This is a genomic window from Borborobacter arsenicus (assembly GCF_003934165.1).
Classification (GTDB): Bacteria; Pseudomonadota; Alphaproteobacteria; order Rhizobiales; family Rhizobiaceae; genus Pseudaminobacter; species Pseudaminobacter arsenicus.
On the sequence record NZ_RKST01000016.1, the window covers coordinates 1 to 56,119 of the forward strand.

57 protein-coding genes and 3 pseudogenes (1 of these 60 cut by a window edge) are annotated in these 56,119 nt (G+C 62.6%); 34 read left to right on the top strand and 26 right to left on the bottom strand.

Annotation, left to right across the window (positions count from 1 at the left end; translation table 11 throughout):
• Positions 1–122: 122 nt before the first annotated feature.
• From EET67_RS17565 to EET67_RS17620, 12 genes and pseudogenes are all read left to right on the top strand, one after another.
• Positions 123–917 (top strand): annotated as a pseudogene (locus EET67_RS17565) (DUF932 domain-containing protein); the annotation flags it as partial.
• 144 nt (positions 918–1,061) lie between these two features.
• Entirely contained in the window at positions 1,062–3,218 is a 2,157-nt protein-coding gene (locus tag EET67_RS17570) for a ParB/RepB/Spo0J family partition protein (RefSeq protein ID WP_128627512.1), read from the top strand.
• A gap of 74 nt (positions 3,219–3,292) precedes the next feature.
• The gene (locus EET67_RS17575) at positions 3,293–3,769 is read left to right on the top strand and encodes a hypothetical protein (protein ID WP_128627513.1); all 477 of its coding nucleotides are present in this window, start codon (positions 3,293–3,295) and stop codon (positions 3,767–3,769) included.
• A 24-nt stretch (positions 3,770–3,793) separates the two neighbouring features.
• The gene (locus tag EET67_RS17580; RefSeq protein WP_245451000.1) at positions 3,794–4,246 is read left to right on the top strand and encodes a hypothetical protein; all 453 of its coding nucleotides are present in this window, start codon (positions 3,794–3,796) and stop codon (positions 4,244–4,246) included.
• A gap of 163 nt (positions 4,247–4,409) precedes the next feature.
• Positions 4,410–5,039, top strand: coding sequence for a DUF1419 domain-containing protein (locus EET67_RS17585; RefSeq protein ID WP_128627630.1), 630 nt, complete (start codon positions 4,410–4,412; stop codon positions 5,037–5,039).
• Positions 5,023–5,415, top strand: a complete 393-nt coding sequence (locus tag EET67_RS17590; RefSeq protein WP_128627514.1) for a hypothetical protein — start codon at positions 5,023–5,025, stop codon at positions 5,413–5,415. The genes EET67_RS17585 and EET67_RS17590 overlap by 17 nt, the downstream gene beginning before the upstream one ends.
• A 124-nt stretch (positions 5,416–5,539) precedes the next feature.
• Complete coding sequence (locus tag EET67_RS17595) at positions 5,540–10,078, top strand: strawberry notch family protein (protein ID WP_128627515.1); 4,539 nt, start codon at positions 5,540–5,542, stop codon at positions 10,076–10,078.
• A 15-nt stretch (positions 10,079–10,093) separates the two neighbouring features.
• On the top strand, positions 10,094–11,131 hold the full coding sequence (locus tag EET67_RS17600) for a DUF7146 domain-containing protein (RefSeq protein ID WP_128627516.1): 1,038 nt from the start codon (positions 10,094–10,096) through the stop codon (positions 11,129–11,131).
• Between the two features lie 258 nt (positions 11,132–11,389).
• A complete protein-coding gene (locus tag EET67_RS17605; protein WP_128627517.1) occupies positions 11,390–12,331 on the top strand; it encodes a DUF2493 domain-containing protein in 942 nt (313 codons plus the stop codon).
• A gap of 306 nt (positions 12,332–12,637) precedes the next feature.
• Positions 12,638–13,171: a hypothetical protein gene (locus tag EET67_RS17610; protein ID WP_128627518.1), complete on the top strand. Its 534-nt coding sequence runs from the start codon at positions 12,638–12,640 to the stop codon at positions 13,169–13,171.
• A gap of 697 nt (positions 13,172–13,868) precedes the next feature.
• Positions 13,869–14,192 carry a DUF736 domain-containing protein gene (locus tag EET67_RS17615; protein ID WP_128627519.1) on the top strand — a complete coding sequence of 108 codons (324 nt, stop codon included), beginning with the start codon at positions 13,869–13,871 and terminating at the stop codon, positions 14,190–14,192.
• Between the two features lie 67 nt (positions 14,193–14,259).
• Entirely contained in the window at positions 14,260–14,586 is a 327-nt protein-coding gene (locus EET67_RS17620) for a hypothetical protein (protein ID WP_128627520.1), read from the top strand.
• Between the two features lie 83 nt (positions 14,587–14,669).
• Here EET67_RS17620 and EET67_RS17625 read toward each other — a convergent pair whose 3' ends face one another.
• On the bottom strand, positions 14,670–14,921 hold the full coding sequence (locus tag EET67_RS17625) for a WGR domain-containing protein (protein ID WP_128627521.1): 252 nt from the start codon (positions 14,919–14,921) through the stop codon (positions 14,670–14,672).
• A 581-nt stretch (positions 14,922–15,502) separates the two neighbouring features.
• Between EET67_RS17625 and EET67_RS17630 the strand changes: the two genes are divergently transcribed.
• The gene (locus EET67_RS17630; RefSeq protein WP_128627522.1) at positions 15,503–16,063 is read left to right on the top strand and encodes a hypothetical protein; all 561 of its coding nucleotides are present in this window, start codon (positions 15,503–15,505) and stop codon (positions 16,061–16,063) included.
• 174 nt (positions 16,064–16,237) lie between these two features.
• On the opposite strand, the gene EET67_RS17635 is transcribed toward EET67_RS17630, so the two are convergent.
• From EET67_RS17635 to EET67_RS17645, 3 genes are all read right to left on the bottom strand, one after another.
• Positions 16,238–16,729: a helix-turn-helix domain-containing protein gene (locus EET67_RS17635; protein WP_128627523.1), complete on the bottom strand. Its 492-nt coding sequence runs from the start codon at positions 16,727–16,729 to the stop codon at positions 16,238–16,240.
• 163 nt (positions 16,730–16,892) lie between these two features.
• Positions 16,893–17,249, bottom strand: a complete 357-nt coding sequence (locus tag EET67_RS17640; RefSeq protein WP_128627524.1) for a hypothetical protein — start codon at positions 17,247–17,249, stop codon at positions 16,893–16,895.
• The gene (locus EET67_RS17645) at positions 17,246–17,947 is read right to left on the bottom strand and encodes a ParA family protein (protein ID WP_128627525.1); all 702 of its coding nucleotides are present in this window, start codon (positions 17,945–17,947) and stop codon (positions 17,246–17,248) included. Before EET67_RS17645 ends, EET67_RS17640 begins: the two co-directional genes overlap by 4 nt.
• A gap of 315 nt (positions 17,948–18,262) precedes the next feature.
• On the opposite strand from EET67_RS17645, the gene EET67_RS17650 reads away from it, so the two are divergent.
• From EET67_RS17650 to EET67_RS17665, 4 genes are all read left to right on the top strand, one after another.
• On the top strand, positions 18,263–18,616 hold the full coding sequence (locus tag EET67_RS17650) for a plasmid mobilization protein (protein ID WP_245451002.1): 354 nt from the start codon (positions 18,263–18,265) through the stop codon (positions 18,614–18,616).
• Between the two features lie 275 nt (positions 18,617–18,891).
• Positions 18,892–21,102 (top strand): relaxase/mobilization nuclease domain-containing protein, encoded by a 2,211-nt coding sequence (locus EET67_RS17655; protein WP_245451004.1) that lies wholly within the window; start codon positions 18,892–18,894, stop codon positions 21,100–21,102.
• Positions 21,103–21,110: 8 nt separating this feature from the next.
• Positions 21,111–21,332 carry a hypothetical protein gene (locus EET67_RS17660; protein ID WP_128627528.1) on the top strand — a complete coding sequence of 74 codons (222 nt, stop codon included), beginning with the start codon at positions 21,111–21,113 and terminating at the stop codon, positions 21,330–21,332.
• A gap of 17 nt (positions 21,333–21,349) precedes the next feature.
• Positions 21,350–21,601 carry a hypothetical protein gene (locus EET67_RS17665; RefSeq protein ID WP_128627529.1) on the top strand — a complete coding sequence of 84 codons (252 nt, stop codon included), beginning with the start codon at positions 21,350–21,352 and terminating at the stop codon, positions 21,599–21,601.
• A gap of 42 nt (positions 21,602–21,643) precedes the next feature.
• Here EET67_RS17665 and EET67_RS17670 read toward each other — a convergent pair whose 3' ends face one another.
• Both EET67_RS17670 and EET67_RS17675 read right to left on the bottom strand, forming a co-directional pair.
• Positions 21,644–21,982 carry a helix-turn-helix domain-containing protein gene (locus EET67_RS17670; protein ID WP_165899944.1) on the bottom strand — a complete coding sequence of 113 codons (339 nt, stop codon included), beginning with the start codon at positions 21,980–21,982 and terminating at the stop codon, positions 21,644–21,646.
• Positions 21,983–21,986: 4 nt separating this feature from the next.
• The gene (locus tag EET67_RS17675) at positions 21,987–22,241 is read right to left on the bottom strand and encodes a helix-turn-helix domain-containing protein (protein WP_128627531.1); all 255 of its coding nucleotides are present in this window, start codon (positions 22,239–22,241) and stop codon (positions 21,987–21,989) included.
• Between the two features lie 162 nt (positions 22,242–22,403).
• On the opposite strand from EET67_RS17675, the gene EET67_RS17680 reads away from it, so the two are divergent.
• Positions 22,404–23,657, top strand: coding sequence for an ATP-binding protein (locus EET67_RS17680; protein WP_128627532.1), 1,254 nt, complete (start codon positions 22,404–22,406; stop codon positions 23,655–23,657).
• Positions 23,658–23,718: 61 nt separating this feature from the next.
• On the opposite strand, the gene EET67_RS17685 is transcribed toward EET67_RS17680, so the two are convergent.
• The 15 genes from EET67_RS17685 to EET67_RS17755 form a co-directional block, all read right to left on the bottom strand.
• Complete coding sequence (locus EET67_RS17685) at positions 23,719–23,931, bottom strand: hypothetical protein (protein ID WP_128627533.1); 213 nt, start codon at positions 23,929–23,931, stop codon at positions 23,719–23,721.
• Between the two features lie 168 nt (positions 23,932–24,099).
• A complete protein-coding gene (locus EET67_RS17690; RefSeq protein WP_128627534.1) occupies positions 24,100–26,133 on the bottom strand; it encodes a type IV secretory system conjugative DNA transfer family protein in 2,034 nt (677 codons plus the stop codon).
• Positions 26,130–27,161 carry a P-type DNA transfer ATPase VirB11 gene (gene virB11 / locus EET67_RS17695; protein ID WP_128627535.1) on the bottom strand — a complete coding sequence of 344 codons (1,032 nt, stop codon included), beginning with the start codon at positions 27,159–27,161 and terminating at the stop codon, positions 26,130–26,132. The genes EET67_RS17690 and virB11 overlap by 4 nt, the downstream gene beginning before the upstream one ends.
• Positions 27,142–28,359 carry a type IV secretion system protein VirB10 gene (gene virB10 / locus EET67_RS17700; protein WP_128627536.1) on the bottom strand — a complete coding sequence of 406 codons (1,218 nt, stop codon included), beginning with the start codon at positions 28,357–28,359 and terminating at the stop codon, positions 27,142–27,144. The genes virB11 and virB10 overlap by 20 nt, the downstream gene beginning before the upstream one ends.
• Positions 28,359–29,168, bottom strand: a complete 810-nt coding sequence (locus EET67_RS17705; RefSeq protein ID WP_128627537.1) for a TrbG/VirB9 family P-type conjugative transfer protein — start codon at positions 29,166–29,168, stop codon at positions 28,359–28,361. Before EET67_RS17705 ends, virB10 begins: the two co-directional genes overlap by 1 nt.
• A complete protein-coding gene (locus EET67_RS17710) occupies positions 29,165–29,860 on the bottom strand; it encodes a VirB8 family type IV secretion system protein (protein ID WP_128627538.1) in 696 nt (231 codons plus the stop codon). The genes EET67_RS17705 and EET67_RS17710 overlap by 4 nt, the downstream gene beginning before the upstream one ends.
• 44 nt (positions 29,861–29,904) lie before the next feature.
• Complete coding sequence (locus EET67_RS17715) at positions 29,905–30,915, bottom strand: TrbL/VirB6 family protein (RefSeq protein WP_128627539.1); 1,011 nt, start codon at positions 30,913–30,915, stop codon at positions 29,905–29,907.
• A gap of 9 nt (positions 30,916–30,924) precedes the next feature.
• Entirely contained in the window at positions 30,925–31,149 is a 225-nt protein-coding gene (locus EET67_RS26645) for a hypothetical protein (protein ID WP_128627540.1), read from the bottom strand.
• Complete coding sequence (locus tag EET67_RS17725; RefSeq protein ID WP_128627631.1) at positions 31,146–31,844, bottom strand: type IV secretion system protein; 699 nt, start codon at positions 31,842–31,844, stop codon at positions 31,146–31,148. The genes EET67_RS26645 and EET67_RS17725 overlap by 4 nt, the downstream gene beginning before the upstream one ends.
• An 11-nt stretch (positions 31,845–31,855) precedes the next feature.
• Positions 31,856–32,920 carry a lytic transglycosylase domain-containing protein gene (locus EET67_RS17730; RefSeq protein ID WP_128627541.1) on the bottom strand — a complete coding sequence of 355 codons (1,065 nt, stop codon included), beginning with the start codon at positions 32,918–32,920 and terminating at the stop codon, positions 31,856–31,858.
• Positions 32,917–35,331, bottom strand: a complete 2,415-nt coding sequence (locus tag EET67_RS17735; RefSeq protein WP_128627542.1) for a VirB4 family type IV secretion/conjugal transfer ATPase — start codon at positions 35,329–35,331, stop codon at positions 32,917–32,919. Before EET67_RS17735 ends, EET67_RS17730 begins: the two co-directional genes overlap by 4 nt.
• Before the next feature lie 2 nt (positions 35,332–35,333).
• Complete coding sequence (locus EET67_RS17740; protein WP_128627543.1) at positions 35,334–35,633, bottom strand: VirB3 family type IV secretion system protein; 300 nt, start codon at positions 35,631–35,633, stop codon at positions 35,334–35,336.
• A 3-nt stretch (positions 35,634–35,636) separates the two neighbouring features.
• On the bottom strand, positions 35,637–35,930 hold the full coding sequence (locus tag EET67_RS17745) for a TrbC/VirB2 family type IV secretion system protein (RefSeq protein WP_128627632.1): 294 nt from the start codon (positions 35,928–35,930) through the stop codon (positions 35,637–35,639).
• 54 nt (positions 35,931–35,984) lie between these two features.
• Complete coding sequence (locus EET67_RS17750; protein ID WP_245451008.1) at positions 35,985–36,773, bottom strand: lytic transglycosylase domain-containing protein; 789 nt, start codon at positions 36,771–36,773, stop codon at positions 35,985–35,987.
• Entirely contained in the window at positions 36,763–36,984 is a 222-nt protein-coding gene (locus EET67_RS17755) for a hypothetical protein (RefSeq protein ID WP_128627544.1), read from the bottom strand. The genes EET67_RS17750 and EET67_RS17755 overlap by 11 nt, the downstream gene beginning before the upstream one ends.
• Before the next feature lie 25 nt (positions 36,985–37,009).
• Between EET67_RS17755 and EET67_RS17760 the strand changes: the two genes are divergently transcribed.
• From EET67_RS17760 to EET67_RS17770, 3 genes are read left to right on the top strand one after another with little or no spacing between them, the layout of a single operon-like run.
• Entirely contained in the window at positions 37,010–37,612 is a 603-nt protein-coding gene (locus tag EET67_RS17760) for a hypothetical protein (RefSeq protein WP_165899945.1), read from the top strand.
• On the top strand, positions 37,609–38,145 hold the full coding sequence (locus tag EET67_RS17765) for a thermonuclease family protein (RefSeq protein WP_128627546.1): 537 nt from the start codon (positions 37,609–37,611) through the stop codon (positions 38,143–38,145). Before EET67_RS17760 ends, EET67_RS17765 begins: the two co-directional genes overlap by 4 nt.
• Positions 38,142–38,837, top strand: a complete 696-nt coding sequence (locus EET67_RS17770; RefSeq protein ID WP_128627547.1) for a thermonuclease family protein — start codon at positions 38,142–38,144, stop codon at positions 38,835–38,837. The genes EET67_RS17765 and EET67_RS17770 overlap by 4 nt, the downstream gene beginning before the upstream one ends.
• 609 nt (positions 38,838–39,446) lie before the next feature.
• Here the strand turns inward: EET67_RS17770 and EET67_RS17780 are convergent.
• The gene (locus EET67_RS17780) at positions 39,447–39,788 is read right to left on the bottom strand and encodes a hypothetical protein (RefSeq protein ID WP_128627548.1); all 342 of its coding nucleotides are present in this window, start codon (positions 39,786–39,788) and stop codon (positions 39,447–39,449) included.
• A gap of 160 nt (positions 39,789–39,948) precedes the next feature.
• On the opposite strand from EET67_RS17780, the gene EET67_RS17785 reads away from it, so the two are divergent.
• Both EET67_RS17785 and EET67_RS17790 read left to right on the top strand, forming a co-directional pair.
• Positions 39,949–41,562 carry an RcgA family putative transporter gene (locus tag EET67_RS17785; RefSeq protein ID WP_128627549.1) on the top strand — a complete coding sequence of 538 codons (1,614 nt, stop codon included), beginning with the start codon at positions 39,949–39,951 and terminating at the stop codon, positions 41,560–41,562.
• Complete coding sequence (locus tag EET67_RS17790; protein ID WP_128627550.1) at positions 41,552–42,577, top strand: RcgR family putative quorum lactone hydrolase; 1,026 nt, start codon at positions 41,552–41,554, stop codon at positions 42,575–42,577. Before EET67_RS17785 ends, EET67_RS17790 begins: the two co-directional genes overlap by 11 nt.
• Positions 42,578–42,647: 70 nt before the next feature.
• On the opposite strand, the pseudogene EET67_RS17795 reads toward EET67_RS17790, so the two are convergent.
• Positions 42,648–42,911, bottom strand: a pseudogene (locus EET67_RS17795) (P-type conjugative transfer ATPase TrbB); the annotation flags it as partial.
• Between the two features lie 399 nt (positions 42,912–43,310).
• Between EET67_RS17795 and repA the strand changes: the two are divergent.
• The 3 genes from repA (at position 43,311) to repC (ending at position 47,082) form a co-directional block, all read left to right on the top strand.
• A complete protein-coding gene (gene repA / locus EET67_RS17800) occupies positions 43,311–44,528 on the top strand; it encodes a plasmid partitioning protein RepA (RefSeq protein WP_128627551.1) in 1,218 nt (405 codons plus the stop codon).
• Positions 44,525–45,538 (top strand): plasmid partitioning protein RepB, encoded by a 1,014-nt coding sequence (gene repB, locus EET67_RS17805; protein WP_165899946.1) that lies wholly within the window; start codon positions 44,525–44,527, stop codon positions 45,536–45,538. The genes repA and repB overlap by 4 nt, the downstream gene beginning before the upstream one ends.
• Before the next feature lie 224 nt (positions 45,539–45,762).
• Positions 45,763–47,082 carry a plasmid replication protein RepC gene (repC, locus tag EET67_RS17810; RefSeq protein ID WP_128627553.1) on the top strand — a complete coding sequence of 440 codons (1,320 nt, stop codon included), beginning with the start codon at positions 45,763–45,765 and terminating at the stop codon, positions 47,080–47,082.
• 8 nt (positions 47,083–47,090) lie between these two features.
• Here repC and EET67_RS17815 read toward each other — a convergent pair whose 3' ends face one another.
• Positions 47,091–48,032: a recombinase family protein gene (locus tag EET67_RS17815; RefSeq protein WP_128627554.1), complete on the bottom strand. Its 942-nt coding sequence runs from the start codon at positions 48,030–48,032 to the stop codon at positions 47,091–47,093.
• A 149-nt stretch (positions 48,033–48,181) separates the two neighbouring features.
• Here EET67_RS17815 and EET67_RS17820 point away from each other — a divergent pair, with 149 nt between their 5' ends.
• Positions 48,182–48,520: a type II toxin-antitoxin system RelE/ParE family toxin gene (locus EET67_RS17820; protein WP_128627555.1), complete on the top strand. Its 339-nt coding sequence runs from the start codon at positions 48,182–48,184 to the stop codon at positions 48,518–48,520.
• Positions 48,517–48,855, top strand: a complete 339-nt coding sequence (locus EET67_RS17825) for a helix-turn-helix domain-containing protein (RefSeq protein ID WP_128627556.1) — start codon at positions 48,517–48,519, stop codon at positions 48,853–48,855. Before EET67_RS17820 ends, EET67_RS17825 begins: the two co-directional genes overlap by 4 nt.
• Positions 48,856–48,872: 17 nt before the next feature.
• Here EET67_RS17825 and EET67_RS17830 read toward each other — a convergent pair whose 3' ends face one another.
• Positions 48,873–50,066: a tyrosine-type recombinase/integrase gene (locus EET67_RS17830; protein ID WP_128627557.1), complete on the bottom strand. Its 1,194-nt coding sequence runs from the start codon at positions 50,064–50,066 to the stop codon at positions 48,873–48,875.
• 127 nt (positions 50,067–50,193) lie between these two features.
• Here EET67_RS17830 and EET67_RS17835 point away from each other — a divergent pair, with 127 nt between their 5' ends.
• The 6 genes and pseudogenes from EET67_RS17835 to EET67_RS17860 all read left to right on the top strand — a co-directional run bounded on the left by EET67_RS17835 (position 50,194) and on the right by EET67_RS17860 (position 55,758).
• A complete protein-coding gene (locus EET67_RS17835; protein ID WP_128627558.1) occupies positions 50,194–51,150 on the top strand; it encodes a DUF1403 family protein in 957 nt (318 codons plus the stop codon).
• A gap of 2 nt (positions 51,151–51,152) precedes the next feature.
• On the top strand, positions 51,153–51,854 hold the full coding sequence (scpB, locus tag EET67_RS17840; protein WP_128627559.1) for an SMC-Scp complex subunit ScpB: 702 nt from the start codon (positions 51,153–51,155) through the stop codon (positions 51,852–51,854).
• A 174-nt stretch (positions 51,855–52,028) separates the two neighbouring features.
• Positions 52,029–52,937: a tyrosine-type recombinase/integrase gene (locus EET67_RS17845; RefSeq protein WP_128627560.1), complete on the top strand. Its 909-nt coding sequence runs from the start codon at positions 52,029–52,031 to the stop codon at positions 52,935–52,937.
• A 3-nt stretch (positions 52,938–52,940) separates the two neighbouring features.
• Positions 52,941–54,134, top strand: a pseudogene (locus EET67_RS17850) (IS91 family transposase).
• A gap of 612 nt (positions 54,135–54,746) precedes the next feature.
• Complete coding sequence (locus EET67_RS17855) at positions 54,747–55,193, top strand: DNA-binding protein (RefSeq protein WP_128627561.1); 447 nt, start codon at positions 54,747–54,749, stop codon at positions 55,191–55,193.
• A complete protein-coding gene (locus EET67_RS17860; RefSeq protein WP_245451010.1) occupies positions 55,132–55,758 on the top strand; it encodes a PIN domain-containing protein in 627 nt (208 codons plus the stop codon). Before EET67_RS17855 ends, EET67_RS17860 begins: the two co-directional genes overlap by 62 nt.
• 186 nt (positions 55,759–55,944) lie before the next feature.
• On the opposite strand, the gene EET67_RS17865 is transcribed toward EET67_RS17860, so the two are convergent.
• A protein-coding gene (locus EET67_RS17865) for a SulP family inorganic anion transporter (protein ID WP_128627562.1) crosses the window boundary here: on the bottom strand, positions 55,945–56,119 show its 3' portion. The gene runs 1,544 nt beyond the window's last position; only the last 175 of its 1,719 coding nucleotides appear in the window; the start codon falls outside the window, past its right edge; its stop codon occupies positions 55,945–55,947.

Here is a 56,119-nt window from a genome sequence, read left to right on the forward strand (position 1 = left end):
GAAGAGCAGCCCTCCAGATACTCCCGAGTGTCTCACCCGTTCTAAAACCGCGCAACGCCGCCAGATCGGCTGGTTTCGGCTGATGAAAGTCCGCTGAGACAGCTTGACTGTTCAGATAAGTCGCCGAACAAGTCAAGACGCTGGAGATCGAAAACGGCCGCGTAGAGTTGCGCGCGGTGACAGGCCCCGATTATGGGCGGATTTTCGACCACGAACTGGTGGAGGCCGTTCAGAAGATCGCAGGCAACGGCACCGGCGACACGCGTTGGAAAGTTCCCGGAGTGCTCGACTGGTCCACGGGCGTCTACAATCCCAATGTCGCTGTCTCGCAGGATACGACGACGCTCTATGCGTCCGATCGCGACGTTTTCATCTTCCTTGTCGACGATCTGAATCCGATCGAAGCAGGCCGACTACCCAATGGTGATCCTGATCTCTTCTTCAGGGGATTTTACTGCTGGAACTCCGAAGTCGGGGCACGAACTCTCGGAATCGCAAGCTTCTACCTGCGCGCAGTGTGCCAGAATCGCAATTTGTGGGGCGTCGAGGATTTTGAGGAAATCACCATCCGGCATTCCAAGTACGCTGCGTCGCGGTTCGCTCTCGAGGCCGAACCGGCACTGATCCGGTTCGCTGAATCCTCGCCCATGCCATTCATCAACGGGATCAAGTCGGCGCGGGAACGTCTTGTCGCGCGCGATGATGATGACCGGACCACCTTTCTGCGCAAACGGGGCTTCTCGAAGGCCGAGACCACGAAGATCATCGACGCTGTGCTCGCCGAAGAGGGCCGCCCCCCTGCTTCGATCTTCGATTTTGTGCAGGGCATCACCCGGGTGGCGCGCGACAAACACCACCAGGATGTGCGGCTTGATATGGAGCAAAAGGCCAAGAAGCTTCTCGACCTCGCCCATTGATCTGCCAAGAGCCTTGCGCCTCGCCGGCTCCCAGACCGGCGAGGTCCATGCCAGGCCGGGAGGCAGAGGGGGGAGGGGAGGGTTTCCGATGGGTTTGGAGGTTCGGGGAGAGGCTCCGGGCCGCCCGTCATGGAGACCCTGACCATGGCAAAGAGCGCCATTCAGAAGATCGCAATGAACCCCTCGGAGAATATTGCCTACGACAAGCTTGTGCTGTCGCAGGAGAATGTCCGCCGCGTAAAGGACGGCGTCACCGTCGAGCAGCTCGCCGAGGACATTGGGCGGCGTAAGCTCTTGCAGAGCCTGAACGTCCGTCCCGTGCTCGACGGAAACGGAGAGGAGACCGGCATCTTTGAGGTGCCCGCCGGCGGGCGCCGCTATCTCGCGCTCGGCATTCTCGTCAAGCAGAAACGCTTGGCGAAGAACGAGCCGATCCCCTGCATCGTCAATCGCAGCGGAACGACATCGGCCGAAGAGGACTCGCTTGCCGAGAACGTGCATCGCGAGAATCTTCATCCGCTCGACCAGTTCCGGGCGTTCAAGACACTGAAGGAGCAGGGCCTCGACGTCGAGGAGATCGCCGCGCGCTTCTTCGTGTCGGCCGCGACCGTCAAACAGCGGCTGAGGCTCGCCTCGGTTTCGCCAAAACTGCTCGAACGCTACGAGAAGGATGAAATCCGCCTTGAGCAAATCATGGCGTTCTCGATTTCCGACGACCATGCCCGGCAGGAGCAGGTCTGGGAGCGCATCTCCAACAACTCGAACATGCAGGAGCCCTACTACATCAGGCGCCTGCTGACGGAAACTACGGTGCGTGCCGACGATCGCCGAGCGATCTATGTCGGCGCCGAGCCCTACGAGGCCGCGAGCGGCGTCATCCTGCGCGACCTGTTCGAGCAGGATTCCGGTGGCTGGTTCCAGGATGCAGCTCTCCTCGAGAAACTGGTCTTCGAGAAGCTGAAAGTCGATGCCGAGACCGTTCGTAGCGACGGCTGGAAGTGGGTCGAGGCCGCGATCAGCTTTCCCTATGGCCACACCTCCGGCATGCGGCGTGTCTACGCCGAGCCGGCGGAGATGAGTACCGAGGAGATCGCCCGCTACGATGCGGTGAAGGCCGAGTATGATGCGCTCGACGCGAAGTATGCGGAGATGGAGGACGCCGACCAGGACATCGAGGACAAGCTCGATCAGCTCGGCGCCGAACTCGACGCATTTAGCGATCGCCCGCAAGACTATGACCCAGCGCAAAAGGGTCTCGCCGGCGCGTTTGTCACGCTCAGCGCCAACGGCCAGCTGCAGATCGAAGCCGGCTTTGTCCGCCCCGAGGACGAACCGCGGATCGAGACGGGTGATGACGATGGAGAGGGCGGGGGCGGGGATCGCGACCCGTCGCAGTCCGACGAGGACAGCGCCGATGGCGTCGTCGTCAACGGCCGGTCCACGAACGGTGGATCCGACACGGCCGAGGAGCCCGAGGATGAAGGCATCAAGCCTCTACCCGAACGGCTCGTCTTCGATCTCACAGCGCATAAGACGCTTGCGCTGCGCAACGCGCTCGCGAGTGACGTCGACATCGCCTTCGTCACGGTTCTCCATGCTCTCGTGCTGCAGGTGTTCTATCGGTTCGCCAAGGACAGCTGCCTCGAGATCAACATGGTGAGCAATAGCTTTGGCCAGGTCCAGGGTCTCGCCGAGACCCCTTGGGCGAAGGAAGTCGCCGAGCGTCACGAGGCCTGGGAACGGGATATGCCGGACAGCGACAAGCTGTGGGAATACCTGCTCGGTCTTGACGAAGCGAGCCGTAAGGCACTCTTCGCCCACTGCGCGTCACTCTCACTCAACGCCGTAGTCGAGCCCTGGAACAAGCGGCCCGGCGCGCTAGCCCATGCCGACGCACTCGCTGCCACGCTCAGCTTCGACATGGTCGAGGCTGGCTGGTCGCCAACGGTGGACAACTATCTCGGCCGCGTCACCAAGGCCCGGATCGTTCAGGCTGTGCGCGAAGCGCGCGGTGAGGATTCCGCGCAGCTGATCGACCACATGAAGAAAGACTTGATGGCACGTGAGGCCGCTCGTCTTCTCGAAGGGTCGAACTGGCTGCCGGAGCCGCTGCGCCTCTATGGCGACGACGCAGTTGGTGAAGTCACCGAAGCCGTTACCGACGATGTGACAAACGAGAGGGCTCTCGACGGCGATGCCGCCGAACTGCCGGCCTTCCTCGCCGACGATACCGGCACGTCCCCCGATGAACCGGTGACCGTCGCCGGTGAGGAACCCGATCATCTCCAGGCCGCCGAGTAATCGGCCTTCCGCTCACCATCCGGCCCGGCATCTCCGCCGGGCCTTTTTTCATTTTCCGACATGGAGACATACGCATGTCCGCACATACAATTTACGATTGCGCCTCTCTGGGGAGCGTCATCCGCTATACCGACGAGACACCGAAGCCGCCGGTCCGCTTCAGAAAGAAGCTTTCTGCCTGGGAAGGCCGCAACGGCACCGGGCGACTGGTCAAGAAAGAGCCGCCGCGGTCGCGGGCGACCTACAGCTCGCCGGCGTGTTTCACCCTGCATGAAGGCGATTTCGGTCAGGGCGGCATCATTGTCGTCGCGATCCGCCGCACCTGGTCCGTCGAAAGCGATCTGCGTTTCGAGATCGTCGAGCGGCCCGCGATCGGCATGATCCGCGTCCTGCAGGACATCGGCGACAGCCCGGAACTCCTGCATCTCGCCAGGGATCGCGAGGCTGCCGAAAGCTGGCTCGCCAGCAATCGTTACAGCCGGGCCTATCTCGAGGAGGTCTCCGCCGACGAGGTTGGCGCCGACGTCATTGAGGGCCGCGCGGCCGCCTGACTCCCTCACCGTATAGATCAACCGATGACAGGCCCGCGATCGCGCAAGCGCTCGCCGGGCCTGTTCCGTTTCATGGAGATCGACATGTTCGACTGGAACAGGAGCTGCTCCTACGACGAGCAGCAGAAGAGACGTTTTCACACCACAGCCCGTTCACGGCTGAAGAAACTTGCCGCCGAATTGGCGCTTCCGCCCGGCAGCTTCGAAATCCGCTCAAACAGGGCGGGCATCGCCGTCTCCGGCGAAATCACCCTGCACCATGACCGGGCGTACATTCAGGTCGGCCAGTTCGGGCTGTCCTCGGGCCATGGCATTCTGATCCGGACCTGCAAGGGCTTCAAGGACTATACCGGCGGGGCCAACCACTTCGTCGCTCTCGGCATGCTTGACGACATTCCGGCGCTCGCCGCGGCTGTCCGCGCCATCACCGGCGTGGGCCGAGACGATGCGCTTCCGGCCAGCCGGTACGCAGCCTGAATCTGACCGACGAGGACGACAGCCGGCGCTGTCAACGCCCACGGTCATCCGCGCCACCCGCATTGCGATCAACATCCCATTCACCCCGAGCCCGGCCATCGCGCCGGGCTCCTTCGGTCCAGGTCGCGCCGCGCGCCGTCGACCTGCGCTCAGGAGAACCGCCATGACCTCACCCCCACCTTTCCGGAAAGTGTTCGACGGCGTCGCAACACGCGAGCAGATGTTCCGGCTTTTCAACCGGCACGCAGACACGCCGGGTATCGATCCCATCTCCGGCACGCCCTATACGGGGGAATATTTCGAGATCGCCGCCGAGCAACACCACTTCATGCTTGCGCTGCTTCCGCCGCTGTTCCAGCGAACCGGCATGTTCGGCATGTCCGAATTCAAGGCTGGCAATGTCACCAGCGTGTTTTTCGTGATCAGGATCCGCGGCCGCGAACGGTGGTTCCACGGCTTCTGCGACCTCTCCGACAAACGCAGTCCGGACGCCATGCGCGCGGCCATTATCGCCCACGAGACGGGCGCCGTCGACAGCATGACGCGCGAGGAAAAGCTCGAGGCGATCTGGTCCGCCACCCATGCCGACTTCAAAGGCATCGCCGGCGAGGCAAACCCGGACGCCTGGCCCGTCGAACATCACGGCAAGCGGATCATCCTTGTTTACGCCGTCGGGCAGGGCACCACCCTCAAGCTCCTGGAGGACCTCTCCGACGAAGAGATCGACAACCGAATGCAGAACGTCCGCGCATGGTCGAGGAGAGGAGGGGCGAGCGATGCGGAGCCATCATAAACAGTCCCCGACGGCCAAACACACCTGGGAGGCGCACTCAACCTATACCGCCAGCCTTGGGGTTCCCGATCGCCGCCAATACCGGCGCACGCCGCCGGGCTCCCCGACCGTCGCCGACCTGGTCAAGCCCGGCGACACGGTTTCGACCTCCTACAGCACTGCCGGCCTCGTGATCGAGGTGAAGGAATACTTCTATGCCCCGCCGACTGGCCAGACATTGTCGCATTTCACCATCGTCTATGTCCCGCCCGATCGCGCTGCAAAATACCGCGATTGCGATCGTCACTTGATCAACGAGTGCGTCGCCTTCGGCGACCGTATCTTGAAGCTGTTCGAGGCCAATACGGACGAAGTCTTCGTCGTTGACCGAACCTGAATAGTCCTTCGAGACATCTCGCTCCACATCGCAAGAGCGAGAGCGGGGCCGGGAGGAGCGCGGCCCGGCCGGGGCACAGAGAGTGCCGGCGGGGCAGGTACTCTCTCCCGCGAAGGACATCTCCATGAACATCGTCACGACCACATCGACCGTCGCCCGGACTGTCGTTCCCCTTGCCGCGCCAGCATCCGCCGGCATTAACACCGCCCCGGCGATTCACCAGGCGGCAGCGTCGCTCCTGCCCTTTCTCGAACAGGGCAAGCCCATCAGCACCGCAGCACTACGCACGGCCATGACCGACAGCTTCGGCGGCACCGACGCACAAGGCTTCTGGGTCTGGAAGGACGCCTATGAAGCGCTCGAAGCCGCCTTGGTCCTGTTTCTGCGCCGCTTCGGGCCGGCGATCCTGTCCCGGTCGGCCTCGCCCGCGGCGACACTGGCGATGATGAGGCGCATCGCCGAACTTGTTCCCACTCACACGCGCCGCTCCGACGAGAGCCAGGCCATGCAGCAACTGTCGACGCCGCTGCCACTCGCTTTCCTCACCGCTCACGCAGCCGCGATTTGCTCTTCGGATCGTGTTCTCGAACCCTCGGCCGGCACCGGCCTTCTGGCCGTCCATGCCGAGATCGCCCGCGCCTCGCTCGTGCTCAATGAGCTCGCCGCTACGCGCGCCGATCTGATCGGCCTGCTGTTTCCGCGCGCCCCCGTCTCCCGGCACGACGCAGGTCATATCGATGATCACCTCGATCCCACCATCGCGCCTTCGGTCGTGCTGATGAACCCGCCCTTCAGCGTCGGCGCATATGTCGACGGCCATGTCGCCGACGCCGCATGGCGGCATCTGTCTTCTGCCTTTGCTCGTCTACACGCCGGCGGCCGCCTTGTTGCCATCACCGGCACCAGCCTTTCTCCTGAAAACCCCAAATGGCGGCCGGCATTCGAGCGGCTTCAGCAGCAGGGCAGGGTCGTCTTCACCGCCGCAATCGACGGCCGTGTCTATGCCCGCCATGGGACGACGGCCGAAACCCGTCTGACGATCATCGACAAGATCCCTGCGAGTGACCCGACCGGATTCGTTACGTCGCCGGGTAAGGCTTTGGACGTCGAGACGCTGCTCGCCTGGATCTCCGGCCTGCCGCCCCGGACACCGGGCGGCTTTCCAGATTCGATCGGTGCCCTGTCGAATGGCGTCCTGCGCAATGCCGCCAAGAAGATGGCGGCGCGATCAGCCGATCGCGCCGCACCCGCCGCACCTACGGCGTCCGTTGCTAAGATCGGCCGGTTGGCCCGTCCGGTTGCCCGGGCGAAGCCCACCCGTCCGGCCATGCCAGCCGACACGCCTGCCGTTCCCCTTGCCTATGAGCTGCGCGACTGGATGCCCGAGGAGGGCGGCCCGCTCACCGATACGATCTACGAGCCCTATGCGCTGCAATCGATCCACATGCCGCGCGCCAAGCCCCATCCGACGCCGCTGGTCCAGTCGGCCGCTATGGCTGCTGTCGCGCCGCCGAAGCCGTCCTACCGGCCACTTCTGCCTGACGCCATTGTCGATGAAGGCCTGCTATCAGACGCCCAGCTCGAAAGCGTTATCTATGCCGGCGAGGCACATTCCGGCCATCTCGCCGGGAACTGGACGGTCGACGAGACCTTCGACGTCGTTTCGGCTGCGCCAGAAGATGCTGAAAACGCCGTACGCTTCCGTCGTGGATGGTTCTTGGGCGACGGCACCGGGTGCGGCAAAGGACGCCAGGTCGCTGGCATCATCCTCGACAACTGGCTGCAGGGCCGCCGGCGCGCGATCTGGATCTCCAAGTCGGACAAGCTGCTCGAAGATGCACAACGCGACTGGGCAGCACTTGGCCAGGAGCGTCTCCTCGTCCAGCCGCTCTCGCGCTATCGGCAGGGCACACCGATCCGCCTTGCCGAAGGCATCCTGTTCACGACCTATGCGACGCTACGCTCGCAGGAACGCGACGGCAAGAAGTCCCGCATCGCCCAGATTATCGACTGGGTGAAACAAGAGGCGGGAAGGACCGCAAGTCCGACAGGGATTGAAGAAAACCAGACGGGCAGAGCGGAGGGCTCGCCGGGGACAAAAAAGTCATTTGATGGCGTCATCGTCTTCGATGAGGCCCATGCCATGGCCAACGCAGCCGGCGGCAAAGGCGAGCGCGGCGACGTAACGCCCTCGCAACAGGGCAAGGCCGGACTGCGGCTGCAGCATGCGCTTCCCGACGCCCGTATCGTCTATGTTTCTGCGACCGGCGCGACCGCGGTGGAGAATCTGGCATATGCCCAGCGCCTCGGCATCTGGGGAAGCGAGGATTTTCCATTCGCCAACCGCGCCGAGTTCGTCGCGGCGATCGAGGATGGCGGCGTCGCCGCGATGGAAGTGCTCGCCCGCGACCTCAAGTCGCTCGGGCTCTACACCTCGCGCTCGCTCTCCTATGACGGTGTCGAGTACGATCTGCTCGAGCACGAGCTGACCGAGGAGCAGATCCGCATCTACAATTCTTATGCGGACGCCTTCCAGGTCATCCACAACAATTTGACCGCCGCGCTCGAGGCGACCAACATCACCAGCGAAACCGGCACGCTGAACCGCAATGCCAAATCGGCTGCGCGCTCGGCCTTCGAGAGCACCAAGCAGCGCTTTTTCTCGCATCTGATCACCTCGATGATGACGCCGACGCTGATCGGCGCGATCGAGCGGGACGGTGCCGACGGTCATTCGGCGGTGGTGCAGATCGTCTCCACCGGCGAGGCGCTGATGGAGCGGAGGCTGGCCGAGATTCCGACCGAGGAATGGTCCGACCTGCATGTCGACGTCACGCCGCGCGAGTATGTCGGCGGGTATCTGATGCATTCCTTCCCGACCCAGCTCTTCGAGGAATATTCGGACGCGGAAGGGAACGTCTATTCGCGGCCCGTCCACGACGTTGACGGCAATCCCGTCCAATGCCGTGAAGCGGTGCGCCGGCGCGACGAATTGATCGAGAAGCTCGGCTCCCTGCCGCCGGTCGGCAGCGCGCTCGACCAGATCATCCACCACTTCGGCACGGATGTCGTCGCCGAGGTAACGGGCCGCTCCCGGCGCATCGTAAGAAAAACCGGCCGCGACGGCATCGACCGGCTTGCAGTCGAAAACCGACCTGGCTCAGCCAATCTCGCCGAAACCCAGGCCTTCATGGGTGACGACAAGAATATCCTAGTCTTCAGCGACGCCGGTGGGACCGGCCGCTCCTACCACGCTGATCTCGGAGCAAGGAATCAGCGGCTGCGGAAGCACTATCTGCTGGAGGCTGGATGGCGTGCCGACAACGCCATCCAGGGGCTCGGACGAACCCACCGCACCAATCAGGCGCAGCCACCGCTGTTCCGGCCGATGGCCGCGAACGTCAAGGCGGGAAAGCGCTTTCTTTCGACGATCGCGCGCCGGCTCGACACGCTGGGCGCGATCACACGCGGCCAGCGCCAGACTGGCGGGGCTGGGCTGTTCCGGTCCGAGGACAATCTGGAAAGCCCCTATGCTCGTGCGGCGCTCCGCCAATTCTACTGGCTGCTGCATCAGGGCAAGATCGAGGGCTGCTCGCTTGCGACGTTCGAGGCTGTAACCGGCCTGTCGCTGACCACCGACGAGGGCGGTCTTCGCGACGAGTTGCCGCCGATCACGACCTGGCTGAACCGGCTGCTGGCGCTACGCATTGAAACCCAGAACCTTTTGTTCGAGGTGTTCGAGCAACTGATGACGGCGAAGATCGACGGCGCCATCGCTGCCGGCAACTACGACAAGGGCCTTGAGACGATCACTGCGGAGAGCATCGTCGTCACCGATCGGCGCACCGTCTACACCCATCCAGTCTCCGCCGCGCAGTCGCATGTGCTGACCGTCGCGCGAAAGGACCGCATCCGGCCTCTTGGCCTGGTCGACGCGCTGGCCATCGCCCGCGCCGAGCCGCAATCGGCACTGTTGGTCAACACGCGTTCGAACCGTGCGGCGGTCCAGCTGCCGACCGCGAGCCTGATGCTTGACGACGGCGCGATAGAGCATCGCGTGCGTCTGTTGCGGCCGACCGACGAACTGCGTTTCGGTCTCGATGCCCTCGCCGAGACCCATTGGGAGCCGGCCGACCGGAAGCTGTTCTGCGAGCTCTGGCAAGCGGAGGTGGCCGCGGTTCCGGAGTTCAGCACCAGCAGCTTCCACATCGTCACCGGATTGCTTCTGCCGATCTGGCGGCGCCTGCCAGATCATGACTGCCAAGTCTACCGCATCCAGACCGACGCAGGCGAACGCATCATCGGCCGCCACATCGCGCCGACGCTGGTTGCGACCATGTTGCGTAACCTCGGGATCGACAATGTGCCGACGCTCGCAGCGGACGAGGCATGGACCGGGCTGCTCGAAGGACGGATCGGCTTGCAGCTTGCCGACGGCCTGGTCCTGCGTCGCAGCCGGGTCATGAACGACTATCGCGTCGAGCTGATCGGCTTCACCGATGCGATGGTGCCGCGGCTGAAGGCGCTGGGTCTGATTTCGGAAATCATCTCCTGGAAGCTGCGCCTGTTCATCCCGACCGGCGCCGGCGGCTCCGCCATGCTCGCCTCGCTCCTCGACCGCCATACGCTGGTCGGGGTCACCGACCGGTCGTCAGCGGCCTGAGCAGGGGAGGCGACCATGTCCGGCTCGGCCTCCGAGCTGGCGCGCCGCTTGGGCGAACATGCCGAGACGGTGTGCCGCGAATATCTCTCCAACGGCTATCGCTCCGGCAACCACTGGATCGTTGGCGACGTCCGCAACACGCGCGGCCGTTCCATGCATGTGCGGCTGAGGGCCAATGCCAAGGGTCCTGCGGGGAAGTGGGTCGATGAGCAAAGCGGGGAACATGGCGATCTGCTCGATGTCATCGAAGCGAGCTGCGGCCTCACCGAGTTCCGCGATGTCGCGGACGAGGCACGTCGCTTTCTTGCCCTGCCGCGACCCGAAACCGTACGCACAGAGCGCGAGGCCGCCGCGACACGCGGCTCGCCCGACGCCGCCCGTCGCCTCTTCGCCATGTCGCAGCCAATCGCCGGCACCCTTGCCGATCGCTATCTTGCCGGCCGCGGCATCCTGCTTGGCCCGCAGGAGCGATGCCTGCGCTTCCATCCCGGCTGCTACTATCGGGATCTCCTGACGGGCGAGACGCTCGCGCTTCCCGCCCTGATCGCCGCAGTCACCGGCCTCGACGGGCAGATCACCGGCCTGCAGCGCACCTGGCTTGATCCTTCGGGCACGGGCAAGGCGCCGCTCGCCGATCCGCGCCGCTCGCTCGGTCACCTGCTTGGCAACGGCATCTGGCTCGGACTTGATCCCAGCGCCCCGGTCCCCGTCATGGCCGCGGGCGAGGGTTTCGAGACAATGGCGTCGCTCCGCACGGTCATGCCGGCGCTGCCGGTCGCCGCCGCCACCTCGGCCAACCACCTCGCCGGCCTGTCCTTCCCGCCTGGCTGCCGTCGCCTCTACATCGCGGCCGATGCCGACGCTGCCGGCCGCCACGGCATCGAGCGTCTCAGCCAGCGCGCAGGCGAGGCCGGGATCCTCGCGCTGGCGTTACGGCCGCAGCTAGGCGACTTCAACGACGATCTGCGCCATCTCGGCCCGGCTTCTGTCGCCGCGTGCCTACGGGACCAGCTCATCCCGGACGACGCGCGTCTCTTCCTGCCGCTCGGCTGACCGGCCAAATCGGCAAGTTGGCCGGCAGGCGGGCAGGGCGGCGTCATCGGAAACACTCGCAGCCATAGCGGTAGTCCGGCGGAGAGGCCGCGCCCGCGGCCTGCCTGAGAGGCGATCCCTGCCACCCCCCGGTCACGGCCGCAACGGCTGCGCCGTCCTCCGCTGACACTCCGGCCTTCGGTGCGGCCGCGCCCGGGGCGCGGCCGGGTTTCGCTGTCAGGCCGCGATGGGCGCGGCCACAACCGACGGAGACCCGCCATGACCTACGAGCTTCCCTTCGACGACGCCTACGAGCCCTACCACGCCTCCTCGCCGACCGATCGTGTCATCCTCGAGCTGCAGATGTACGGCCACCGCCCGCATCAGGACGAGCCCGATCCCCGCCCGCTGCCCGACGACGAGGTGATCCGGGCCGGCCTCGCCGGGATCGTCGAGACCTTCGCCGGCATGCTCGGCGACACCAGGCTCGAACCCGATCTCGACGATCTGCTCTGGTCCTTCACCAACGTCTTCCACCGTGCCGCCGAACGCGTCGCCCGCAGCCTCGACCGCAACGAGGAGGCGCAGCGGTCGAGCCAGAACGAGCAGGACGGCTCCGAGGTGAAGTCTGTCGAGCTGGAACGCCTCACCGCCGAAGGCATCACCTATATCGAGCGCCGCAACGTGCTGGAAATCATGCGCGACGAAGCGGCCGACCTCTACGAGGCTGAGACCGGCTCGGCATGGCGGCCGCGCACCGGTTCCAAGGTCTCCCATCAGGCGATGACGGCGGCGGTGATCGACTCCCGGGACTTCCTCGCCGCCCGCCGTCGCGCCGACACCGAGGTGCTGGTCCCGGCCGGCACCAAGATCGCCTTTGCCGGCGGTCTCGACTGCAACGAGCACGACCGGATCTGGGACGCGCTCGACAAGGCCCGCGAGAAGCACGCGGACATGGTCCTGCTGCACGGCGGCAGCCCGCGCGGCGCCGAGCGGATTGCCGCTTGCTGGGCCGAAAGCCGCAAGGTCACGCAGATCGCCTTCAAGCCGGACTGGAACCGGCACGCGAAAGCGGCTCCGTTCCGCCGCAACGACCAGCTTCTGTCGGTGATGCCCTACGGACTGATCGTCTTCCCCGGCTCCGGTATCACCGACAATCTGGCCGACAAGGCCCGCCGCCTCGGAATCCCCGTCTGGCGGTTCACGGAGGGTGGCGCGTGAGCGCCGCCTTGATTTCCCGCGTCGAAGAACCCGACCGTCCGCGGTCGGTTTCTTCGTGTGCATACTTCCGTCCGGCCTGCCGAATTCGGGGCGGTGGCCGGGCCGGCAAGTCCGTCAGGTACGCGAGCGGTTCGATTGTTCTCCGATCCGGGCGCGCCGGCCTGCGGCCGGCCGGGCTCTACTCGCGGCGTACCGCCGCTCCCCGAGCCGGCTACGCCGTCTCGGCCTTCGGTGACGATCCCTCACGCGCGAGAGGGAGAGGAGAGCCGGACCGGGGCGGTTGATTTGAGAGAAAGGAAAGCGACCATGGCGATGATATTCCTTGGCGGCTCGCGCGACATCTACGAACTGCCGGTCCCCACAATCGAACGGATCAGCGCGATCGTCGCGGCCGAGCACGGCGTGCTGATTGGCGACGCTCCGGGGGCCGATGCCGAGATGCAGGGCCTGCTCGCCGGCTACAATTACGAGCATGTCGGCGTCTTTCATGCCGGGCCGCAACCGCAGAACAATCTCGGTGACTGGGCCGCCTATCATGTCCCACCACCGCACGGCGCAAAAGGCTTTGCCGTTCACGCCGGGAAGGACCGCGAGCTGGCCCGGCGCGCCGATTTCGGGCTGATGGTCTGGGACGGCGCATCGCCCGGCACCTGCCTCAACGTGTTGCGCCTGGCCGTGATCGGCAGCCCATGCGTCGTCTACGACGCGCTGCGCGGCACGGTAGCGACCGTCCACAACACCGCGGACTGGCGCGCCATGCTCGACCATGCCGGCCCGGACGTTCGCAGCGCCGTCGAAGCCCGCATGACGGCGGACGAGCGCCTCGTACTAGAGAGCTGATCGCGACCGGGCGGCGCCGGCCGCCCCCCTTGATCCGGCCAAAGACCGACGCCGGCGCCTGTGCTGGCCGAGGCGATCGTCTGCGGGCCTCCTTTCGAAGCCGGTCCCTTGCGGACCCGTCTTTCGCGGCCCGCCGGCAACCTCAGGGACACCCGCCTGTCCTGTCGCGCCAAGGGCAGGGCAGTTGCGGATCAGGGCGCGCAAACTCGGCTGTCGTGCTTGATCGCGGACCACATCGCCGGTGTTGGAGCAGAGCACCACCACCCTGCCGCGACCGCGAAACCCGGCGCGTGACGGAAGCCGGGGCAGGGGATCACCTCGCGGGGGTAAGAGTGGCACGGTGACGAAGGGGCAGATCCGCAGGGCGGCAAACGCATACCCGCAGCCCCCGCGTCCGGCGTGAAGGACCTGCGATGGTGGCCGGAGGCATCGCCTTCGCTCACATCCGTACCATTCCCGTGGTTATGTCGCCTTTGTAGTGGACCGCCTGCTTTTGCGGTCAACCCCCGTTGGGGGTACGCTCGACAAAAATTCAGGAAAATTCGATTTCAGTTTTTGTTTGCGGGCAGGCGAAGAGCCTGCCCGCGGCTTTTCGCAACTAGAATTTTCCAGAATTTATGCCGAGTGACCGCAGCAGGACGGCCCTCTCCAGCGGCGCCATCGGGAATGGTCCCGATGCAACCGAAGGAGAAGTACCATGGCCACCACGATCGCAAACCTCACCGCCAAGGCCGACGGCTCGATGGAAGGCGTGTTCGCCACGCTGCGGGTCAACGCCCCGATCACCCTGATCCCGAACACCAACAAGTCCCGCGAGGACGCTCCCGACTACCGCATCGTCAACAAGCGCACGGGTTTCGAGATCGGAGCCGGCTGGCATCGCGTCTCCCAGCGGTCGGGCGAGGAATACCTCTCGGTCAAGCTGGAAGCCCCCGAGATCGGCGTGATCTTCGGCAACCTCGCACCCGCCCCCGGCGGCGACGAGAACAAGAAGGTGATCCTCTGGAACAACCCGCAGTGAACCGCAGCAAGCCGGCCCCGCAAGGGGCCGGCTCTCATTGTGTTCCACAACGATCAGGAGGCTTTCGATGAGCCGCTACACCATCACCGTCACCAGCGACGGCCGCTCCGACGAGGACGCCGTCATCGGCTACGATCCGCCGCTGCGCACCTTCTTCCTGCAGGCGTTCCCGGACGAGAGCGGAGATGATCTCGCGCTTTGGCTCGGCACCAGCGACCGCGAATATGAAACGGTCGACGCCCTGCACGCGGCGGGGCGAGCCAAGGGCTTCGACTTCATGCCACTACCCGATAGCGTCGCGTTGTCGCTCGCCGACGACCTTGCAAAGGAGGCCGATCGGCCTCGACACGACGGTCCGCCCGCCGCGTTGATGCGGCATCTGCAGTCCGACTAGCCGCTCGCCCAAAAGAAAAGACCCGCGCCGGATTTCTATCCGGCGCGGGCCTTTTTCGTGCTTGTCCGGACGCCTCGCGAACGTCATTCGACCCCGGGCGCATCGTGATACCCGCGTCGTCTCTTCGCTTGTTCGAGCGCAAGACGGGCAGCGGCGGCCGCGGCCTCCTGCGCGAAGAGATCGATGCGGGTTCGGCCGCGCCTGCCGATCCGACCCCATTCGCGCACGAGGCAGATGTCACCGAATAGGCCCGGTGACGCCGACAGGCGATAAAACCGCGCCATATTGCGGGCAGGGTCGATGCGGTGGAGATGGACAATTTCGTGCTTTGGCATGTGACGATTGTCGCCAGGCCATCGTTCTCGGTCCAACGCCTTTTGTGAATCGGTCGCCCGTTATCGATTCACACGGCTGATGAATCGTCAAACGGTCTTCACTGACATCATCGTGGACCATCCAGTGCGTCGCAGTCCTGGGTCGGTCACGCAAAGGGATGGGCGAACCACCTGCGGCGGCCGGGCTCTACTCGCGTCGCGTCGCGCCGCTCACGGAGCCCGCTTGCGCGGTCTCCGCCTTCGGTAACGATCCCTTTCGCGATGCGCAAGGAACCGGATCGACCGGTCCCTTGCGCAACGAGGGGCAACCCCTCGCGCTCCCCGCCGGCTGGTCGCCGGAGATGGTCGCGTCCCCTGGCGGGGACGCGGGTCTATCTCTCTGACGTCCCAGTCTACTGGCCGCTCACATCGCCTCAAGGACTGCGCGGCCCCTCCAATTTTCAGCCGTCGCCCTGAAGAAGCGCGTCGTCAGAAAATCGGTTCCTCCGCTTGCCGCCTCCGGCGGTCGCTTCGCGATCCTTGACCCGATGCTCGACTTGCCCGTCGGCGGCCTCCGTCATCAAGATGAAGGAGACCATGACATGGCACACAACACTCTCATGCTTATCGCGCAGCTGTCCGGCCTGCGCATCCTCGTCCTCGCCAACCGCTTTGGTTGCGACACCGATCTGGCCCGAAGCGTCCACGATACGCTCGCTGTGAAGCTCGCCGAAATGATCGATGCGCAGCGCAAGATCCTCGCCGCCGACCGGGCGCTTATCGCAGCGCGTGGCACCGAGGACGAAGAGGACGCCTTCTACGACCAGCACCACTACCAGACGGCCTGGTACGAGACATGGCTGATCGAGCCGGTCGCGCTTCTCGACGATTATCTGGTCGACGATCTCAGCCGTGAATATTTCGACTTCCGCACCGGAGAGTGGCATCACCGAGACGGCGAGGTGCCGATCGCGGTGCCGGTCCCGGCCGAAAAGCTCTGTGGTCTCGCCACGATCATCGCTGAGATCGAGGATATCACCGGTGCGCGGTTCAGCGTCGACAATGTCTACTACAGCGAAGTCGAGGCCGAGGCCGCGTGGTGGGAAAACACCGGCGCGGATCCGGACGAGTTCTTCGCAATGAAAGAAGCTGGCCGCGACTGACGGCATGAGATCGAGGCGGTGCCAGCCGCCTCGATCTTTTCATGTCTCGCAATCGTCACGCAGGCACGCGACATCCCATGGCACATGAATTTCGCTCTTGTTGCCCCAAAGGGCCGGATCGACCGGCAAGTGACGCAAGGCGAGGGCATGCCCCTCGCGCTCTCAGCCGCCCTGTCACCTCTTCGCCGATTTCGACGGCGCGTCATTCGAATCGTCCGGTGACAATTCCTCGACAAGCATGAGCAGGTTCTGCGCCGTAGCCGCCGGCAGGTCGAGGATGCGCTTCACGAGCTTGTTCTTGACCGCCGCCTCCTCCTGGCTGTCGCCAAAAAACTGCGGGGCCGCCGCATAGATCGCCTCGATCGGCGAGAAGTCGAGAAGTTCGGCGAGATGTAACAGCCGCGTCACCCTGAGCTTGGCGCCCGCGCGCTCATGCCGCGCATAGATCTCCTGATGGATCCCGATCATCATGCCGACCTGCTCGCGGTTGAGGTTCTGCGCGTCGCGATGCTCCCGAAGATAGCGGCTCAGCTCCTCCTCCATCTCCAGAAGGCTGCGAACACCGTTGAAGCCAGGCTTGCGCCAGATCGGCTTGTCGACCTCGGAGTCGGTCGTTTCGACAAGCCCGTGCCTGTCGATGTAAGTCTGAACGTCCTTGATGGCCATCTGCCTGGCTCGACCCGAATTCAGTTGCCCCAGCCCCGTCAAAAGAGACGGGAAACACCCCGAAATGGCTCAAGATTGCCCAAAAACAGAGCCAAAACGATAGTGTTCCTAGCAGGGAATCGGACTCGATTTCAACTCGCCCTTCGATCTAGCCGCTTTCGCCTCAATAGCCGTTCGTGTCGAGATACTGCCGGATAGCCTTTTCCATGATCGCCTGCATGGAGGTGTCCATGTTGAAGGACGCCAGCTTCAGCCGCCGCTTGGTGTCGCGATCCAGGTTGACGTTGACGAAATGGCTCGCTCCTTGCATCCGCGCGCGCTTCATCTGGCGCAGCGCCTTGCTCGCCCCCGTCTGCACCGTCCCCTCTTTCAAACTTTCGTTGCTCGTCGAACCCGGTGTCGCGGCAGGCTCGCGGGGCTGTTCCGTGTCCGCAATTGAGGGACGTTCGGATGTCGCCATACGCTGCCTGCGCGGCGCGGTGGCGAATTCATCGAGCGACAGGGTTTCCTTGCCGCTCATGCCGCACGCCCCGCCGCCACCTCGCCCGTGAGCAGTGCGTCGACTTCCTGCACCAGCGCCTGCGTCTCCCGCCGCGCCTTGGCGATCGCCTCCGTCACTTCCTGCATTTGAAGCGTACCTATGCCGTTGTGGATGTCCTTGTAGACATTGCGCTCGAACACCTCGGTGCGGAACAGATAGGTCCCCACCTTGTCCTCGATGATCGGCCTGATCTTCCGGTAGAGTTCCGTGTGCCGGACGGTCACGGTGATGCGGGTGCGCAGCACACCGTGCCGGCATTCCCGCCCGAGTGCGTCGTTGACGCGCACCACGGTCTCAAAACTGTCGATGGCGCCCAGCACCTCGCGCTTCGAAGGCTGGATCGGCGAGATGACGAGATCGGCCGCGGCGATGACCGGATCGACGATCGAGGTATCTTCACCCGGCGTATCGATCAGCACGTAATCGAACGTACGGGCGTTATCGCCCATCCAGCGTTCGAGCCCCCGTGCCGTCTTGTGGCTGTAGACCTCGATACCTTCAGGCTGAGAATCCTTCTCCTGAGAATCCGTCCACCACTTCATCAGATTGTTGCGGGCATCCATGTCGATCATGGCGACGCTGTCGCCACGGAGCGCATATTCGCCGGCGATGTTCATCAGCGCGGTGGTCTTGCCCGCGCCTCCTTTGCCATTGATGGCGGCGATCACGACGGTCATCGGCTCATCTCCACAAAAATGTGTTTCTACTCACACACGAATCCGTTTCCGTGTGGACGTGGATTCACATCGATATAGAAACACACGAACATGGAAAAATGCAATCATATAGATATGAAAAAATGCGTCATACGGCGTAATATGGTAAAAATCCATGCCCTTTAGGTTGGCAGGATACGGAAAACTGTGATACATTTTTCCTGACGATCGAGGGACAGGCCCTCGATCCGCGGCCTGCGGCCGCAACCACCACGATTAAAGGTGTGGCTGGCGATGGTTCACAGCACGTCCCAAGCGTCGAAACGGAAGGAGAAGGTGGTCCATATCCGCTTCTCGCCTGCCGAGTACGATGCGCTGGAGACGGCCGCTAGCGCAGCCGGGATGACCGTTTCCGCGTTTGTCCGATCCCTATCGATGGAGGGCGCCGGCGTGCGGCCGTTCCTCGGGGAAGGGGATCGCCTGATGCTCGGCCTGCTCGCCGACGGCATGCGTGCGATCGGCGGCAACCTCAACCAGATTGCCAGGGCCATCAACACCGGCACGGTGCCCACCGAGGGCGACCTCACTGGCAGTATCAAAGACGCGCACAGCGTTGCGACCACGCTCGCATCCGAGCTGGCTCAGATGACACGGCGGTCGGCGGCTGCCCGACGCGGGGAGGGTGCCTGATGGAATTCTTTCCCGGCGCCTTCGAACGGGAGTGGGAGCGGCGGCGCGCCATGCTGCTGCATGAACTGCAGCTCGGCCAGTCGGAAAAGAGCGACTGGGACGAGCCGCGAAGGGGAGGGGTGGCGCGGATTGGCGATGAGGGGCTGGGCGGCTTTGGCCAGGCGCGGCGACGGCAGGGCGGAAGCGGAGCACGAGGGTCGCGTGATGCCGCGGGAGCGGCCGGCCGCTCGATGCGGACGCGCTTCGGTGCGCTGGCGCGCGGCAGTCAGCCTGCCGTGGTCAAGCTGGCATCCTATGGTGGCGGCGCACGTGCCGGCGCGATGATGAGCTATTCGTCTCGAGGCGGGGAAGTCGCGGTCGAGAATGAGCGCGGCGAGCGCGTGCTGGGCAAGGATGCGCTCACCGAACAGCGGGCAGAGTGGGAGCATCTCTTCGACAATCGCACCGCCAGCCGCGATCTCGGCGTGTTCCATGTCTCGGTCGAGATCGCATCACTGCGCGATGACGTGGACGAGGATGGCCAATTGCGCGAGATCCTGCGCTCGGGGTTTGGTGATCGCCGCTTCGTCTATACCGCGCGGGAGCGATCTCCGGGGGATCTCCATGTCTCCGGCGTCGTGGTACTGCGCGATGGAGAGGGCGAGCGCCTGACTGGCGACCGGAAGGCTGCCGGGATCGTCCAGCAGCGCTTTGATGATTCCGACGCCGGCCGGGATGTCGAAGCTTGGTTTCGATTCCATGGGTACGGCAATGGAGTTGAATGGGGCACGGCGCGCGTTCGCGAGGTAGTTGCTGGAGCGGAGGGAGAGGTCCGGGACGACACTGGCAAGCTGATCGGCGACGCCACGCAGGCCTGCGACCTCGTTCAGAAGGAATGGCGTCGGGAATTGCATAGCCGCAAGGGCAGGGACGTCATGCACCTGATCGTCTCGGCACGGGCCGGCACAGATGGGGCGGCCTTCGAAGCTGCCGTGCGCGAGTTCCTCGGCGGACAGTTCGATGGGCATCGCTACGTGTTTGCCGTGCACGATCCGGCGCTCGATCCAAAGGAGATGGCTGAGGGGGGCAAGCGACCACACATTCATGCCCATGCGATCGTCACCATGCGGTCCGAGACCGGGGACCGTATCGTCACCAGTCCGCAGATGTTCCGGGAATGGCGCGCCGCCATGGCCGAGAAGGCGCGCGAGCAGGGCATCGACATGGAGCTGACCGATCGTCGCGAGTTTGCCAGCGCACCGGCGTATACGCGCAACCAGGTCCGGCCGGTCAGCTATCGCGGCCGCACCGAACACGAAGGCACGAGTTCAGCCGCGCACAGCCGCTATCGGGCCAAGCGCTCGAACGACATTGACCTCGCGAACACCGACCGCAGCCGGCAGTACGCGGCGACAGCGGCCGAGGCCTGGAGTGATCTTGCCAATGAGGCGGGGGGCTCGGGAGAGGGCGCCTTCGCAATGCGTCAGAGCCATCGTCTGGAACAATCGATGGAGAACACTCAAAATGAGCGTGTTTTCGTAGATAGGGCAAAGGAACCTGTAAAAAACATAACCAATATGATAGAGTTGACCGAGTTCGTGAACGGTGAGGATGGACAGATGCGAGAGATGACGCGTCCGGAGTTCGAGGCCTACGAAAATCGTGTGGAAGCGGTCCTTTCGTCCGTGGAGCAGACGCTCGATGATATGGATCGCGCCGACTTCGACGAGATCGCTGCGGCAGCGCGCGAAGTGGTCGACATCCGCCGGGAATACCTCGAGTTCACCGAGCGCCAGGTTGACCGCGAGGGCGGGCAGGAGCATCGCGGCTCGCTCGACGATCGGTCTGAAGATCCCAATGCTCAGTGGAATGCGGCCGTGGCGCGGTTGGGACTGGAGGCGGTGGAAACAGCGAACGAGGTTCTTGTTGAGGTCAGTCACTATCGGGAGGGGCTTGCGCGGATCGAAGCAGGTGAGCTGCCGCAATCCTACATGGTGAGCTATCGGGCAGGCCTCGACCGGGAAATCAACCGGGCGGCAGATTTGGCTGTCAATGGCGACAACCAATATATGCGCGAAGCCGCGAAATCGGATCAAGACCTGCGGCGTGTGATCGATCAGATCGAGCTGGCCGCGGCCGATCGTGCGCGAAGCGACAGGGATGAAGACAGGGATCAGAGGGTCGATTCAATCGACGCCGGCACAAGCCGCCGGACCGACGGCGCGCTTGGCGGGTTCCAGGGTGCCGAGGCCGAGCAACGTCGGGATCCGGGTCGGGAGGACCGTTCTGCGCCGGAGCACGAGGACCAGAGCATCGAGCAGCAGGCGACAGTGCCGTCCGAGCAACGAACTAGGCATCCCGACAATCGAGCTGTCGAAAAGAAGCCCGCCCTCGACGCGGAGCTTGCCAGATCGGATCCGCCGCAGCAGCATGTACCCCGTCTTCGTCAGATCGAGCTGGAACTCGAGGAGCGACAGGACCGCGATCGCGAGGATCGCGAAAGATAGGAATGGTCATGAAGAACGACAACTGGGCATACAAGTATGGTCCTCCTCCCGAGGATCTGTCTGAAAAAGACAGCGGCTGGCCAGGGACTTGGCTCTTGCTTGCCTTTTTGGTGATAGCTCCACTCATCTATTTCGGTCCCGAGCTTGGCAGCATCGAAGCGTGGATTGTCGATCTCTATCGTATGGCAGATCGTTGGATGGCTCCCATCAGAGAGCTCGTGTTCGGCTAGAAGCGCGACGACAACCAATGAAAATGACGCGCGAGCAGTTACACGATCTGGTCTGGTCGATGCCCATGACGAAGATTGCCCGGCAATCCGGCGTGCGCGACCAACACATCGCCAGGGCTTGTGACGGCGCGGAAGTATCACGTCCTCGCGCTGGCTACTGGCGGAAGGTCGAGAACGGAAAAAGCGTGACCCGCATGGCTCTCACCAATGATCGTTATGCGGCAAGCGACGTCGTCACGATCAACGCATCGGGCTGGACAATCTCGTAGCCATAGCCGGAACACTTCGCCGCGACGTCTCGCGCCTGATCGTCACCTTTGTGCCAATGCCCGAATAAGGGTTCGAAACGCTGCGCGTACCTTGCGATCCTCGATCCTTGCCAACGCCTGCGCAATCACGATGTTGTTCCCATGGATGAACGGTTGCTCGGGCTCGTCGATCTGAGGGCCGACCCCCTCGATGAAGAACGACATCGGTGCGTTCAGTGCGGCGGCTGCTCGCACCAACATGGTCACAGCCATGCGGTTCGTCCCGCGCTCATACTTCTGGATCTGCTGAAAGCTGACGCCGAGGAGTGCCCCCAGCTTCCGCTGGCTCAGCCCGAGCGATTGGCGTCGGGCGCACAGACGGCGCCCCACGATGACATCCACGGGATCACGACCGTCTTCGCTTTCTCGCGGGACGGTCTGGGATCGGCGGTGGCGGATCGATGAAGAAGTCGGTTGGGGCAACGTCGAGGATCTCTGCCAACTTCTCCAGCATGTCGACGGTGGGAGAATGGACTTCACGCTCCAGATGGCCGACATAGGTTCGATACAGGCCGGCTTGCGCGGCCAATTCCTCCTGCGACATGCCTTTGCCGTAACGCATCCGTCGTAGGTTTTGCGCTACCACCGTCCTCAGCTTCATAGCCGAGACGGAACAGAATGCGCAGTAAACAGCGACGCAGTATAATGAGTGTTTGCGGGGAATCCACTGGGTTGTGACCTGCGTGGTGGCCTCGATGCCTTGGATACGAATCGGTCGCTACATCACTTTAAATCGGACGGGACGTGCGTTAAAGATGGACGCATGGCTGACGCGACATCGCCGCGCAAACTCATTGATCGGAAGATTCGCCCGCTTGTCGAAGCGGCGCTGGAGGATACCCGCGCTGTCCTGATCATTGGCCCGCGTCAGGCCGGAAAATCAACCTTAGCCAGGCAATTTTCCGGAGCGGCCCGACCGTATATCACTCTCGATGATGCCAGCGCCTTAAGCGCTGCACGCGCCGATCCCGTGGGCTTCGTCAGAGGTATCGACCGCGCGGTCATTGACGAGGTCCAGCGCGCGCCAGAACTCATGCTAGCGATCAAGGAGAGCGTCGACCGAGACGATGCACCCGGTCGGTTTCTTCTGACCGGTTCGGCCAATATCGCCACGGTGCCGGCGATCGCGGATTCCCTCGCCGGTAGGATGGCGACGATCTCGCTCTTGCCGTTTGCCCAATCGGAGGTCCGCTCAACGCCAGGACGTCTGCTGGACCGCCTATACGCAGGTGATGACCTGGCCGTTACGGGCGATGTGGTGCTCGGCGACGAACTGATCGCCCTCGTTCTCGGCGGCGGATATCCGGAGGCCTTACGGCGAACGAGCCAGGCGCGCCGCACCGCCTGGCTCGAAGACTATGTGACCCAAATCCTCGATCGGGATGTCCGGGATATCGCCAATATTGATCAGCTCGATCGTTTGCCGCGACTTCTCGCGGTTCTCGCGGAGCACGCTGGTCAGCTCGTCAACCATTCCAGTTTCGGCGCCGCTCTCGGCCTGTCGAGCGTGACGGCACAGAAGTATGTGGCTATCCTCGAGCGCCTTTTCCTGGTCCGGACCTTGGCGCCGTGGTCGAGCAACCGGCTGAGCCGCCTCATCAAGACGCCGAAATTGCATTTTCTCGACAGCGGGCTACTTGCGACATTGCGCGAGGATGAGCAAGGAACGCTGCAGCAGGATCGAACGCGCTTCGGCGCCCTTCTCGAAACCTTCGTCGTGTCGGAACTCCTTAAGCTCGCATCGTGGTCGGAGCGACGCGTCTCCTTCTCGCACTACCGGACCAAGGACCAGGACGAGGTCGATGTCGTCATCGAAGATCGTCGCGGGAGGATCATCGGAATCGAGGTAAAGGCCAGCGCGACGGTGCGGGCGCAGGATTTTCGCGGGCTTCGTCAGCTGCAGGAAGCGGTAGGCAACCGTTTCGTGCGTGGACTCGTACTCCATGACCATGATCGCGTGACGCCGTTTGGCGAAAAGCTGCAGGCCGCGCCGTTGTCACTTCTCTGGTCAACGTGAAGTCGCATAATTTAGTTTATGGAACTAAGTGATTGATCCTAAAGGATAATATACCGTTCGACTATTGCTCGTCAATGGCAAGATCGGCAAGTCGAATAAGTTCATTGCGGTCCGCGACACCGCGCTGGTAGGCGAGCACAAGCGCTCTTGCGATGGCATCGGCCACCTCACTCGATCGAGCCACACCGCGTCGTTCAAGGATGGTGTCGAAACAGCTTTGGAGATCATCGATCTCGGCCGGCTCAAACACCTTGATACCGGGAACGTTCCGCATGGCTCCTTCCTCTCTGTCTAAGCGCTCATATGGGGATTGTTCTCGGCCGACCAAACTCAATGGGTCGTCGCAAATGGACCAGGTCAACGCTTCCCACGAGAGGACGGAGCCGCTGTCCTCATCCTGACCGAACTGCCGACGACGCAGGCGGCCGGACCGCCTATGCGACTACACAGCGTCGGCCTCGGCGATCTCGATCTCGTCAGGGACGGTGGCGTCGAAGATCCGTCCCCAGTTTCCCGATTTGTCGCGCGGCTTTCCGGGTTTAACCGCCCCCGTTGCGAGCGACTTCAACCGCCGTGCGGCCTTGACGAAATCCGCGTCGAGCGAGCTTGGTGTGGCGCCGCCTGAACGGCGTCGCACCGAAGCCCGTCCGACGGTAGGCACCAAATCTTGTCCCTCGAGCTCCCCAGCAGCGACGCTTGAAGCCAACGACCTCCTGATGGGAAGTTTTGCCGCTTTCTTCGGACCGACCGTTAGTTCCTCCGGCTTGGCAGCATCGATATGTTCTCCGACATATGCCTCAGTTGTCGCCGGCACCGGCCGGGGCGGCAGGAACTCGGTTGCCGGCACGTCCGGCACATGGAACTGTGAGAACCGCTCCATCCCGCTGAACGGCGCTGTGCGGAAGAAGCGCAGCTTGTCGGCGAAGATCGGCCCCTGCCCCTCGGCCATGATGACCATCTTGTCTCCCGGCATCTGTCGCACCTCCTGCGGCATCATCAGGTCGCGCTCCCGCAGTTGCTCCACCTTGGTACGACGATGCAGGCCCATTAGTTCTATCGTGCGGGATTCAGTCTTGTAGCGAACGGTGCGCTTGCCCAGGCCTTTCGACACGGCCTCCGCCGTTACCTGGTCGTTGGCGCCGAAGACCAACTGGTAGCCGCAATTGCCCATGAGCGAGTGCCGGGCTGTCTCGCCATAGATCTCATCCAGGTTCTTCAGGTCCTGGATGACGAAGGCCATCTTCACGTTGTAGCCGGCCACGTAGGGCAGCTTGGTCGTGATCTCGCTCATCTTCTTCAACTGACGGAACTCGTCGAGCAGGAAGTAGACCGGCACCGAGCGCTCCGGATGCTCGAGCATCAGCACGTCGAGAGTCTGCTGCACGAACAGTGCGAGCAGTGGTCGTAGCAGCGTGATGTCGGTGACGTTGGGAGCGAGGTAGATCGAGATCGGGCGGCGCTTCAAAGCGCGCAGATCCATGTCGGTGACCGATGTCGCTGCCACGACACGCTCGTTGCGGAATGGGCGCAACGCCTTCTGAATGTCGAGCAGAGCCGATGCCGCGGCACGCTCGGACAAGGCGGTATAGGCATTGAAGCTCTCGACAGTGAAGCGTGACAGGTAGGGTTCCCGTTCCTTGATGAGGGTCATCAGCGCCTGCAGGTTTGCGCCGCTGTTGAAGAAGGATGTGACCTCGCCGAGAGTCCGATGACCTTTGTAATAAGCGCTTTCGTTGATGTAGCTGATCGCGCCGGCGATCACCTGCTGGGCGGTAGCCTGCCAGATCGAGTTCTCGGATTCGCTGACTTCCGGAACGAGGATCGCGGCCATATTCTGGATGTCCGTGGTGCGGTCGCCGCGGTCAGGCCGGATAAAATCAAGTGGATTGTAGCGATGCGAACGTTCCGATCCCGGCGCGAACAGGAAGACCTGACTGCGCTTGGATTTTCGATAGCCGGCAGTGCTGCGAAAAATCTCGCCCTTGAGGTCGGTGACGATCATCGAGCCTTCATGCGAAAGTGCATTGGGGACAACGTAGCAAGCCCCCTTCCCCGAGCGTGTCGGCCCGATGATCAGGTGATGCCGATCGTCGTCCACGCGGAGAATCAGACGCCCGAAACGGCCGAGGATTTTCCCTTTCCTCCTGAACCATCCATCACGGCGAAGTGTCATGGCGGTCTGGAAACGGGCATCGCCGAGGGGGCTCGAGTTCGGTCGAAGACCTGCATAGGCCACGATACCGGCAACTAGCGCGGCTGGAAGAAGAGCACCCAGTGCCACAACGCGCAGGATGCCGCTGTCCCCATAGGCGATCAGCTGCTGAAATGGGGCAAAGGGATTTGTGGTGATGGTTGCCTGCAGAATCCGACCATCGCCATACAGCAACTGCAAACCAAGACCATAGGCCAGGAGCCAGACGGCAAAGGCGACGGTCAGGCAAAAGCCGAAATAGAAGACGCGTAGCGACCCGGTCATGGCGCATCCTCCCGGCCGCGCGCGAAGAAGATTTCAGAGACGCCGCGGCGGCCCCCTTCCCTGCGCAGCTGGATCACGATCGGGATGACACTTTGGATATAGGAGATCAGGTCCGCCTTCGGATAAGCGGCCGACAAGCCGGACTGCATGACCATCATGGCGAGCTGCTCATAGGCGCCAAGCGGCGTGTCGGCATGGACAGTCGACATCGAGCCCGGATGACCCGTGTTGATGGCACGCAGGAAGGCGAATGCCTCCGATCCTCTCACCTCACCGACGAACAGCCGGTCCGGACGCATGCGCAGCGAAGCCTCGAGCAACGACTGGATCGTCACGTTTGCCGTTCCCTGGTCGCCGCGGGATGCGAGCAGATGTACCGCGTTCTTCTGCGGCGGAAACAGTTCGCGGGTATCCTCCAGCGTGATGATGCGCTCCTCGGGATCGACCGATTTCAGGCAGGCATTGAGGAATGTCGTCTTGCCGCTCGAGGTACCGCCGCTGATCAGGATCGACACGCGGTTGACGATCGCCGTGCGGATGAAGCCGTAGATGTTCCTGTCCGAGAGCTGGTCGATCAAGGCTTGGTCGGTCTCACTGAGTCCACCCACGGCGATCGCCACCTGATCAAGCGATCCCTGATCGCGATAGTCGTCGAGCGTGAAGTCGCTGATGACCTGCTTGCGGATCGACAGCGTGCCGCCGTCGGGCGCCGCAGGCGGCAAGACAACCTGGACGCGCTCGCCGGTGGGCAGTGCGGCACTAAGAATAGGATTTGCTGGGCTGACGAACTGGTTGGTGCTGGCGGCGACGCGTTCGCCGATATTGATGATCTCGGCCGTGGTAAGACTCGGGATCTCGTGGAGCTCCATATGGGCGGTGCCGAGCCGCTCGACATAGACCTGACCCGGTCGGTTGACCGAGATCTCGACGACGTCGCGATCGTTGAGAAACGCTTTTAACGAAGCGAGCGCCCGATAGAGAAAGTAGTGCCGGTTGTCGGAGGCAAGCTCAGTTGAGACCGCGTTCACGACGGATCTCCCTTAGCGCTTCGGTGACGGGATCCTCGTACAGGGCGGAGAAATCGAGGTCCTGGCGGACGAAGACGAAGATGCGCTCGCCTTGGCTAACACTGATCGTCGGTGGAATTCGCAGGGAATCTCCCAATGCCTGGTTGGCCATGTCCGAAAAAGTCTGCGCGAGCGTCTCGCGCGCCAGTTCTTCCGCGTTCCGGGCATCGTCGCTATCCCCGGCCGCAGCCTCGCTGCCGTAACCAGTGAGGTAGCTGGCGCCGGCGCCAACGATCGACAGCAGAATGGCGGCGCCGAAGCGCTCCCGGAACTTCTTGTCGACGCGCCCGGTCAGACCCGCACGGCCCAGGCTGTCGGCGCCGATCGAATTCAGTCGGACTGTCACGCCGTCATCGCGCAGCATACGGGTCCAGACGACGAATATCCGCGTCTGGCCGCGCGTGATCTCGGACTGGTACTCGCCGATGAGGCGGGTGCCGGTCGGGATCAGAATGCGTCGCCCATCAAAGGAGTAGACGTCCTGCGAGACGATCGCCCTCACCTGGCCCGGCAGATCGCTGACGATTGCCGTCTCGAGGATGCCGGGAATCAGCGTGCCCTCCGGAACAAGCGCATCGATGCGCTCGATCTTCCGAGCTTTGGCGCTGCGGTCCCCAATGCTGGCTGCCGCGGCAAGGAACTTGCTGCTACGATCCTCGCCGGCGACAGTGAGCCCCTCACCCTCGCCTCCGGTCAGACTGCCATCAGCGCGGGACGCGGCGTTGTCGATGACAACCAGCTTCGATCTAAACCGCTCTGGGAATTCTTCCCCCGGCGGCTCGGCCGCCTGCTGTGGCGCTGGCGATGCGCCTGGCACGGGCGGCGGTGGAACCTCGAACTCGGTCGTATCAACCTCCTCGGCCGGAGGTGGGGGCGGCGGCGGCGGTATTTGCACGACTTCCGGTGCCGGAGGTTCGGGCTCAGGCTGGCCCTCGCGCACGAAGGATGGAGGACGAAACGTCGTGGTGGTGAACTCCTCGTCGCCGTCGAGCATGTCGCGGACCGGCGGCTGCCTGCCGGCGAGAACCAGATAACCGGCGGCAATGCCCAGCAGGACCAGAACGGCGCCACCGACGAGTTGCTTACGACGAACGGCATTGTCGGCGATGACCGGATCGTCGCCCTGACCGAGGGCCTCGAGTTCGGGGGAGCGCTTCATCAGTTTCCGCTCCTACGCCGGCGCTTGGCCTTGTCATCTTCGACCGGCCCGAGGATTGCCGGATCCGGTGCTGCGAAATCCGGCTTTCTGAGATTGAAGATGCAGATCCACTGATCGCCGTCCCGCAACGTAAACTGGGTCGCTGACCCGTCGACTATGATGTACTCCCCTTCCCTGCGGAAGTTTCGGAGTGTTTCGGAAAAATCCGAGTTGACCGCGAAGATCGCCGGCACGCGTCGGTCGAACTTGAAGAAGGTCTTGTTGCCGTCGTCGAAGACCATGAGCGGCTTCAGACGGGCATCACCCGAGAACGAATAGTCGATGTTGACGTTGGCTTTGTCGATGCCGGATATATTTGGCCAGGCAGCGCGTTGTTCGGCCTCCTGCCGCAAGGCGGCATTGAGATTCTTCTCCGGGTAATGGAACCGGATTCCAAATACCTTGCGGCCGGCCTCTGGCGCGAAATCGTGGAGCTCGAGATAGTAAATGCGCTTGTCGGTGACGACGTTCATGTTCGTGACGACGTCTTGCGCGATTGGCTTCACAAAGAGGATGTTGCCCTTTTCGGCTGGGACGACCTGCCAGCTTTCCGTGTCGCCGAGCGAGATCGTCTCGAACTTCTCGTCCTCGTCGAAGATGATCATGGTCGAGATGCCGTACGTCGCAAAAACCTGGACGACGTTGTTCTCCTGATAGGTGACGCTGGTGACCCGTGCATCGAGAGAACCGCCCTTCGGCGTCTGCGCGGCCATCGCGGGCCACAGCGCGCCGTACAGAATGATAGCAGCCGTCCAGCAGCGGCGCCTCATTGCGCATCTCCGGACGTGACCGTTTCCTGATCCCGACGGTAGGAATAGACCTGGAAGCCTAGAGGGTTCTCGAAGCGCCATTCGTTGCGGGTTGGCGTGTTGGTGTATCGGAAGCGCACCACGGAGATCCAATGACGGACGACCGATTCCGTGTCGCTGCGTTCGTTGGTAGAGAAGCGGACAATCGCCGTGCTGGCATTCGGGAACGTCACGGACTTGATCTCGACGAGGACCCGCTTCAGCCGGCCATAGACCTTTGTGGGGTTCTGCGCGTTGGCCGCGCTGTAGAGGGTCTGCAGTTCGCGCGCCGCCTCGTCCGCGGAGAGCAGCGCCGCGATACCAAAATTCTCGGTAATGGCGTAGGGATCGTAGCCTTCGCGGGCACGGATGTAGCGCACGACATTGGCTTGTGTGATCGCTTGCTGCTCGGTGAGGTTTGCCGGCCTTGTCAGGCCGGACTTTACCTCGATGTAGCCCGTGGTCTGGTCGACGGTGACGACGTAGGGCTCGAAGCTCTTCAGCGGCAGCATCAGCACGACGGCGAGCAGGCTGAGCAGGGCGATTCCGGCAAAGACAATCGAGAAAAACCACGCGACGCGCGCCGAGCGCTTCGCCCGTTTTATGATCTCCTGCTCCCAGATGTCGCCTTGCTGGAAATAGGAGCGCAGCGCGGATTCTGACTTGTCTGCCATCCCTGCCCTTTTCGTGTTGTTCGGGATCCAACATCAGCCTGGCGTCACGTCTGCCGAGGCGTTCCATTCGACGTAATCGCGCGCTGCATGGAGGCGCCGGCGCCACCCTGCCGCGGTGCGTGAAGTCGAGCCTGGACACGATGGACCGCTGCCTGCGTCTGGCGCGCAGACTGGCCAATCGCTTCCCGCCCGAGATAGACGCCGCGATAGGCGTGCCGGCGCGATTCGTGACCGATGGCGGTCGCAAACGCCCCAACGATGCCTTGCGCCAAAGACTGCACTTGGAAAAGCACGAACGCGCCGGCGATGCACAACATGATGAAGGCAGCGAAGTCGCTTAGCTTAAGCTCGCGATCGCCGGAGATGCTGTCGATCGTTGTTAGTTCCGGCTCCATCGCCGCGATCAGGAATGCGGCGATCACGTAGACGAACAAAGGAATCATTGCATAAAGCAGCGACTGATTGAGCCAACCGACTGCGTAGTTGCGTGTCGAATCAAAGAAAAAGCAGGAGATGAATATGGGTGCGGTACCGAGAAGAACCCAGAGGATCACCTTCGCAAGAACGAGAATCCCTAAGGCGATTGCGACGAAGATGCCTGCGAACAGCATAATGACGATGCCGATCAAAGCGGGCAGGACAGAGAGATAACCCGCCTGCTCCGAGAAGGCGGCGGCGGCGACGTTAGCGGTTTCCCAGATTTGCGACAGCCCGTTCGTGGGTTCGGTCACGCCCGTGCCGGACGCCGCCAAAATGGCGCGGCCGGCCGCCTCCGGCACCGTGGTCAGCCAATCATAGACAAGATCGTTGAAGTTCGACCAGGTGCCGACAAGCACGAGGATGACGAACACACGCACCAGCCGGCCTATGATCTCGGCCACGCGGAGGCGTGACGTCCCGAGGAAAAGCTGCACCCCATAGAACAGAACCGCAAGGACGAAGAGCAAGCGAAGCAGCGGCTCGAGATCCCGGCTCAGTGCCTCGTAGGCGCTTTGCGAGAAATTCTGCCCCGACGCGTCAATCCGATCCAGCAGTTCGCCAATGAAGTCGTCCACCGCCCTGCCCTATTCTTCTTCCACGGACGCCAGATCCTCGATCGCCGCCAATGCGGCTGCCCTGTCCGTATTGACGGACATTGTCGGGCCGCACTCGTCACCGGTGCTGGCATAGCTCAACAAATTGGCCGGTCGTTTGCACGGCGCCGTCTTCTCGCGCGGTGTGCCGCACCCGCTGGCGAGAACGGCCAGTGCGAATACCAGAGCGATCGAGATGCACTGCCGCCCTCTCATTCGTACCGCAGCGCCTTTTTGGTGTTCGATATGTCGGTCAGCTTGCGCTGGTTTTCGGCGTGCAACGATTGCACACCGGCGTTCAGCACGCCGATCATTTCGTTCAACGTCAGGCCCGTCTGAACCTGCAGCTGCGTGTTCTGGTCGATCGAGCCCTTGATGTCCTCGGCCTTGCCGATGTCGCCGCCGGCGGTTTCGAGCGCGGAGCGACGCGTTTCGACGGCAGCTTGAGAACCGGTGATCAGAGCCGAGACCCCCATCACTGTCTTCATCAGCTCCTCATAGGATTTGTCACTGGCAAGCGAGCTGTTTTCCTTGCCCGAGAGCGACCGCACGAGCTGAAGGCCGTTAATAAACAGCGTGGCAGCTTCGACCACCTTGGGATCGAGCGAGCCGAAATCGGCGATCCCGCCCTTCAGGATGCTGTCGAAGGACGGCATAGAGGAGACGCTAAAACCGTTGCCGATCGCGATATCCTTCAGGGGACCAGCGTCGCCGCCGCGGTCGCCGGTTACGGCCTTTAAGGTCTCCTCGACCGTTGTGAGGATTTCCTTGTTCGTATCGAGGATCTTGCCGGTCTTTTCGGCGGTGTCCCGCGCGACTGCGTAGTTGGTCTTGTCGATGACCGGGATATCGGCTGCAGCCGGCGTGACGCCTACGCCGACCAAGCCCAAGATTACCAATGAACGTCTCATATCGATCTCCATCACTGAGTCTCGAGAAGCAGTTCCGCCTGCGCATCGATGCGCTGGACACAAGCCTTCGCGCCGGCCTCCCAGATGAAGCCTTCGCGCTCATCGCAGAAGCCGGCCGCCGGCCGATCGTCGCCATCGTTCACCATTTCGTAACGGGTCGATCGGTTCGTCCCGGATTGGTCGCCGAGCGTCATGGCATTGCTGGAATTTGTGAGATCGGCGAACGCCGTGCCGAGCAGGATCAGCCGATTGATGAGCTCGATGTTCGCGTTGCGCGCACCCGAATTGTGATCCCAGCTGTCCTGGATCGTGCCGGCGCCCATGTTGCCGAGTTGCGTCAGCCACGACGTGACATCGCCGGACCCCTCGCCGATCGCAGCGGTCAGGCCCATTGCGTTCATGGTGCTGGTCCGGGCGCCCGCATAGGCGCCGCCACCGCCATAGTTGAACGGAATGCCGGACTTGTCCGAACCCCCGAAGGCCGGCAGCCACTTCTGGGTTATGTTGGCGACATAGCCCTGCGTCTCTTTGAACGGTGGGATGCCACCATATTTGTTCACGTTCCCCGCGCCGGCATTGTATGCGGCAAGCGCCAGCGAAACATTGCCGTTGTACTTTCGAAGCTGCTGCTTGTAGTAGCGCGCGCCGCCGCGCAGGTTCTGCTCGATGTTGTAGGGATCGACGCCGAGGTCGCCAGCCGTGCCGGGCATCAGCTGGGCAAGCCCGATCGCCCCCGCTGGAGATTTGGCGCAGGGGTTGAAGCGGCTCTCCTGGTAGACGAGCGCCAGGAACTGGTTTTCGTCGACGCCCTCCTCCCGCGCGATCCGACGAACCAGCCCGGCGATCGCCGGATTCGCATTCGCCGCTGCGACCGGGTCATCCTTCCGGCCTGGCCGGTACATGGAGCAGGTCACGCTTTGATTGTTGACGTAGCGCTCCTCGTCGACCTTCTCGATCTCGCCGGTTTTCCGATCGCGATCCTCGCGCTCATCGAGCACGGTGCCGTCGATGGTGGGGATATCGGCCAAAGCAGGCGATGCTGCAAAGATCAGAACGATGGAAAGGCGTCTGATCATCCCGCTCGCTCCCAACCGCAGAACACAGGCAACCAGTTCGCCGGATCGTCACCGAGCTGCGCGCGAAGTGCTGAACATTGCTCGATCGTCTCCTTGCGGCCGGACATCACGCGTACGAGATCCGGCATGGAGGTGAGGTCGAGCCTGGCGATGACGGAGTCGTTGCCGTGCTTGATCAAAAATGTCCGCCGCTCGGGCGGCGTGTTGCGGATGAAGGCGTATTCCTTGGCCGTCAGGCCGAAGCGCCGGATGTAGCTTTCCTCGTCTGCGCGTGGGTTCGGGAAATGCAGGTTCGTCGCGGATTGCTCGATCAGCGTGTGCGATTGCGGCGAGCGTGCAATGTCAGCTGCCGACTGGGTCCCGAACCCGACGATCCCGTTGAGCTTCCGGATCGTCTTCATCTTGTCGACGATGTAGTTCGAGAAGATCGGATCCTGCAGAAGCTTCCAGCCCTCATCCATGAAGATGAGCACGGGCTCGCCGGTAAGCAGTTCGTCCAGCCGGTGGTAGATGTACATCAGCGCCGGCGTGCGCACTTCCCTGTTGTCGAGGATGTGCGTCATGTCAAAGCCGAAAAATCGGCGGCCCGAGAACGACAAAGCGTCCTGCGGCGCATTGAAGAGCCAGGCCTTCTCGCCCTCGAACCATGGACGCAGACGTGACTGGAGATCGTTGGCGTCGGAGCGAGCGCGACCCATCAACAGGCCGGAAAGATTGGCGAGCGTACGCTGTTCGACCGGCTCCTGGCAGATGCGCCCGATCGCGCGCTCCAGCGTGTCGTCTTCTTCCTGGCTGAACCCGTGGCCGTCGGCCGGATTGAGCATGGCTTTGAGCAGGCGATGCAGAAACTCGCGATTTGCGGGTGTGTTTTCCAGTTGCAGCGGATTGAAGCCGGTCGCGATACCAGGCTGGAGCACCTCATAGTCGCCGCCTACGGCACGAATGAAGATCTCGGCACCGCGGTCCTTGTCGAAGAAGACGGCCCGCGGCTCAGGCGAGACCCGGAAGGCTTGCGCAAGCAGGAAGGTCAGCGCCACGGTCTTGCCCGACCCGGTCGGTCCGGTCACCAAAAAATGGCCGATGTCGCGCTGATGGAAATTGAACCAGTAGGGTGTCTGCGATGTCGTTTCGAGGATCGAAATCGGCAGTCCCCAGTGATTGCCACGAAGCGAACCGGTCGCGAAATTGTGCAGCGAAGAGAAGCCGGAAAAATTCGCGCTCGACAGCATGCAGGAGCGGGCGATGTAGGCGTGGTTGCCCGGCAGTTGCGCCCAGAACGAGGCCTCCATGTTGAGGTCCTCGCGCAGCCAATTGATGTTCATGTCGGTGAGGCAGGAGCCGAGCTCGGCGACAGCCTTGTCGAGGCCAGCGAGATCGCGCGACAGACACAACAGGCTGAAATGGTGATAGCCGAAGACGGCTTCCTGGTTGAGCAGGCTGTTCAGCGCGAAATCGATATCGGTCTCGACCGTGCTGCCCGATTCATCCGATGCGTGTATCTGGCGCTGCAGCCGCGAAATGCGCTCCTGCGCGATCGGCTTGTCTGCAAGAGTGAACGACTGGGTGCAGATGAACTCGTGGTTCATCTGCAGGAGCCCATCGAGCATCCCAGGCCCGGAGAATGGAGGATATTCCTTGATCGACAGCATCGCGCCGAAGCGGTTCTCCGCCTCGGTCGGACCCTGTGACTGCAACGTCCGCTTCGAAAAATGCAGGCGCGACGTCCCGACATAGCTGCGGATGCCCATGCGCGGCAGGCGCATCTCGCGCGCGACGCCGCAGGTGAGCAGCGTGTTGATGAAGGCGCAGGGCTCCGAGTACGGCTCGCCATCGCGGTAAACGACGCCAAGCGGCCGCGCGCCGTACTTTTGCAACTCGCGCGTGACGTTGCCGACGATCTCTTCGAGTTCGTTGATGCGTTCGTGCAGTCGCTGCTCAAGGACTTCTCTGCCGGAGGAGCGATCGAGCAGTCGCGAAAAACCTTCGGCGGCGCCGAGCGCGCCACGCATGCCGGAACGGACGATCGTGAGGTAGAGCTCGTTGGTGAACATGCGCTTGTCGCGCAGCGACGCCATGTAGCGGGTGTTCAGAAGATCGCAGAACGCGTCCGAGAAGGTCCCCCCGATCGAGGGCTTGACCTCCTTGCGGATCACCGTCGACCAGAGCGAATAGCGGCTCGACCCGAGCGCACGGATCAAGGTGTTCTGGACGGCCGCGCGCATGTTGAGCTCGGCCTGATCCTCAGTCTGAAAGAACAGGCCATCCAGCTTGATCACTGAAAGGATCGCCCCGCTTTCGAGGCCGATGACGGTGTCTGCGACATGGCGCAGATACGGAATGTGGTTCGACATCGGCCGTTCGCGCCGGCGCTCACGACCAAATCCTAGCTCTTCGGCGACGACGTTCAACATGGTCATGGCCCATAAGAATTGGTGCGCCAGAACAGCCGGTTGGGCGTGCGCGGCGTGCGGCGGCCGACAACCTGGGCGAGATCCAGGATCCGGATATCGCGGCTGCAGAAGGCGAAGAGAGCGAGATAGATCAGCGGTGCAATCAGCGCCGACCAGAAGCTCGTGCTCACCAGGAAGGCGATCAGCGTAAAACCGACGATGATGTAGAAGGCGTTCAGCGGAATACCCCACATCATTGGCGGCCGCGTGAGGCCGATCACCAGCGGCGTCAGATGGGGTCTTTCGTCGGTGAATTCGACCATGGCTCAGTTCCCCACGGCCGCGATCATCTCGTCGACGATCGCCGGTGCGCCAAAGACAAGGCCGATGCCGAGCACCACCGCGCCGGCGGTGAACCACGAGAGACGGCCGGCGAACGCAAGGAAGCCGAGTGCGATGACCGCGATGATGGCGAGAAGCCGTCCGAACGGCCCGGTGATGAAATCCACGATCATCTGGACCGCGGTTTCCAGCGGCGCAAAGGCGCCGGAGGATTGAGCCAATGCCGGCTCCGCAAACACCAGACAGATGGCAAGCATCGTGGCGAATGCAATCGGCATTGGCACTGGCCGAGCAGCGGACGAATAGGAAAGGTCGTTCATGGTGGCCTCCGGCTAAAAATGCATGACACCGCCGACCCATTGGCGGCGTTCGCGCGACGTGATGACACCCCTGACGGGGCCTGATCGCTGCTCATCAGCAACGTCACGTGGTTCGCTCGCAGTCGCTCCGCGTCCCTCAAGGCCCATCTGAATGTTGAGGACTTCGGCGACGTACCCGATCGTTTCCTTGAAGGGCGGAATGCCGCCATGCTCGCGCACGCGTCCCTCGCCGGCGTTGTAGGCAGCGGCAACGAGAAGCGGATTGCGAAACTCGTCGGTCAACGCGCGGAGGTAGCGGACTCCGCCATCGATATTCTGCTCAGGATCGCAGATATCGGTCACACCGAATCGCTCGGCCGTCGCGGGCATGAGCTGCATGGGACCCCGTGCGCCCTTGGGCGAATTGCGCAGCCGATCGAGCCTGCTTTCGGCGGTCACAACCGCGACGGCGAATCCCGCGTCGACATTGTGCCGTTGTGCCGCCTCGACCACGAGGCGCGTGATCTCGGCGGGTGTCGCCGTCGATGGACCGCACGCAGGCGTGTCTGGCTGAATCCAACTATCAAAATGATTGTCATTTGTTTCAGGATCGTCTGCAGCGGCTGCCGGCGCTCCGATCGGCTCGGGCGCCTGGTACAGGGGGATGATCTGACCACCCTCCCCCAGCACATAGTCGTCCGGCAACCGCGCCCAACGGGTTTCGGCAACAGTGTCAGCCGAAGACGGCACGTCATCTTGTTGTCGATGTTCCCTAACCTCTTGGTGCTGGAGAGGCGTGGACGCAGACAGCTCAAACGCCAATGCTGCTCTGCCCGGCGTAACGCATATACTCGTGAGGATTGTCACGGCCAGGAGCGGCGCTATCGACGGTGATTTCGCTTGGCTTCCCATGGTCCGCATCCAAAGCCTTGTAACGATAGATGCGAGAATGGTTAGGCGAGAGAAAAAACAATGTCAAATTGATTGTGATTTTTTCTTGCAAAGAGAGAGGAGGCAGGTCAATGTCGAGCAAGGTGACAACCTGGAGGCGACTGCAAATGAGACGAGCAGCCGGGTACGTGGCGGCGATCAGCGCATGCCTGCCGGCCTATGCGGCCGGGCCGGTGGACGAAGCCTATGTTCGTTCGCTCGCGGCACGCGGGAAGACCGTCCTGATCATGGAATACTACGACGGCCAGGGAAACGTGTCGGAGCGCAAAGGCTATGCGTCCGCTTCCGGATTTAAGGCAGTGTCGCCTACTGACTTCCGCGTCGACGCGAATCTGACGGTGCATCTCTACGGGATCGAGGCTTGCACGGGCGACATGGTCAATCGCAAGGAAGGGTTTGCCGGGTCCTGTGAGGACTATGCGCGTCAGGGTCTGGCAACGCTTCTCCAGTCTCCCCGTGTGATCTACTGCCGCGCTTTTGTGAGTGAGACCGGTGCGCAGGCGCAGGATGCGACCTGCTACGGCTACTACAATTATCCGGGTAGCCTCGACACCGTCGATATGTTCGAGGAGCAGTTGGTCTCGCTCGGCAGTCACCGCGTAGCGAAGCGATCGGACGGGACACCCACACGAACCGATCTGAAGGAGGCCGAGGACATCGGTCGGCGCGGCTACGGCATGTGGGCCGATCCACGGATTGCGGCACAATGAAAGCCCCTGCCCTCTTCTTGTCGCTGACCGCCAGTTTGGCGCCGGCAACGGCCGCGCCGCCGGAGGGCTATTTTGAACTGAAATCAGGCGTGATGCTCGAAAGCGGAGACAGCTGGCAGGACAGTGGCCGTCACTTCCGTCTCTTCGGCGTGCAGGCCTGTCTGCGCGGTACCGTCTATACCGACAAGTCGGGCGCTCGTCGCGACTGCGGTGAGGCGTCCCTGGTGGTTCTTGCCGCATACATTGCGGACACACATCCCGTCTGTGCACAGGTCGCGCAATCGGCCGGCACAGTCTTTGTGTCCTGCTACGCCACGATCGGTGCCGATCGGCTGGATCTCGCCAATTTGCTGATCTCCTCCGGGTTTGCGTTCGCCGCCCTAGACGAACGCGGCCTGCCGCATCACACCCCTTACGCTGTAGTGGAGCAGGCCGCCCGGGAAAAGAAGATCGGTCTGTGGCAATTCGACGATGTCCAGCATCCGGCGCTCCTGCTCGGTCAAAGTGCAGCCGGCGAAGGGACGTCGCCATGATGTCGGTTGCCGTCAGGTCGAGCATCGTGGCTCTGCTGATGACCGCCCTGCCCTATCCGGTCCAGTCGGCGGACATCCTAGGTGATCAAAGACCGTCCTCGGCCGAGTCCGCAACGGTTCCAGGCGCGAGCCCGGCAACAAGGGTTTCGGGCCGGACATCTGTTATCGACGGCCGAACGCTTTGGTTTCCGATAGGCCGGCACAAGGTACGGCTGGCCTCGATCGACGCCTGCGAATTGCCGCAATGGGCCTACGATCCTCGCCGCCACGGCGAAAGCGCAATTCCGAAGCCGGTGCCGTGCGGTCCTCTGTCGAAGGCGTGGTTGAAGCGTACGGTTGGCAGCGCACGAGTGACCTGCATCGTTCGGGCCTATGATGCCAAGGGTACCCTGCTCGGTAGGTGCTCAGTGGGCGACCGCGATTTGGCCCTGGAAATGCTGCGCGTGGGTTGGGCACGGGTGACCTCGTCGGCGCCGGCCGAATATCTGACCTGGCAGAACTATGCCATGTCCGCCCGGCACGGCATGTGGGCCACCTATGTGCTCGATATGCGTGAGTGGCGCCGCAAAGCGGTAGACCGGACTCTTGCGAGACGACCGATCGCTGATTTCAACCTGCTCGCCGAACGCGAGAGCGAGATCTCACCGCCGTTCGAGGATGCGCGTACGCGCCCGACGCGAACAGACCGATAGCATGATCGAAGGAAACGCCACATGAACCGAGTTGGGCTGGCCGCGACAGCGACAATTATCTCCGCGGCGACGTGGATATCGTCCCCGGACCGCGCTGATGCGAATGAGTGGGGATGCGAAGTGCTCTTGTGCGCATCATCCTCGGACCCATCTTGGCGTGGGGTGCCGGCGTGCCACCCTCCGATGTATCGGTTGATCTCAGCAATGGGCAGATGGGGCTTTTCGTGGCCGACCTGCCCCGAGGCCGGCACCGGAAGACCCGGCTATGAGGCCTACGACGAATGCCCTGCCGGATGGACCGTCGGCTCAAGCAATCAGGATCATGGCGGAGCTCGACCCGACCTCTGTGTGCAGGTCCGGAATACGTGCCCATCTGGGTTCGGCGGTCGCGACGGCTGCGAGCAGACAGTGACAATGTCTCGCCCTCTGCGCCAGGATCCCTACTATTTCGACATCAGGCACGAAGGCGGCAAAGTCTCGCGGCACTGGTTCAGTCTGAAGCGCTAATCTGCCCTCCGAACCGATACCCGTCTGGTTCTGGTTGACTGCCGACAAATACGTTGGAGCGGAACGGCCAATATGCGCACCCTGTATAACGAACGCGGTCACTCACTTTCGCAGGCGGCAGATCAAACTTTCCTGATAGGGGCGCAGCGTATCCACCACAGTCGCGACGTCGTCCAATTTGTCTGGGGCCTGATCCATAATCATGACGGCCATCAGATAAATAAGCTTGCTGCGAGCCTCCTCTGCGGTCGACGGAAAGACGGCGATCAGTCCCGACAAGGCTCGTCGCTCGCGCCATCGCAAAAGGATCAACATAGGAGAACACAGAGGTGAGCAGCCCAGCCACTTGCGTTGCTCGAGTGCTACCCGTCGAGAGCGCGCTCGCCTGTGGTTTTCGATCATCGGCGAAATCGTGCTGTCCAAGGCATCGAAACGTCCGCCCATCTTCTCGTTCCTGGAAGTTGCTGGGACCGGTTCGCCCGTCCCTCGATTCAATCCTTTCCCGCGCCGCCCAGCGAGTTGACAGAAAACCGTTGATCGAGACCGATGACACGATAGGATATGAAGAGTAGCGAAACGGAACGAAATCAGAGCATGTAAGCTATTGTTTCTAAACGGAAAGTTATTTCTCTCTCCACCGCAGGACGGGAGTGACTTCAAAGAGTTGTTCAAGCGTTTGGCCGCTGCGGGAGCGGGGCGGCCGTTGGGCAGTGATGGATTTCCGGCAGGCCCCTGGACGCCGGAACTTCTTGCGGAGGCGATTTCGCAGATCGATTCCAATCGGATTGGAGTCGATCTACGAACGGTGCAGCTCTGGTTTCAAGAAAACGACAAAGGAATTAGCGCCGCCAATATCCGTTGGCTGGCCAGGGTTTTTGGATGTGATGATCCGGTAGCGACCAGCGAATGGCAGATTGAGCTAAGCGCGGCACAATCGAAGCTGACCGCCAAGAGACGAGAATGGAAAAGAGTGGGTAACGGCGATGCGGTGGGAGCTCGAGATATGGAATCGATCGCGACCTTCGCTGGCGAGACAGATCCCCGGACAGAGCCGCCACGGTATACTGACGCGATAGAATCGGGGCGACGACTTAGTCTAGCGAGGAAATCGGAAGCACTTTTTACCGACGGTTCTCGTTTGAACTTGCCGGCTTCGGTGTTTGCGGGCATCTCCGCACTTGGTTTCTTGTCGTTCACTATCGGCATTCACAACGTGGAATATGGCCGCCCGGATGGCGTCGTTAAGCAAGTCGGATTTCTTTGGACAGCGAATTGGACATTTGTGTTCATGGTGTTTCTGCCACTGTTTTTGGCCTCTGTTTCAGAGGCAGTGACTTCCTGGAAGAATCAAGAACGACCAAGAATTATACGATGCGGCGGTTTGGAGGAAAGCTACCATGCCTGGGAGCACATTGTAGACGATCTATCCTATTCATTTTGGGCAGTTTTTTTGATCTGTCTGCTGTTCGCCGGTCTTTTCCAGTGGATCGGTGTATGCTTGATCCCGCTGGTCCACGGTGGAAGCAATTTTGCGATGGATTGGAGCAAGTTTGCGATTGTACAACCGGAGATCGTATCGATTCCAGAGACAATCGCGTTCACGGGGCTCGCATATCTCTATATGTGCCTCTGCTTTTACCTCCTTTTCTCAGGCCTCATCCTTCTTTACGCGATTGTCGATGATATTTGGAAGCTTGGCGAGGCAGCAAGAAATCGATCGGGGGCGCATGTCGACCTCGATCTGGATGAGGCCGGCTTCGGGGTGATGCGGTGGGTTTTCCGGTGTACGGTTTTGGGCGTTCTGATCGCTACAGTGATGAAGCTGCAAAGTTCTTACCTGACATCCAGCGGAGAGAATATTTTGGCTTGGTTGCTCAGCGATCTGTCCTCGGCCCTGTATGAGCGCGCCGATGCGGGCAACCGTTTCAGCTACACAATGCCGACGCATTATAGCAGCCTTCTTGTCGCCATCTCGGCCTGTGTCGTCTTCTTGTATGGTGCCATCCGTTTAGGCGTCGGAAGTCAATTCCAAATTCCCTTGTACAAGATGTCGGGAGTCGTAGCGCTTCTGGTTGGTGGTTACCTACTAATCGACGCATTTTCAGGCTTCTCACTCCTTCTGGGCGTTGCGGGGTTGCTCGCGATTTACGGCTTGGTTGACCCAGGGTTTAGCCCAGCGCGAGCGAGCAAATCGGGGAACGATCAGAGTGTATCATAGCTGGCTTGATCGTTGGGACGAACGGCGGGCGCGACGTGGTGACAAAGGGAAGAAGACGACCGATTTAGTCCTTGATGCGGAACGTGCCTTTCCAGGTGCGAAAAAGGTAACAGATATCGAAGAGTTTTGTGTCCTTGCAGACCATGCCGGGGCTGATCCAACCTTTTACGATAATCCGGGCGGCACCGATCAGGGTTTTGATAGACAAGGCGAATGGCTCAAATTTCGATCGGACATTTCCACTGACGTCGACGAGAACAATGTTGTCTGGGCAACAATCACAGACAGCGGGTCCCTAGATCAGGCCCTGGTGATTTTCCACCATTGGAATGCGAGAGCGCGGAATCGTATGATCGCCAACTTTTTCTCGCGGCGTGGCATTACGGTTGTCGAGATTGCAATGCCTTATCACTTCGAACGCAGCCGTCCCCGTTCCTCGCACGCGGATTATATGCTCAGCCCCAACCTTGGTCGAACGATTCAATCCGTAAGGCAGGCGGTACTAGACGGTCGAAAGCTCATTCGTTGGTTGAGGCGTGCAGGCTATCGCGACATTTCGGTTCTAGGGATGAGCTTGGGTTCCTGGGTCGCCGGATTAATCGCAGCGCACGACCCGGCTGTGTCAAAGGCGTCACTCTTTCTGACGGCGGGGAGTTTGGCCGATATGGTTTGGACGGGTCGCGCGACACGCGCGATACACGATAGCCTTGAGCCTGAGATTGATCTGACCCACCTCAGAACGGCCTGGGGTCCGCTTAATTTGGAGAATTACGCGCTCAATTTGGCACGGCCGGGTCTCGATCTACACGTCGTGCTGGCTAAGAGAGACAGGGTGGTGTTGCCGGAGCTATCACAGACGTTCATGCGAGGGCTGAAGGACGCCGGCGCGCAGCCTAATATTCTGGAATTAGACTGTGGCCACTATTCGCTCGCGATGCTCCCTTTCATTTTGCTGGCTGGTTTGAGCTTGAAGCGGTTTATGTCGAGACCTGACAAATTGGAACGGCGAGCGTGACCCTCAGCGTAAAGCCCATGTTTGCCTGTGACAAGCAAATCCGCGAAGCCATCCCCGATCTGCCCACCAATTCGAAACGGTGTCCGCCGATTGGCAGCTCTCCCGAGGTGATCAGTCGCTCGGCATCGACTTCGCTCCGAGAGCATGCGCCACGATACAGATGATGATCTCGGCAGCGCCAGGCTGGAGCGGGGCGAGCATCTCCATCCCCTACCTAGCCGCTCCACGAACAGCCTGCGTCTGGATTGACCATGATCTCGACGACGCTCGGATCATCAAGGGCCCGGCAGATCGGTTCACCCAAGGCGTCGCGGAGTTTGCGCGCACCAGACAGCGATGCGACGCGCTTGCGTGCGCGACCTCGCCGCCCAGCCGTGCCGACTCTGCCTGATCGTCTGCACCGCCATCTCCGGATCCGCGCCCGGCTGCTTCGTCAGAGTGCGATAAGAGCGAAGGCTGCTCGGGCGGTCACCCCGGCGAATCTGACGGGATGATTTGAGCAGTGAGTCGGGTCTGTTGCGCTCGGAGAAGCGTGTCGGCGAACCAGAAGGCCGCTGGCCACCGTCTGGTTGTCATCTGACAATATCCCGAAAAATCGAGTAATAACAAATGGCTACTAGGAAAAGGCGGAGCGCGTTAGGGAAGCGTTAACCCAATATTCCTTGACCGATAGATGGGAGTCGGATCAATTTGCGGAAATTTGTCAGAATGGCTCTCTTTTGCGACTTTCACGATGAACACCAACGCAGCCGCGAATTTGCGACCAAGTGGAACCCAGGCGTTTGACCAAACGATCTGGGAGGACTCGCAGGCCCTTGGCTCACAGCTCCAGGTTTTGCGAGAGCGTCTCTTCCCGCCGGAAGCCAAGAAAGAACTTCGAACGTTTTCTACCGCCGAGGCCGCCAAACTGCTTGGCCTGACCGAAAGCTATATCAGGAGTCTTGCGACCGACGAAGACGGTCCCATCCCTGAAAAGAGCGCTCCAGGCCGGCGCCGGTACACCCTCAATCAGATCCACGCCCTCCGCCACCACCTGACCAAGGGCAAGACGTCCTATGTGCCCTGGCGCAAGGGCGACGAGCACCTTCAGGTCATCGCGGTCACCAATTTCAAGGGCGGCTCCGGCAAAACCACGACCGCCACACATCTGGCGCAGTACCTTGCCCTTCGTGGGTTTCGCGTGCTGGCGGTCGATCTCGATCCCCAGGCGTCCATGTCGGCCCTGTTCGGTTATCAGCCGGAATTCGACGTCGACGAGAACCAGACGCTCTACGGAGCGATCCGCTACGACAGCGATCGGCGCCCGCTGGCCGAAATCGTCCGCCAGACCTACTTCGCCGGCCTCGATCTCGTTCCGGGCAACCTCGAACTTCACGAGTTCGAGCACGACACGCCGCGGGTCCTCGCCAGCGGCGAGAAGGACGGCGATAGCTTGTTCTTTATGCGGGTCGCCAGTGCGTTGCACAGTGTCGCCGATAATTACGATGTCGTCGTGATCGATTGCCCGCCCCAGCTTGGCTTTCTCACCATGTCGGCGCTGTGCGCTGCGACGGCGGTCCTGATCACGGTCCATCCGCAGATGCTGGACGTGGCCTCGATGAACCAGTTCCTGGCCATGACCTCGCAGCTCCTCTCGGTCGTTCGCGATAATGGCGGCAACCTGGACTACGACTGGATGCGCTATCTGGTAACGCGCCACGAACCGAACGACGGGCCGCAGAACCAGATCGTCGCCTTCCTGCGCAGTCTATTTGGGGAGCGCGTGCTGACCCCGATGATGGTCAAGTCGACGGCCATTTCCGATGCTGGCCTGTCGAAACAGACCGTTTATGAGGCGCCGCGCGAGTCGATGCACCGCCAGACCTACGACCGCGCCATCGAATCCATGGACGCGGTCAACTGCGACATCGAGAAGCTGGTCCTGCAGGCTTGGGGGAGGGCACCCAAGTGAAAAAGCCAGATGGACGGGGCAGGGACATTCTCCAGGGGTTGGTCGCCGCCGGCAAGCCGAATCCGCCCAGCGAGGCGTCGGTGCATCCCGCTCGGGCCTCGGGGGCGGTCAGGGCCATGAGCCTCGGGCTTGATCGCCTCACGGCGGAAGCAGCGCAGGCCAAGGCCTTGCGTGAGGAGCTCGCCAGTCGTGAGACCACGCAGGAACTCGATCCTGCACTGTTCAGCCAATCGATCGTGTCGGACCGCATTCCCTCGACCACCGACACCCGCTTCCAGGAACTCAAGGCAGCGATCGCCGAGAACGGCCAGCAGATTCCGATCATTGCGCGGCCGCACCCCACGGACGACGGTCACTACCAAATCGCTGCCGGACATCGCCGTTGGCGCGTCGCCCAGGAACTCGGTCTCCCAGTCAAGGCGATCATCCGGGCGCTGTCCGATAAGGAAATGGTGATCCTGCAAGGTCAGGAGAATGGGCCTCGTGAGGACCTGTCGTTCATCGAGCGAGCGCGTTTCGCGATGCAGATGGAGTCCCGTGGCTTCGACCGGGATACGCTCTCTGCAGCGCTCAACGTCGACAAGCCGGAGGTCTCGCGCCTCCTCACCGTGTCCCAGGTCTTGGGTGAAGAACTCATCGTGGCGATCGGGCCGGCGCCAAAGGTCGGCCGGCCGAGGTGGCTCCAGCTTGCCAAAGCGCTCGAGTATCCCGGGGCCCGAAACCAGCTCAAAAACGTGGTGGCAGCCAGCGACTTCCAGGCTGCGGATAGTGACCGGCGATTTGCGATCATTCTCGACGCTGCGGGTATGCCAAAATCCCCGACCAACCGCCGAGCCAAATCGCCAGGCCGCGTTGCTTGGATCGAAAAGAAAGGCGGCAAGGTCCGCCTTGTGTCGGATAACAGCAGCTTCGCCAGCTTCCTTCAGCGGCGCTTACCGGACCTCCTCAAGGAGTTCGGAGAGAGCCACGAAGGCAAATCCAACCCCAATGAGAAAGGAACAACACGCTGAAAAACAATCGCTTTCGGGCCGGATTGTCAGCTGACAATTTCTGACCCGAACAGCGGAAAATAGGAACCCGGGCAAAGAAAAAGGCCCCCGAAACGACATCCGGAAGCCCTTCTCAGTTGTGGTGACGAGAGAATCGCACTTCCCGGAATCCCAGTCAAGGCCCTTGGGCCGTGAGCGTCGATTCGGCGAGCGGATTTCTATTGCCTAGCAATAGGTGATGAAGGATGCAGACGCATATCTCAACGACGCCCTTTGGGCGGCGAGCGGTGTCGCTTGGCATGATCGCAAGCCAGGTCGCCGCAAAATCGGTGCCGCAGGGCGCCACAGTCGACAAGTGGAAGGTGTTCTACTCCATCCGTGACGCCAGGGAGCTCCTAGGTGCAACGGATCGATCGCTCACGCTCCTCAACGCCCTCCTGTCGTTCCACCTCGAGCCCACGCTCTCGGCCGACGGCGATCTGATCGTGTGGCCGTCCAACGAGGCGCTCACCGCGCGTGCCAACGGCATGCCGCCAACGACGCTCCGCCGGCACCTAGCCGTGCTCGTTGACTGCGGCCTGATCATTCGCCGTGACAGCCCGAACGGCAAACGCTTCGCACGCAAGGGCAGGGGAGGCGAGATCGAGCAGGCTTATGGCTTCGATCTCTCACCGATCGTCGCCCGCGCCGAGGAGTTCCAGGACCTGGCGGAGGCCGTGAGGGACGAGAAGAAGGCGTTCCACGTCGCCAAGGAGCGCCTGACGCTGCTCCGGCGCGATATCGTCAAACTGATCGACGCCGGCATCGAGGAGAACGTGCCGGGCAACTGGGCGGGCGTGCTGCGCACCTACCAAGCGATCGTCGGCCGCCTCCCGCGCTCGGCGCCCCGCCAGACCGTCGACGACATCTGCACCGATCTGCACGGCCTTTACACCGAGATCCGTGAGGTATTGGAATCATTCGCGAAAACACAGAATCCGGACGCCAATGAGTCCCATAATGGTCGTCACATACAGAATTCAAACCCAGACCCCCTTCGTGAATCTGAAAGCGGCTTGGGAAATAAAGAAGAGGCGGGCGGCACCGCCGTGGAACCCGACAACCTGCGGAGCCTGCCGAAGCGCGAACTGCCCTTGGGGATCGTGCTGGACGCTTGCCCGGCCGTGCAGGATTTGGCGCAAGGCGGTGCTATCCGGCACTGGCGGGATTTCCTGGCCGCGGCCGAATTGGCCCGGCCGTTCCTCGGGATCAGTCCAAGCGCCTGGCGCGAAGCCCGCGAGGCCATGGGCGATCAGCACGCCGCAATCACGATCGCCGCGATCCTGCAACGGTCCGACCAGATCAACAATGCCGGCGGCTACCTGCGCAGCCTGACCGATCGGGCGCGGGACGGCAAATTCTCGACCTGGCCGATGATCATGGCCCTGGTTCGGGCAAAGCTAGACGCGACCAAGCCGCCCAAGGATGGCCGCGGCTCAGGGCCGTCCGGTAACGCCGACGGCGGCTCAGATCTTCAGGTTTCGCCGGCGCTGCTCAAAACCCTGAAGGACCCGAAGTTCCGATGATGAGGCGGTCATTCGGCTGCGGCAGCCGGTTCGGCGTCGATCAGGCCCGTGCGCTGGGCCCGATCGATGAGGTTCTTGACCGAACTCGGCGACCATTTGCTGCCGCCGCGCGGCGTCCGCTCGTGCAGGCGCTCGAGCTGGCCGGCGATCTCGCGGAGCGTGAGCTCGGGATTTGCCGTGTGCAGTCCGGCCACCAGCGTCATCAGCCGGTCTTCGGGCAGCCGGGGAGGGGATTTTCTGAGCAAAGCGGGGTCGGCGAGGTGTTCGGCGACGAGCCATTTGACGGCCCGGCGCAGGCGCTCGGGCGTCCAGTCGAGGCCGCGCGGCTTCAGCACCTTGGCAATGTCGTGCCAGGTGTGGTCTGGCCGCATCCTACGTACCGTCGGCAGCCACTGGTTCAACGTGGCCTGGATGCGCGCTCCGTACGCCGCCTTCTGCGCGGCTGTGACCTTAGCCAGCGCCTCCGGCCGGCGCTCGCGGATGCCGGGATTGCCCGGCCGCTTGCCCTTGGACTTCGCCGCCCGGATTCCGGCCTTAGTCCGTTCGGAGATCAACGCTCGCTCGAGCTGCGCCACGGCGCCGAGCACCTGCAGGGAGAACATGCCCTGCGGCGTCGTCGTGTCGATCGGATCCCGCAGCGACCGGAAATGTGCGCCCTTTACGGTCAGGTCCTCGATTACCTCGAGCAGATGGCTGACCGAGCGCGCAAGGCGGTCGAGGCGCACCACCACCAGTGTGTCGCCGGCGCCGATCTCCCGGAGGAGCTTCGACAGGGCAGGGCGGGCGCGTGAAGCGCCCGAACCGTGCTCCTCGACGATCGCGTCGCAGCCGGCGGCGCGCAGTTCCATTTCCTGGGCTTCGGTGGCCTGCTCGTCCGCGGAGACCCGCGCGTAGCCGATTTGTCGGCCCTGTGGTCGACGGGAAGCGTGATTTTGCGTGTCAGCGGCCATCCGGAGCGTCTGAGAGTGCGTTTTGGGGCGGTTTTCCAAACACAGAGGATAGGGATAACCGATCGGTTGAAGGTGCCGTTGCCCCCGAGGACGGCATTGACTCATCCTGTCCGTACCTTATATATACCCCATTGGGTTATAGGAAGCGTATGCAAACCGTCGCCGAGACACCATTGTTCATCAAGCAAGCGGCGGAGCTGTTCAGCGAAGACGAACGGAAGGAATTAATCGACTTTCTTGCGGCCAATCCGCAAATCGGTGACGAGATCCCCAGCGCTGGCGGCGTTCGCAAGATGCGATTCGGCGCCAAAGGCAAGGGCAAACGCGGCGGAGCCAGAGTCATCTACTACTGGTACAGTGACGGCGCACCGATCTATGCGCTGCTGGCGTACGGCAAGAACGAGAAGGTCGATCTGAAGCCCGATGAGGCGAAGGCGGTTGCCGCGTTTGCCAAGGCGATCAAGGCGGCGCACAGGAGCAAAACATGAGCGAGATGACAAAATTCGGCGCGGATCTCATTCAGGCCATGTCTGAGGCTTTGGCGCATGCGCAGGGCAAGGATGTTCCCGGCATCAAGATGCACACTGTCGATGTCGGTGCCGTCGATGCAAAGGCGATCCGCAAGAAGCTCGACCTGACCCAGGATGAGATGGCGACTGTGCTTGGAACCAGTCCTTCCGGCTACAAGAAGTGGGAGCAGGGGGTACGGCAGCCGAGCGGCGCTGCGCGAACACTGCTTCGTGTCATGGACCGAGAGCCGGAAGCAGTGCTGCGAGCACTGTCGTCCAACGAGGACGCGGCGGCCAAGGAAGCCGCCCACTAAACGGGGAGGGGGCTTTTCTACAGCCCTGACGCCTTGGTGAGGTTGGTCCGGAACCGATCACGTCGACGCTGATATTTGCGCGTCATCTCCGCCGAGGCATGGCCGAGTTGCTTCTGGACATAGCGCTCCTCGATCTCGGCCGACGAGGCGAGCCCCGACCGCAGCGAGTGCCCGGCAAACAGGAGGACACGCTCCGCCTCCGGCAGATCGGCGCGGACACCGGCGGCAAGCACCGTCTGCTTGACCAGGCGGGCGACGTGCTTGTCGGAGAGCCGCTCGACGTCGACGGTCTTGTTGTCCTTGAAAATACGCCGGAACAGCGGCCCGCGAGCGATGCGGCCGTACTTGATCCAGGTCTCGAGCGCGACCACGGGGCAGGTGTGATCGCTGGAGCCGCGGCCGACCTCGACCTCGCGCCAGCCAGTTTTTCCCCTCAGTGTCACCAGCACGCCCTTGTCGGCAAAAATGTCGATCCAGCCGGCGCCGTCGCTGTCGGCCCCATTAAGATGGTCGGGGCGCGTGACGTCGAGGCCGACGATCTCGGAACGGCGCAGGCCGCCGGCGAAGCCAAGGAGCAGGATAGCGCGGTCGCGCAGGCCCCTGAGATCGTGGCCGAGCGTGGCGAGCATCGCGACGAGGTCGTCGCCGAGGACGGCTTCCTTCACGCGCGGCGGCTTGGTGTGCTTGCGGCGGATGCCGGCGAGCACCGTGGCAATGTGGCGATCGGCCCGGTCCATGGCCAGGCCACGCTGGGTAAAATTCCACGCCAGGCCGGAGAGCCGGCGCTCGATCGTCGCAACCGACAGACCGGGCTGCCCAAGCTTCGCGCCGCCGCTGCCTGAGGCAGTCCCCGCGGCGGTGCCTGAGGCACAGGCGCTGATGTAGAGGCCGATGACCTTCGGATCCGGGGGCAGGGGCTCAAAACCAGTGCGCCGGCACCAGGATGAAAAATGCTTCCAGTCCTTGGCGTAGGCGTCGCGGGTATTCTCCGAGGTGGCGTTGTCGGCGTAGTCCCTGGCCGTCTCGACCAGATCCTCGACATCCGCCGGGACGCGAACACGGGGTGTCGCCGCCGCCTGGCCCATTGCCATGACGAGGTCGACGATGTCGGGCATCTCGCCCTCGAGAGGGTCGCTGGCGAGCGCCTTGCCATCCAGATGGTCGTCGGCCGGAAGATCGTTTCTGGCGGCTTTGGGCGAGGGATTTTCCATGATTTGGGTGTCTATCACTATATGTCCGATAATGGAAGCTTATCAGTCGTATTTATCATCAGACAGGCTGTGCGTTTTTATATGACAATGATGGCATGAAGCGCACCGCGACTTTATCATCCGCTGCATGATTCGTGCCGATCCACCGTCCGCTGTCTTGCCGCCGCTGCCGCGTGCGCCGTCCTGGGCGTTGCCGGGCGGGCCAGTCGAGCACGACACCGATGCCGCTTTCTGTGCCGGCGCCGCGCTGACGTCGCTCGACTCCTTGGTCTGCTCCGAGCCAGCCTTTGCCGGCGCCTGGCGGCAGCGCCTGGCCCTGAAATGCGCCGCCGCCGCCGTGCGCCTTGCCGGCCGTTCCGAGGACGAGGCGTCGTTACGCGACGCCTGGTACCTGCGTCCTGTCGACGGCGATCCGGGCCCCGCCGGCAGTCTTTTAGCGGCATGGCGGCAACTGGCCTCACGGCCGCCGGCGACCGATGTCGCGAGACTGATGGAAGTGGCCGCACTGCTCAGCCTGCGCTGGGATGACGGTTTTGCCGATCTTCCGGGCGTGATCGACGAGCTGGGCCGTTCCGGCCGGCCGGCGCCGTTTGCCGCCGCAGCGATCGCCAGCCGGGTTATGGCGGTGTCGCCGGGGGCGGAACTGTTAGCTTGGTGGTGCGCCGATTCTTTGCTGGCGCAAAAACTGCGCTGGGCAAAACCGGTGCCGCTGCTGATGGCGCAGGTTTTTGGCCCCGCGTTCCGATCCGGTGACGGCCGCGCCAAGCGATTTCGGCCGGGAGGGCAGGCAGAATTTGAGCGCGCAGTGTGCATGGTGTTGGCGCAGGGTTCTGACGATGCCTTGCGGCTGGCGGCGGAATTGTCGCGGCGCGCCGCGCGGCTTGCCGCGGTGACGCCAAAGCTGCGCGCCAAAGGGGCAGGGGAGGTCGTCAAAAAATTGCTCGATGACGATGCCGTGCCCGGCTCGCTGACCACCAAGACCTTGTCGCGCTTTGGCGCACGGCGGCTGTTCGAGCGGCTGCAGAAATTCGAGGCGGTGCGGGAGCTGTCTGGTCGCGAATCCTTCCGGCTGTTTGGGCTGTGACGATGGCTGGATCCGCCGCACGCAAAGGGCAAAACGGACAGCCGATGCTGCTGGATACGGAGCTCGAGCACCTGCCTCCGGAGCTGCGCTGGCGCGAATGGATGGGCCGGATCGAAGCGGTGATCTTTGCCGCATCCGAGCCTGTGCCCTGGGAGACGCTGGCGCGCATCGTCGGCAAAAGCTGCAACATCGAGCTGATCATCGACGACATCCGCGCCGAGCTCGCCGGCCGGCCCTACGAGCTGGTCGCGGTCGCCGGCGGCTGGCAGCACCGGACCAAAAAGGCGTTTGGTGACGTCATTCGGATCGCTGCAGGTCAGGGCGATGTTTCGCGCCCGCTGTCGCAGTCGGAAGCGCTGGTGCTGATGTGCATCGCCTACTTCCAGCCGATCAATCGCGGCGAGCTGTCGACGTTCTTCGGTAAGGAGGTGTCGCGCGACCTGATCGGAGTTTTACGCGCGCAGGATCTGATCGCCTCGGGGCCGCGCTCGCCGCAGCCGGGTGCGCCCTATAGCTATGTCACCACCAAGGCGTTTTTATCCCATTTTGGTTTCGACACGCTGCGCGACCTGCCGGATTTCGAGGCGCTCGAAGATGCCGGATTGCTGTCGAAGGAAAAACTGCTGGCGGGCGACATACCGGTCGGACTGACCCACAGGGAGGATGGTGATGAGGTCAACGTCGCTGACGGCGAGATGCTTTGAATAATTGCTGGCCTTCGCCTTAGCCGCGTCCGGATAGGGGCCGAGGAACGAACCCGCTCGCGCGGGAGGGCGCCTGGGGTTGAGGTAGAGGGCACAGGCCGGAGGTCGGGCCTCCATTGAGCGTCGCGCGGCAGCGGCAGAGCATGACGGGCTTCTTCAACAAGGAGCCTGACGATGACTTTCCCTGATCTCGACGCACCCGTCAGTCCGCTGCGCCAGCGGCTGATCGACGACATGAACATGCGGCGCTTCTCCCGCGAGACGCAGCGCAACTATCTCCGCGACATCGGACGCCTGGCGGCATTCCTCGGGCGTTCACCTGACACGGCGACCGCCGACGACCTGCGCCGGTTCCAGATCGAGCAGCAGGAGGACGGCGTTCCCGTGCCGACAATGAACAGCATCGTGTCGGCGCTGCGCTTCCTCTTCATCCACACGCTCGACCGCCCGGACCTGGCGCGCAGGCTCGTCCGGCTGGCGCATCGGCGCAACCTGCCCGTGGTGCTGAGCCGCGACGAGGTGGCCCGGCTGCTCAATGCCACGACGTGTCTCAAGCACCAGGCCGCGCTCTCTGTCGCCTATGGTGCGGGTCTGCGGGTCGCCGAGGTGTCGATGCTGAAGGTCGCCGACGTCGACAGCGAGCGCATGCTGCTGCGCGTCGAGCGCGGCAAGGGCGGGCGCTATCGCAATGCCATGCTCTCCGAGGACCTCCTGGCGTTGCTGCGTGAGTGGTGGAAGGTCGGTCGGCAGCAGGGCGTGATGCATCGCGACGGCTGGCTGTTCCCGGGGCAACACGCGATGAAGCCGATCAGCACGCGGCAACTCTATCGCATCGTCGTCGAGGCGGCCCGGGCCGCCGACATCGGCAAGCGGGTCGGGCCGCACACGCTACGCCACAGCTTCGCAACCCACCTGCTGGAGGACGGCACCGACATCCGGATCATCCAAGTGCTGCTCGGACACGCCAAGCTCAACAACACTGCTCTCTACGCCAAGGTCGCGACCAAGACGGTTCGCACGGTCACGAGCCCGCTCGACAAGCTTGGGCTGTTCAGGCCGACAGAGATCTCGCCCGGCGGCTGAGCCGTGCGCGCCTCGATCGAGGTCGCCAACATCTTCCGCGCAGCAGGGCCTGCCTATCGGGCCGCTCATGCAGGCCACCTGAGCCTCGCCCAGCTCAAGGTCATGTCGGCGATCGAGAACTGTCGCACCGCGGCGCTCGGCGGTCACGTCGAGGCCTGCGAGGACTGCGGCCAGTGGCGCATCGCCTACAACTCCTGCCGCAACCGGCACTGCCCGAAGTGCCAGGGCGCGGCGGCGCGGACGTGGCTGGCCGAGCGCGAGGCCGACCTCCTGCCTGTTGGCTACTTCCACGTCGTGTTCACGCTGCCGGCCGAGGTCGCCGACATCGCCTTCCAGAACAAGGCGCTTATCTACGACCTTCTGTTCAAGGCGGCGTCCGAGACGATGATGACGATCGCAGCCGACCCAAGACACCTTGGCGCTCGCATCGGCATCACCGCCGTGCTCCACACCTGGGGTTCGGCGATGACCCACCATCCGCACGTGCACATGATCGTGCCGGGCGGCGGCATCGCACTGGGTGGAAGGCGATGGATCGCGTCGCGGCCAGCCTTCCTGCTTCCGGTGCGCGTGCTTGGCAAGCTGTTCTGAAGACTCTTCCTCACGCGGCTGGTCGCACTCCACGACGCCGGGCGGCTCGGCTTCTTCGGGACCATGGCACACCTGGCCGACCGCCGAACCTTCCTGCGCCACCTTGCTCCCGTTCGGGGGAAGCGATGGATCGTCTATGCCAAGGCGCCGTTCGCCGGGCCGGAGGCGGTGCTTGCCTACCTGTCGCGCTACACCCACCGGGTTGCGATCTCGAACAGCCGCCTGATTGCATTCGACCAGGACGGTGTCACCTTCCGCTACAAGGACTACCGCCGCGACGGCGCGGACCGGCGGCAGGTCATGACGCTCGCGGCCGACGAGTTCATCCGCCGCTTCCTGCTCCACGTCCTGCCACGCGGGTTCCATCGCATCCGGCACTACGGCCTGCTTGCCGGCTCCGCCCGTAAGGCCAGCCTCGCGCTCGCCCGCGAACTCCTGGATGTCGCCTCTCCGCCCGATGACGGCACATCAGGCGTGCCGGACGACTTCCGCCCGCCATGCCGGTGCTGCAGTGGACGTATGATCATCATCGAGACGTTCGAGCGCTGGAGGCAGCCGCGAGGACCGCCGCACGCGTCGGCGACGAACCGGGAGACCGCTCCATGACCCGGCATGGTATGGTCGAACCTTCAGCCGCAGGCGCCCGGCCGCCGGCATCGGACCCGCGCGCGTCTATCGTCAAAATCGCCGCCGACAGCGTAGCAACGAGCCTCGTGCGGGATCGGCTGGACTGCGCGGAGGCACAACGAAGCCGCCTCTTCGCATCCATCCCCACGCTTCCCAGCGCCAGTAGCACTGTCACCGACATCGGCCGCAGATCGAAATCCCCATAGCCGTCGACTGTGCCCCGCGGGTTCCTTCCTCGGGGACTTTCGTACGCCTGACGGCGCCCGAAACTCTTCACGGGTGCCGAATGACCGCTTGTCGTAGGTCGGGCGTAAGACCCGACCGTCTGGTTACGGCCCCTTTTCTGCCGTGAGATGACGCGTCCCTGCACCATTTTTTGGAAGCTTCCACCGCAATGGAGTGTCCGAAATCGTGCTACAAATTTCGGACACACGTCGCCCTAAGCGGTCGTGCTCAAAAAGTCGCATAGGCACCTCTCATATTGGGGAGGGCGCCGGACATACCCGATTCCTCTCCCGAGTAATCGGGGCAATGTTTCAGTTATTGCAGTTAGAGCGCTGAGTTCCTATATTGGCGGCAAGGAGAGCAGTCATGGCCAGCCAAGTCGTCAAATTTGCCGGTCTCTCGGACCGCGACCTAAAGAAGGTGGCCGCGATGCCGCGGCTCGCGGCAGGCGATCGGATGGAACTTCATGTGCGCCGCAAAGACGGGAAGGAGCAGACCCTTGCTCTTCCGCCAGCTGCTGTTGATGCCGTCGAGATACTAATCGACAGACTGCTAAGCGGCGATCGCGTCGCGGTCCTAGCTGAAGACCAGGAACTCAGCCCGACAGAGATTTCCCCAATCCTCGGGATATCGCGTCCCCTGGTTGTGCTGAGGATGGATCGTGGTGATCTTCCGTTCCGATATGTCGGCAAGCACCGCCGCGCTTTGCTCAAGGATGTGCTGTCGCTGAAAGCCCGTCTGGAAGCGCAGCGTGGTGCCATGGAAGCACTTGCCGAGGACGCTGAGGATCTGCACGTGCGCTATGGCGTTTAATCCTCCAACGGCCGTCTGTGATGCCTGCGTCCTTTACCCTTTCCATCAGCGCAACGTCCTGATCCAAGCCTCCGCCGACGGGCTTTATGATGCACGCTGGACGGAAGAGATCCACAACGAGTGGATGCGCAATCTCATCGCGAACGTGCCGGCGCTTTCTATCGAGCGTCTTCACGCGACGCGGCGCCTGATGGAACAGGCCCTCCCTGAAGCACTGGTCGGGAACTTTCATCACAATATCGAGGCCATCAACCTTCCCGACCCTGATGACAGGCACGTCGTAGCTGCCGCTATCGAAGCGAAAGCGTCCCATATCCTGACCTGGAACCTGCGCGACTTTCCCGCAAAGGAATTGAGGAAGAACCGGCTGACCCGAGAGACGCCTGACGGGTTTCTGGCCGGGATCTATGACGAGGCTCCCGACCTCGTCATTGTGTCGCTGGCAAACGCTCGTCGCAATCTCACTAAATCAGGCAGCTCGGCGCAGGATTTCCTCGAGCTACTCGGCAGGCAAGGATTTACAAAGCTGGTGCGGCGGCTGCGTTCGCACGCTTCAGCACTATAGCCGATCCCAGGAAGTGTTCGCGTTTCGTGCTCAAAAAGTCGCATAAGATTGCAGTGTGGAACTGTACAACAAACTGCCGTTTAAGCACGCTGACTGTCATTGCCGTGAAGGGTTTCCGACCGCTGCTGGCTACCGGAAAGGGCAGAAGGCCGGCTGCCAATGCTTATACCTCACCTTAAGCCGGCCTTATGTCGCCGGCGGCCCCAATCTGCACATTGCGCCATATTGACTGAGGAACACCTCGCCGGTCAGGTCTTCAAGGAAATGACTGCGCTTGAGCCGGTCCATCACCGGGCCCTTCACCTCCGACAGGTGGAGCGTGATGCCCGCATCCTTGAGGCGATGGTTGATCTCATCGAGG

Bases quoted from the DNA above. Each gene is read 5' to 3' on its own strand.
- EET67_RS17570 (WP_128627512.1), top strand. From the start codon at position 1,062: ATGGCAAAGAGCGCCATTCAGAAGATCGCAATGAACCCCTCGGAGAAT.
- EET67_RS17575 (WP_128627513.1), top strand. From the start codon at position 3,293: ATGTCCGCACATACAATTTACGATTGCGCCTCTCTGGGGAGCGTCATC.
- EET67_RS17580 (WP_245451000.1), top strand. From the start codon at position 3,794: ATGACAGGCCCGCGATCGCGCAAGCGCTCGCCGGGCCTGTTCCGTTTC.
- EET67_RS17585 (WP_128627630.1), top strand. From the start codon at position 4,410: ATGACCTCACCCCCACCTTTCCGGAAAGTGTTCGACGGCGTCGCAACA.
- EET67_RS17590 (WP_128627514.1), top strand. From the start codon at position 5,023: ATGCGGAGCCATCATAAACAGTCCCCGACGGCCAAACACACCTGGGAG.
- EET67_RS17595 (WP_128627515.1), top strand. From the start codon at position 5,540: ATGAACATCGTCACGACCACATCGACCGTCGCCCGGACTGTCGTTCCC.
- EET67_RS17600 (WP_128627516.1), top strand. From the start codon at position 10,094: ATGTCCGGCTCGGCCTCCGAGCTGGCGCGCCGCTTGGGCGAACATGCC.
- EET67_RS17605 (WP_128627517.1), top strand. From the start codon at position 11,390: ATGACCTACGAGCTTCCCTTCGACGACGCCTACGAGCCCTACCACGCC.
- EET67_RS17610 (WP_128627518.1), top strand. From the start codon at position 12,638: ATGGCGATGATATTCCTTGGCGGCTCGCGCGACATCTACGAACTGCCG.
- EET67_RS17615 (WP_128627519.1), top strand. From the start codon at position 13,869: ATGGCCACCACGATCGCAAACCTCACCGCCAAGGCCGACGGCTCGATG.
- EET67_RS17620 (WP_128627520.1), top strand. From the start codon at position 14,260: ATGAGCCGCTACACCATCACCGTCACCAGCGACGGCCGCTCCGACGAG.
- EET67_RS17625 (WP_128627521.1), bottom strand. From the start codon at position 14,921: ATGCCAAAGCACGAAATTGTCCATCTCCACCGCATCGACCCTGCCCGC.
- EET67_RS17630 (WP_128627522.1), top strand. From the start codon at position 15,503: ATGGCACACAACACTCTCATGCTTATCGCGCAGCTGTCCGGCCTGCGC.
- EET67_RS17635 (WP_128627523.1), bottom strand. From the start codon at position 16,729: ATGGCCATCAAGGACGTTCAGACTTACATCGACAGGCACGGGCTTGTC.
- EET67_RS17640 (WP_128627524.1), bottom strand. From the start codon at position 17,249: ATGAGCGGCAAGGAAACCCTGTCGCTCGATGAATTCGCCACCGCGCCG.
- EET67_RS17645 (WP_128627525.1), bottom strand. From the start codon at position 17,947: ATGACCGTCGTGATCGCCGCCATCAATGGCAAAGGAGGCGCGGGCAAG.
- EET67_RS17660 (WP_128627528.1), top strand. From the start codon at position 21,111: ATGAAGAACGACAACTGGGCATACAAGTATGGTCCTCCTCCCGAGGAT.
- EET67_RS17665 (WP_128627529.1), top strand. From the start codon at position 21,350: ATGAAAATGACGCGCGAGCAGTTACACGATCTGGTCTGGTCGATGCCC.
- EET67_RS17675 (WP_128627531.1), bottom strand. From the start codon at position 22,241: ATGAAGCTGAGGACGGTGGTAGCGCAAAACCTACGACGGATGCGTTAC.
- EET67_RS17680 (WP_128627532.1), top strand. From the start codon at position 22,404: ATGGCTGACGCGACATCGCCGCGCAAACTCATTGATCGGAAGATTCGC.
- EET67_RS17685 (WP_128627533.1), bottom strand. From the start codon at position 23,931: ATGCGGAACGTTCCCGGTATCAAGGTGTTTGAGCCGGCCGAGATCGAT.
- EET67_RS17690 (WP_128627534.1), bottom strand. From the start codon at position 26,133: ATGACCGGGTCGCTACGCGTCTTCTATTTCGGCTTTTGCCTGACCGTC.
- virB10 (WP_128627536.1), bottom strand. From the start codon at position 28,359: ATGAAGCGCTCCCCCGAACTCGAGGCCCTCGGTCAGGGCGACGATCCG.
- EET67_RS17705 (WP_128627537.1), bottom strand. From the start codon at position 29,168: ATGAGGCGCCGCTGCTGGACGGCTGCTATCATTCTGTACGGCGCGCTG.
- EET67_RS17710 (WP_128627538.1), bottom strand. From the start codon at position 29,860: ATGGCAGACAAGTCAGAATCCGCGCTGCGCTCCTATTTCCAGCAAGGC.
- EET67_RS26645 (WP_128627540.1), bottom strand. From the start codon at position 31,149: ATGAGAGGGCGGCAGTGCATCTCGATCGCTCTGGTATTCGCACTGGCC.
- EET67_RS17725 (WP_128627631.1), bottom strand. From the start codon at position 31,844: ATGAGACGTTCATTGGTAATCTTGGGCTTGGTCGGCGTAGGCGTCACG.
- EET67_RS17730 (WP_128627541.1), bottom strand. From the start codon at position 32,920: ATGATCAGACGCCTTTCCATCGTTCTGATCTTTGCAGCATCGCCTGCT.
- EET67_RS17735 (WP_128627542.1), bottom strand. From the start codon at position 35,331: ATGTTGAACGTCGTCGCCGAAGAGCTAGGATTTGGTCGTGAGCGCCGG.
- EET67_RS17740 (WP_128627543.1), bottom strand. From the start codon at position 35,633: ATGGTCGAATTCACCGACGAAAGACCCCATCTGACGCCGCTGGTGATC.
- EET67_RS17745 (WP_128627632.1), bottom strand. From the start codon at position 35,930: ATGCCGATTGCATTCGCCACGATGCTTGCCATCTGTCTGGTGTTTGCG.
- EET67_RS17760 (WP_165899945.1), top strand. From the start codon at position 37,010: ATGAGACGAGCAGCCGGGTACGTGGCGGCGATCAGCGCATGCCTGCCG.
- EET67_RS17765 (WP_128627546.1), top strand. From the start codon at position 37,609: ATGAAAGCCCCTGCCCTCTTCTTGTCGCTGACCGCCAGTTTGGCGCCG.
- EET67_RS17770 (WP_128627547.1), top strand. From the start codon at position 38,142: ATGATGTCGGTTGCCGTCAGGTCGAGCATCGTGGCTCTGCTGATGACC.
- EET67_RS17780 (WP_128627548.1), bottom strand. From the start codon at position 39,788: ATGGGCGGACGTTTCGATGCCTTGGACAGCACGATTTCGCCGATGATC.
- repA (WP_128627551.1), top strand. From the start codon at position 43,311: ATGAACACCAACGCAGCCGCGAATTTGCGACCAAGTGGAACCCAGGCG.
- repC (WP_128627553.1), top strand. From the start codon at position 45,763: ATGCAGACGCATATCTCAACGACGCCCTTTGGGCGGCGAGCGGTGTCG.
- EET67_RS17815 (WP_128627554.1), bottom strand. From the start codon at position 48,032: ATGGCCGCTGACACGCAAAATCACGCTTCCCGTCGACCACAGGGCCGA.
- EET67_RS17820 (WP_128627555.1), top strand. From the start codon at position 48,182: ATGCAAACCGTCGCCGAGACACCATTGTTCATCAAGCAAGCGGCGGAG.
- EET67_RS17825 (WP_128627556.1), top strand. From the start codon at position 48,517: ATGAGCGAGATGACAAAATTCGGCGCGGATCTCATTCAGGCCATGTCT.
- EET67_RS17830 (WP_128627557.1), bottom strand. From the start codon at position 50,066: ATGGAAAATCCCTCGCCCAAAGCCGCCAGAAACGATCTTCCGGCCGAC.
- EET67_RS17835 (WP_128627558.1), top strand. From the start codon at position 50,194: ATGATTCGTGCCGATCCACCGTCCGCTGTCTTGCCGCCGCTGCCGCGT.
- scpB (WP_128627559.1), top strand. From the start codon at position 51,153: ATGGCTGGATCCGCCGCACGCAAAGGGCAAAACGGACAGCCGATGCTG.
- EET67_RS17845 (WP_128627560.1), top strand. From the start codon at position 52,029: ATGACTTTCCCTGATCTCGACGCACCCGTCAGTCCGCTGCGCCAGCGG.
- EET67_RS17855 (WP_128627561.1), top strand. From the start codon at position 54,747: ATGGCCAGCCAAGTCGTCAAATTTGCCGGTCTCTCGGACCGCGACCTA.